Here is a 42,968-nt window from a genome sequence, read left to right as displayed (position 1 = left end):
GCCTCAAGGAGTCCTTGAGGCCGCGACTTTTCAAGAGTTGCCACCGGGGGCCGGGAGGGCGTCCGGGTGGGTCAGAAGGGGGCCTGGTCTTCGCCGAGCAGGGCGAGGATGGTGTTCTTGGAGCCGCCCTTGAGGCTCTGGACGACCACCTTGCCGCAACGGCCGTCCGGCATCTCCAGGGTCAAGGTCAAGCCGACCGGGTTCTTGATGGCCGCGGAGTCGGCCGCGGGCCGGAAATCGCCCGCCCAGGGCCGGACGCCGCCGTTACGGCCGGGTTCGGTGAACAGAGCGGCGGAGCCGGACGTTCGCGTGCCGTCCGCGGAGATCAGCACTGCAGCACTTCGATAAGTAGCCATATGCGCCCCACCCTATAGGACGCCGGACCTGATCCGGGTGACACGGAACACCCTGTGACCCGTGCGGTGGCTTCTCACCAGGACGTGGGCAGGGGCATGCCCTCGGTGTAGCCCGCCGTCGACTGGACACCGATGAGGGCTCGGGCGTGGAACTCCTCCAGGTTGGTGGCGCCCGCGTAGGTGCAGGCGCTGCGGACCCCGGCGACGATCTCGTCGATGACGTCCTCCACGCCGGGACGGGCCGGGTCCAGGTACATCTTGGCGGTGGAGATGCCCTCCTCGAAGACGGCCTTGCGGGCCCGGTCGAACGCCGAGTCCTCGGCGGTGCGCGCGCTGACCGCCCGCGCCGACGCCATGCCGAAGTTCTCTTTGTAGCGCCGCCCGTCCGGGTCGGTGTAGAGGTCGCCGGGCGATTCGTAGGTGCCCGCCAGCCACGACCCGATCATCACGTTCGCCGCGCCCGCGGCCAGGGCCAGGGCCACATCCCGAGGATGGCGTACGCCGCCGTCGGCCCACACGTGCCGGCCCAGCTCACGGGCCGCCGCCGCGCACTCCAGCACCGCCGAGAACTGGGGCCGGCCCACCCCGGTCATCATGCGCGTGGTGCACATCGCGCCGGGGCCCACGCCGACCTTGATGATGTCGGCTCCCGCCTCGACGAGGTCGCGTACCCCCTCGGCGGTCACCACGTTGCCCGCCACGACCGGCACCTGCGGATCGACCGAGCGCACCGCCCGCAGCGCGTTGATCATGCGGGATTGGTGGCCGTGCGCGGTGTCCACGACCAGCACGTCCACGCCGCCCTCCAGCAGCTCGGCGGCCTTGCCGGCCACGTCGCCGTTGATGCCGATCGCCGCCGCGACCCGCAGCCGCCCCTTCTCGTCCAGCGCCGGGGTGTACAGCGTCGCCCGCAGCGCCCCCTGTCGGGTCGTGATCCCCGCCAGCCGCCCCTCGTGGTCGACCACCGGTGCGACCTTGCGCCGGCCCTGGTTGAGGATGTCGAACGCCTCGCGCGGGCTGGCCGTGGCGGGCACCGTCAGCAGCTCCGTCGACATCACGTCGCGTACCTGGGAGAACCGGTCCACGCCCATCGTGTCGGACTCGGTGACCAGCCCCAGTGGGCGGCCCTGCTCGTCGACGACCACCACGGCCCCGTGCGCCCGCTTGGGCAGCAGGTGGATGGCGTCGCCGACGGTCTCGTGCGGGCGCAGCGTGATGGCCGTGTCGTGCACCAGGTGCCGCTGCTTCACCCAGCCGACCACCTCGGTCACCACGGCGCTCGGGATGTCCTGCGGGATCACCGCGAGGCCGCCGCGCCGCGACACCGTCTCGGCCATGCGCCGCCCGGCGATCGCGGTCATGTTCGCCACCACGATCGGGATGGTGCACCCGGTGCCGTCGGCGGTGGACAGATCCACCTCCATGCGCGAGCCGACCTCGGAACGGCTCGGCGCCATGAAGACATCGCTGTAGGTCAGATCGTGCGCGGGCTGCGCACCGGACAGGAACCGCATGAGGCCATCTTCACCCATGGAACAGACCTGCCCCGTCCCGACCGGCATATCCGCCGGCCCGGGCCGCGGGCCACCAGCGGCGCGTCGCGTCGGACCCCGACCCGGTCGCCGCACGCACCATGATCGTCGGACTTGCCTAGCACCTGTGCCAATGACGCTTCAAGATTCGCACAGGTGCCGGGCAAGTCGAGCGATCTTGGACGGGCGTTCAGCGCACCCGGGTGAGGGTGACTTCCACGGACTGGCCGGTGTTGGAGGGGCCCGCGTAGACGCCCTTGAGCGGGGGCACGTCGCCGTAGTCGCGGCCGCGGCCGACCACCACGTGGCGTTCGCCGACCGATACGCCGTTCGTCGGGTCGTACGCGTGCCACTGCCCCGACCACCACTCCACCCACGCGTGGCTCTGCCCGGTCACCGGCTTGCCCAGCGGCGCGTTAGGGGTCGGGTGCAGGTAGCCGGAGACGTACCGGGCGGGCAGGCCCATGGCCCGCAGCAGCGCCACGGACAGGTGCGAGATGTCCTGGCAGACGCCCTGCTTCTGCCGCCACACGTGCACCGCGTCGGTCATCACCCCGGTCGCCCCCGGCGTGTACTCCACCTCCCGCCGCACCAGGTCGAACACGGCCAGCGCGGCCTCGTCCGGCCCGTGCGCGGCGCGCAGCTGCGCGGCGAGCGCGCCCAGTTCCTCGTCGAGCGCGGTGCGCGGGGTCGGCAGCAGCAGCTCCTGCCAGCGGTCGACATCGTTCGGGTCGGTCAGCTCCGCCCAGGACGGGCCGTCGGCACGCAGCGCGGCCGGGCCGGACGTCTCCACGGTCGCGTCGGCGATCACCTCCAGCACCTCATGCGGCACCTGGACGTCGAACGAGGTCACCGTGGTGCCCCAGTAGTCCTGGTAGCGGTAGGTGCGGGCGGTGGGCCACACGCTGACCCGGGCGTCGAGCACCGTCTGCCGCGCCTCCGAGCTCGGCGACATCCGCGCCTCGTTGTACGACGACGCCACCGGCCCCCCGTACTGAAACCCCGTCCTGTGCCGAACATGCAACCGCCACCCCGGCCCCGAGACCGTCATGCGCGCCGCCCTTCTACGGAGTACAGGTTCATGCGACCGCTCCGGCCTGCCAGTGGACGGCGGCGGTCTGGCGGAAGTAGCGGGCCGAGACCGCGTCGTTGACCTGGGAGCAGGTGCGTTCCAGGCCGGACAGGACCGGGCCGAGGTCGGCGAGCAGCTCGTCGGGCGAGCGGTACGCCAGGTCGGTGCGGGCGCGGCCGAGGATGCGCTGCGCGTCGGTGCCCATGCCGACCCGGCCGGTGCGCGTGGTGCCCGCGACGGGTTCCAGTTCGGCCAGGCAGGACTCGGCGGTGACCAGCGCGGCCAGGATCGACCGCGGGAACAGCCGGTCGAGCAGCAGGAACTCGGCCGCGTGCCGGTCGCTCAGCGAGCCGCGGTAGGTGCGTAGGTAGGTCTCCCACGCCCCGCACGAGCGCAGCAGGGTCAGCCAGTTCGGGATGCTGCCGCCCGCGCGGGTGTGCGTGGACAGCAGCCGGGCGGTCATGTCGACCCGCTCCACGCTGCGGCCCAGCACCAGGAACAGCCAGCCCTCGTCACGGCTCATGGTGGCGTCGGCGAGCCCGGCCAGCACCGAGCAGCGTTCGCGTACCCAGGTGAAGAACTGGTGCACGCCGCCCTCCTCGATGCGGCGGCGCGACCCGGCCAGGCCGAGCCAGGTGGTGTTGAGGCACTCCCACATCTCGGCGCTGACCGTCTCGCGCGCGCCGCGGGCGTTCTCCCGGGCGGCGGCCAGCGCCCCGAGCACCGAGCTGGTGCTGGTCAGGTCGAGGCCGAGGCGCTCGACGACGCCGGGCAGGCTGGCGCTCTCGTCGGGGCCGATCGGCAGCCCCATGACCGACAGCAGCGACCGGCAGGCCTGCTCCTCGTCGGTCCACGGGTCCTGCAGCATGCGGTGCAGGTGCACGTCGAGGATGCGGGCGGTGTCCTCGGCCCGCTCGACGTAGCGGCCGATCCAGTACAGCGATTCGGCGATCCGGCTCAGCATTGAACCCTCCCGTCGGCGCGTGCCTGCTGTTGCTGCTGCTGTTGCTGGTTGTTGCCGGACTGGCCGGGCCCCGGGTCGGGGCGGCGTGGCGACGGGATGACCGCGATCTCCCCGGGGAACGGGTCCTGCCAGTCCTCGGCCGGGGAGCCGGGCTCGGGCAGCACCCAGGTGTCCTTGGAGCCGCCGCCCTGACTGGAGTTGACGACCAGCGCGCCCTCGGGCAGCGCCACCCGGGTCAGCCCGCCGGGCAGCACTCGGACCTGGTTGCCGTCGTTGACCGCGAACGGCCGCAGGTCCACGTGCCGGGGCCGGAGCCGGTCCTCGATCAGCGTCGGCACCATGGACAGCTTCACCTCACGCTGGGCGATCCAGCCGCGCGGGTCGAGCCGGATGCGCTGGCGTACGTGCTCCAGCTGCTCCTCGGTGGCCTGCGAGCCGATCACGATGCCCGCGCCGCCGGAGCCGTCGACCGGCTTGAGCACCAGCTCGTCCAGCCGGCTCAGCACGTGGGTGCGCACGTCCGGGTCGTCCAGCCGGTACGTCTCCACGTTGGCCAGCAGCGGTTCCTCGCCCAGGTAGTAGCGGATCAGGTCGGGCACGTACGTGTAGAGCAGCTTGTCGTCGGCGACGCCGTTGCCGACCGCGTTGGCGATGGTGACGTTGCCCGCGCGCGCGGCGTTGAGCAGGCCCGCGCAGCCGAGCATCGAGTCGGCCCGGAAGTGCACCGGGTCGAGGAACTCGTCGTCGATGCGCCGGTAGATCACGTCGACGCGCTGCTCGCCCGCGGTGGTGCGCATGGCGACCTCGTGGCCTGCGCAGACCAGGTCGCGTCCCTCGACCAGCTCCACGCCCATCTCCCGGGCCAGCAGCGCGTGCTCGAAGTACGCCGAGTTGTGCACGCCCGGGGTGAGCACCACCACGGTCGGATCGTCCACTCCGGCCGGTGCCGAGGCGCGCAGGGCCTGCAGGAGCATGCCGGGGTACGACTCGACGGGCCGCACCCGGGTCTGCGCGAACACCTCGGGCAGCACGTGCGCCATGGCGCGCCGGTTCTCCATCACGTAGCTCACCCCGGACGGGGTGCGCACGTTGTCCTCCAGGACCCGGAACTCACCGGCCTCGTCGCGGATCAGGTCGACCCCGGCGACGTGCACGCGCACCCCGTTCGGCGGCACGATGCCGGCCGCCTCGCGGTGGAAGTGGGCGCTGGTCACGATGAGCCGCCGGGGCACGATGCCGTCCCTGAGGACGTTGCCCTCGCCGTACACGTCGGCCAGGAACGCCTCCAGGGTGCGCACCCGCTGGGCGACGCCGGCCTCGACGTGCCGCCACTGCTCGGCGGCGATGATGCGGGGCACGATGTCCAGCGGGAACGGCCGCTCGACGCCCTTGAGGGCGAACGTGATGCCCTGGTCGAGGAAGGCTCTGGCCAGCACCTCGGCCCGGATCCGCAGCTCGCCGCCGGCCAGCGGGCGCAGGGTCGCGTGCAGCGCCTCGTAGGTGGGCCGGGGCTCGCCAGGAACCCCGAACATCTCGTCCCAGCCGGGTCCGAGCGGGTAATCCTCGAAAAGGTCCGCCATGTCCCGACGCTACGCGGCAAGCGTTGCGATTGCGTAAACGATGTGAGATCTGGGACGCCGGAACAAAACGGTCAGCGCAATGTCTGATTTAGACCGAATCACCTTCATCGCAACTCCAGTTATGGTAACTGGAGTTGCGATGAAGTGGCGGCCTACTCGACGTCGTGCTGCATCAGCTGGCGGGCCGCCTCGGCGAGGCTGCCGCTCAGCGACGGGTAGATGGTGATGGTGTGGGCCAGCTGGTCAACCGTCATGTGGTTCTCGACGGCCATGGTCAGCGGCATGATCAGCTCGCTGGCGCGCGGGGCGACGACGACGCCGCCGACCACGATGCCGCTGGCCGGGCGGCAGAACAGCTTGATGAAGCCGTCGTCGAGGCCCGCCATCTTGGCGCGGGCGTTGCCGGCCAGCGGCAGCATGACCTGCCGGGCCGGGACCTTGCCGCTGTCCACGTCGGCCTGCGAGACGCCGACCGTGGCCAGCTCCGGGTCGGTGAAGACGTTCGCGGCGACGGTGCGCAGCCGCAGCGGGGCCACCGCCTCGCCCAGCGCGTGCCACATCGCGATCCGGCCCTGCATGGCCGCGACGCTGGCCAGCGGGAGCACGCCGGTGCAGTCGCCGGCGGCGTACACCCCGGGAACGTTGGTGCGCGACACCCGGTCGACCGTGACGTAACCGCCGGGGCCCACGTTGACGCCGTATTCGGTCAGGCCCAGGTCGGTGGTGTTCGGGATGGAGCCGACCGCCATCAGCGCGTGCGAGCCGGTGACCACCCGGCCGTCGGACAGGGTGACCTCGACGCCGTCGCCGACCCGCTTGACCGCGTCGGCCCGCGAATTGTTCAGGATCGTCATGCCGCGGGCCCGGAACACCCGCTCGATCGCCATCGCCGCGTCGGCGTCCTCGTGCGGCATGACCCGGTCGCGGGACGACACCAGGGTCACCGGCACGCCCATGGCCAGGTACGACGAGGCGAACTCGGCACCGGTGACGCCCGAGCCGATGACGATCAGGTGCTCGGGCAGCGCGGGCAGGTCATACACCTGGCGCCAGGTCAGGATGCGCTCACCGTCGGGCAGCGCGCTCGCCAGCCGCCGCGGCGTCGCGCCGGTCGCGATCAGCACGGTGCTCGCGTCGATGGCGTACTCGGCGTCGCCGTCGGCCGGGCGCACCCGCACCCGGTGGGTGTGGCCGAGGGTGTCGTCGCCCATCTTCGCGGTGCCCTTGACCAGGGTGACCCCGGCCTTGATCAGCTTTGCGTGGATGTCGCCGGACTGCGCCAGGGCCAGCCGCTTCACCCGGCCGTGGACCGCGGCGGCGTCGACGGTGACGGTGCCCGCGCCCTCGTAGTGGACGCCGAACTCCTCGGTGTCCCGGTAGCTCGTCACGACCTCGGAGCTGGCGATGAAGGTCTTGGACGGGACGCAGTCGTGCAGCACGCAGGCGCCGCCGGCGCCGTCCGCCTCCACGACCGTGACGTCCGCGTCGAGCTGCGCGGCGACGAGCGCCGCCTCGTATCCGGCGGGGCCGCCACCGATGATCACAATCCGACTCACGGTGTCATTCTTCCCTACCGGGCAAGTCGGCCAGGCGCGGATGCGACCGGGCTCACGCTCACCCAGCGTGCCGGAAAAGACACCGAGTGGTCCGACACGCACGGGCGTATTCTCAGCAAGGCGTCCGGGCGGCTATCGTCATCGCCGTGCGTCATTACGCAGCGTACGGCTCGAACCTGGACCCAGCCCGCATGCGGGCCTACTGTCCGCACTCGCCTATGGTCGGGACCGGCTGGCTCGAAGATTGGCGGCTGACCTTCGCAGGCGAGGACGAGGTCGGCTGGGAAGGCGCGGTCACCACGATCGTGGAGTCGCCCGGAGACCGGATCTTCGTGGCGCTGTACGACGTGCACCCGTGGGACGAGGCGGCGCTCGACGAGGTCGAGGGCGCCAACGCGGGCACCTACACCAAGCTGCAACTACGGGTCGCGACCCTGGACGGCAGCGCGCTGGCCTACGTCTACGTCTTCAACGGGTACGAGGGCGGCCTGCCGACCGCCTGGTACCTGTCCGAGATCGCGAACGCGGCGGAGAAGGCGGGCGCGCCCGACGACTACGTCGCCGCCCTGCGCGCCCGGCCCACTCGCACCGTCCGGCCCTAGCTCGGCAGGGCCGGCCGCTCGTAGATGTTGGCCTGGTATGCCGCCCGCATGCCGACGCCGGTGTAGAGCCGGATGGCCTCGGTCGGGTTCGCCAGGTCCACGCCCAGGCCCGCGGAGACCCGGCCGTTGTCCAGGTAGCGGGCGAACGCGGCGGCCAGCAGCGCCCGACCGACGCCGCGCTTGCGGAACTCGGCGCGCACCGCGAGGTGCTTCACCCAGCCCTCGTTGACGGCTTCGCTCTGCTCCGACGACTGCAGGATGCCGGCCATCACGCCGTCCACCTCGGCGACGAACCACTCGTCCAGGCGTACCCGATGGCCGTCGAGGAAGCGCTCGCGCCACCGGTCGTAGCCGGTCGGCTGGTAGTCGGGGGTGTCCCGGAACGCCGCGTCGAGCACGTCGAAGAACTCCTGCATGTCCGCCTCGGTCACCGGGCGCACGGTCACGCCGGGCACCGGGTCCAGCGCCGAGGCGGGCAGGTCGAGCTGCATGCGGGCGTACTGCTTGACGAAGTCGAAGCCCGCCGCGGTCAGCGACTCGATCCAGTAGGTCTCGACCGGGATGGCTCCGGCTCGCACCGTGCCCTCGCCGCCGCGCTCGCGCGCCCGGCGCTCCGTCTCGGCCAGCATCCGGGCCAGCAGCGGGCGCATCGCGGGGCGGCCGCCCTCGGGGTGGACGTACACCTCAAGGAAGTCGCGCGGGGCCTCGCCCGGGTTCTCCAGGTAGCCCCAGCCCGCGATCGCACCGGCGGCGGTCACCGCGACCGTGCTGTACGGCCCCGCCAGCGCCTCGGCGACGTCCTCCGGGGCGAAGTCGGCGAAGCCCACCGCGGTCATGTCACTGGCGTGCACGAGCGCCAGCAGGTCAGCGGCGTCCTCGTCACGCGTCGGCCGGAATGACCAGCCCTCGGGAAGTTCGTTCGTCACGCCGCCATCCTGGCAACCCACCCCGAAAGGTCACCACCGGTTTAGCGCCGCCCCCCGCGGCCGGTAAAGATCGGTCGACCTGCCAGGCAGGTGGGCGAATGCGGGCTCAAGATACGCACAGGTGCCAGGCAAGTCGGATGATCAAGGGGCGGGGTCAGCGGCGGCGGGAGAAGACGGTGCGGGTGGTGTCCTTGAGAATCGTGATCCATTCGCCGCGTTCGGCGGGGGTGAAGTTCTGGACGGCCTGGCCGCTGATGCGGTCGGCCACCGCGTCGGCCCAGGCCCGGCGGCGCAGCAGCGGCGCCACCGGCGGATACGGCGGCTGCCAGCCGAACGCGACCGCGGCCGCCTCGCCCTCGGGGCCCGCGATCAGCGCCTGGACCGGGCTCAGGCCGCTGGACCGCACCCCGAGCAGCAGCGCCCCGGCCCGGTGCTCGCGCAGCAGGTGCAGCGCGACGGCGGCGCGGGCGCCCGGCCCGTCGTCGGGCACCGGCATCGCCCGCCACGCGGCGAACAGCGGCAGGCCCGAGCCGTCGGCGGCCAGCACCGCCTTCTCGGTGAGCTCGACCAGCCGGTCCACCTTGGCCGCGTCGTCGAGGTGCTCGCTGCCCCAGCGGCAGCACTCGGCGAGCAGGTGGGCGGCGACCTCGCGGGGCGACAGCGCGCGGCGGGCCGCGTCCCAGCCGTCGCGCACCGCCTCCGGCGTGATCAGGCCCAGCGCCGCGGCGACGGTGTCGGGGCGCACGTCCCCCAGCGCCCCGCCGCGCCCGGCGACATAGCAGGCCCAGCCGGTGAGGCCGAGTTCGCGGGCACGGCGCAGGGTGCGGGGGCATTCCAGGAACGCGCCGCCGAGCCGGTTCACCGCATCGGCCGCCATCGCCGCGGTCTGCATGGGCGTGGCCGTCAAGGGGGGTGTCACATGTGGATTGTGCCGCGCCGGACGCGCCAGGTCAGCCCCCGGAAAGCGGGTGCGACGTGGACCGGGCCGCCCTAGGCTGGCTCGCGTTGCATACACCCTCGTCGAAAGCGTGGTGCGCGGTGCGCGCGGACATGTACTTCTCGGTCGATGTCGAGGCCGACGGCCCGATCCCGGGGCCGTACTCGATGCTGAGCTTCGGCGCGGCGGTGGCCGGGACCAGGGGTGAGGCCTTCGCGCGGGCCGAGCCGACCGCGGCGACGTTCTACCGCGAGCTGAAGCCGATCAGCGACGAGTTCGTGCCGGCCGCGTTGGAGGTGTCCGGGCTGGACCGGGCCGCGCTGCGGCGCGAGGGCACGGAACCGGTGGTGGCGATGCGGGAGTTCAGCAAGTGGGTCACCGCCACGGCCGGTGAGTTCCGGCCGGTGTTCGTCGCGTACCCGGCCAGTTTCGACTGGATGTTCGTGTACTGGTACCTGATCCGGTTCACCGGGGCGAGCGTGTTCGGGCACTCCGGCTGCCTGGACGTGAAGACGGCGTACGCGATCCGGGCGGACGTGCCGCTCGGCCGGGCGACCAAGCGCGCCATGCCGCGGCGCCTGATGTCCACCCGGCGGCACACGCACCACGCCCTCGACGACGCGGTCGAGCAGGCCGACCTGTTCGCGAACCTGATGACCTGGGACGGCTCCGCCTAGACCTCCACCGTGGACCCGGCGGCCAGCCGCGCGTACTCGGCTCCGGAGCGCGCCGTCATGTGCGCGTCGGTCAGCGCCAGCCCCTGCTCGTTGAACAGGCAGTCGTGCATCGCGTACGCCCGCCGCGGCTTGACGGCCCGCACGAAGTCGATCGACTCGGCCAGTTTCAGCCAGGGCCCGGAGATCGGCACGAACAGGGTCTCCACGTTCGCGCCCTCGGGCACGTCGAACGAGTCCCCGGGGTGGTAGAGCGACTCGTTGACCAGGAAGCCCAGGTTCGCCACCTGCGGGATCTCCGGGTGGATCACGGCGTGCAACCCGCCGTACGCGCGTACCAGCAGGTTGGCCGCGGTGAACGCGTGCCCGGAGGTGACCGGCACGGCCGCACCCTCCCACTGCGCGGCGAACTTGTCCACCACGTCCGGGTGCGCGTGGATCGTGATCGAGGGCCGCTTGGCCAGCGCGTCGGCCAGCCGGTCGGCGTCCACATGGTCGGCGTGCTCATGGGTGAGCAGCACCGCGTCGGCCCCGTCGAGGGCGCGTTCCGACTCGCTCCACACCCCGGGATCGATCACCACGACCGCGTCGTCGTGCTCGATACGCAGGCAGGAGTGCGAGAACTTCGTCACCCGCATCGGTGGCCGCCTTTCCGTGTCTCGTGAATTCGTGGCCCGAATGTCGTCCTTCCGTGACCAGTCTGCCGGAACCTGAGGGGTCATGAGTGACGTCCGCAAAGGCATGAAGAAGACGTTAGTGACAGGGGCACTGAGCGTTCTGCTGTTGCTCGCGGGTTGTTCGGCGGCTGACAGCACGTCGACCGACTCGGGCATGCCGGGCGGCGCCGCGCCCGAGGCGCCCGCGAACGGCGGCGCCGACCTGGGATACCAGCAGAACGGCAAGACCGGGGAGGGTGCGGCGGTCGTTCCCGATGGCGTCACCGCCACCGGCGGGCCGGTCGTCGGCCGGTCCCTGATCTACCGCGGTGACATCTCCGTGCGCGTCGACGACGTCGCCGCGTCCGCCGACCGGCTGACCTCGCTGGTCACCACGGCGGGCGGGCACATCGGGGCGGAGAAGCGCGTCAACGACGGCACCGAGTCCCAGGCCTCGATCACGGTCCGGGTGCCCGCGAAGCAGTTCCACGGCGTGGTGGAGCAGATCGCGAAGCTGGGCACCGAGCTCAGCCGGAGTTCGAACACCGAGGACGTCACCGAGGCGGTCGTCGACCTGGACACCCGCATCGCCGCCCAGAAGGCCAGCGTCGAGTCGGTGCGCCGGATGTTCGCGCAGGCCAAGCAGCTCAGCGAGGTGGTGATGCTGGAGCGCGAGCTGAACCAGCGCCAGGCCGAGCTGGCCTCCCTGGAGCGTAAGAAGGCGGGCCTGGACGACCTGGTCTCGCTGTCCACGATCACCGTGACGCTGGTCGGCCCGCACACCCCGCTGCCCGAGCCCGAGGAGGAGCCCCTGCCGGGCTTCCTGGGCGGGCTTGCGGCGGGCTGGGACGCCTTCGTCGCCTCGGTGCAGGTGGCGCTGGCGATCCTGGGCTTCCTGCTGCCGTTCCTGATCGCCCTGGCGATTCCGGTCGGCCTGGTGATCGCCCTGCGTCGCCGCCGCCGTGCGGTGCCGCCGCCGGCCCCTGCCGCAGTGGCCCCGGCTCCCCCCGCGGGTTCCGACGAGAGCTGATCCCGCCTCACGAACCGGACCGCGTGAACGAGGAAGCTCCCGGAGTCGCGACTCCGGGAGCTTCCTCGTCGATCAGGCCGCGTTTCGCCGCCGCACGCCCATGATCGCCGGACTTGCCTGGCAGGTGGGCGAATGAGCGGTCAAGATACGCACAGGTGCCAGGCAAGTCGAACGATCATGGTGAGGATCGCGCCCCGCCGCAGTCGGGCGGGATCAGAAGGAGGGGGAGGCCAGCGCCGCCAGGGCGGTGTGGACCATGGTGCGCACGCCGTAGCCGATGGCGCGCTCGTCGACGTCGAAGGCGGACTGGTGGATGTCCATCGGGGCGGAGCCGGGGATGCCGGTGCCCAGCCGGATCATCGCGCCGGGCACGTGCTCCAGGTAGAAAGCGAAGTCCTCGCCCCCCATGCTGATCTCGGCCTCGACGACCCGCTCCGCGCCCAGCGCCGCGCCGGCCGCGCCCGCGATCACCGCGGAGGCCATCCGGTCATTGATCACCGGGGGCACGCCGCGGGTGTAGCGCACGTCGGCCTTCGCGCCCGTGCCGGCGACCACGTCCTTGATGAGCTGGGTGACCAGGTCGGGGGCCTCCCGCCAGGCGTCGCGGTTGAGCACCCGGATGGTGCCCTTGGCGCTGCCCTCGTTCGGGATGGCGTTGGAGGCCTCACCGGCGTGGATCGAGCCGAAGACCATGGACAGCCCGGCCCGCGGGTCGACCCGGCGGCCCAGCAACGCGGGCACCTCCGTCACCACCCGTCCCAGCGCGTACACCAGGTCGGCGGTCAGGTGGGGGCGGGCGGTGTGGCCGCCCTTGCCGCTCAGCCGCACCTCGACCGCGTCGCAGGCGGCGGTGATCGCACCGGAGCGCACGCCCACGATGCCCACGGGCAGCTGCGGCGCGCAGTGCAGCGCGTAGATCGCCGCGACGTCCTTCAGCGCGCCTGCGGAGATCATCTCGGGCGCTCCCGAGTTGATCGACTCCTCGGCGGGCTGGAAGATCAGCCGCACCCGGCCGCCGATGCCGCCCTGCTGCTCCAGCTGGGCCAGCGCCAGGCCGACCCCGAGCAGCACCGTGGTGTGCACGTCGTGGCCGCAGGCGTGGGCCGCGTTGGCGACCGTCGAGCGGTACGGCACGTCCTTGGTGTCCGGCAGCGGCAGCGCGTCGAGGTCGGCGCGCAGCGCGATGACCCGGTCGCCCTCGCCGATGTCGCACATCACGCCGTTGCCGCGCGGCAGGAACTTCGGCTGCAGACCGGCGGCCGCGAGCTCGCGGGCGACCAGTGCGGCGGTCTCGAACTCCTGGTGCGAGAGTTCCGGGTGCGCGTGAAGGTGACGTCGTACCGCTACCAGGTTCGCGCCGTGCGCGGCGAGCCAGCGGTCGAGCCGGCCAGGTAGCGGATCGGTGTCCGACATGATCTCGGACACCATGGACGACGTCAGCAAGCTGCTCTTGGGCAGCGCCAGCGCACTCGTCACGGCAGATTCTCGATCTCGGTCGATGGGATAAACAGCGTCCAGCCTAGCCCTGCACCGGTGACTCTGCGCAACTACATCTTTGTAGTAGTTGGGTTGCTCAGAGTCACATTCGAGCAGGTCGGAGCCTTAGCAAGCGTGCAGGACCCTCGATGGCAAGTGTCCTCACCTCCTACAACGGGTGACGACGTGCCGGGTCACGCAACACGCGAGACTGACATCACCACCGATATTTCCGTCGCACATTCGGTGCGCGCCGATTCCGTTGTCCCACAAGGAGGACCGCACGGCCGATTCGATCAGGAACCTGTGGACAGGAAACACCGCCGAACCGTGCCATAAGTTCATGATCAACCCGGAAAGAAACCACCCCGGCGGGGGTCGTCCGCCGGGGTGGGTGAGTGGGGTGGGTCAGAAGGTTTCGCGGGGGGCGTGGGTGCCCCAGACGGCACGGAGGGCGTGGCAGACCTCGCCGACGGTGGCCTTGAGGCGCAGGGCCTCGCGCATGGGGTAGAGCACGTTCTCGGTGCCGTGGGCGGCGGCGCGGAGTTTGTCCAGGGCTGCGCCGACGGCGTCGTTGTCGCGTTCGGCGCGCAGTCTGGCCAGGCGGGCCGCCTGGTCGGCCTCGATCGCCGGGTCGACGCGCAGCGGCTCGTACGGCTCCTCGACGTCGATGGTGAACCGGTTCAGGCCCACCACCACCCGCTCGCGGGAGTCGATCTCCAGGGCGGTGCGGTACGCCGAGGACTCGATCTCGCGCTTCTGGAAGCCCGCCTCGATGGCGTCGACGGCCGAGCCGTACTCGAACACCCGGTCGATCAGCGTCCGCGCCTCGGCCTCGATCTCGTCCGTCATCGCCTCGACCACGTACGAGCCCGCGAACGGGTCCACGGTGGCGGTCAGGTCGGTCTCGTACGCCAGCACCTGCTGGGTGCGCAGGGCCAGCCGGGCGGCCTTCTCCGTGGGCAGCGCGATGGCCTCGTCGTAGGAGTTGGTGTGCAGCGACTGGGTGCCGCCCATGATCGCGCCGAGCGCCTGGGCGGTGACCCGGACCAGGTTGACCTCGGGCTGCTGGGCGGTGAGCTGCACGCCCGCGGTCTGGGTGTGGAAGCGCAGCATCCACGACTTGGGGTCCTTCGCGCCGAACTCCTCGCGCATCACCTTGGCCCAGATGCGGCGGGCGGCGCGGAACTTCGCCACCTCCTCCAGCAGCGTGGTGCGGGCGACGAAGAAGAACGACAGGCGCGGGGCGAACGCGTCCACGTCCAGGCCGGCGGCGACCGCGGCGCGCACGTACTCGATGCCGTCGGCCAGCGTGAACGCGATCTCCTGCACGGGCGTCGCGCCCGCCTCCGCCATGTGGTAGCCGGAGATCGAGATGGTGTTCCACTTGGGGATCTCGGCCCGGCAGTAGGCGAACGTGTCGGCGACCAGGCGCAGCGACGGCTTGGGCGGGAAGATGTACGTCCCGCGGGCGATGTACTCCTTGAGGATGTCGTTCTGGATGGTGCCGTTGAGCTTGTCGCCCGGCACCCCCTGCTCCTCGGCGACCAACTGGTAGAGCAGCAGCAGCACGCTGCCCGGCGCGTTGATCGTCATCGAGGTGGACACCTTGTCCAGCGGGATGTCCTTGAACAGCAGCCGCATGTCCTCGATCGAGTCGATCGCGACGCCCACCTTGCCGACCTCGCCGTGCGCGATCGGCTCGTCGGAGTCGTAGCCCATCTGCGTGGGCAGGTCGAACGCCACGGACAGGCCCATGGTGCCCGCGTTGAGCAGCTGGTGGTAGCGAGCGTTGGACTCCACCGCCGTGCCGAACCCGGCGTACTGGCGCATGGTCCACGGGCGCGAGGTGTACATGGTCGGGTACACACCCCGGGTGAAGGGGTACTGACCGGGCTTCTCGCCGTCGGCCGGGCCGTAGACGGGCTCGATCGGGAAGCCGGACTCGCTACGCCTCGGTGAACGCTCGTTCATACCGGGGATGTTAGGCGTCCCGGACGGGTCCCGGGGTGAGGGATAACGCACATCACGTACACCGAGGGTGATGGCAAGGGGACGGAACCGTGAAATTCGGTCTCAGAACCCGCCCACGGCTTTCCCTGCGGCGGCCCGTCGTACAGGATAGGGGTGAGCGACCCATTCCCCTTTGCCATCGTCCCCTCTCCTTTGGCGGCTTAAGCAGTGACCACCCATGCATCCACCTGGAGCGGCAATCCCTCTTCAGGCCGCGCGGCTCCGGGCACCGTCATCGGCGGACGCTATTCACTCCGCACCGCGATCGGGCACGGCGGCATGGGCACCGTGTGGCGTGCCGCCGACACCGTGCTGCGCCGCGAGGTCGCCGTCAAGGAGGTCGTGCTGCCGCCGGGCCTCGCCGCCAGCGACGCCGCCTCGATGTACGAGCGCACCCTGCGCGAGGCCCGCGCCGCGGCCAGCCTGTCGCACCCGAGCGTGGTCCAGGTCTTCGACGTGGTCACCGAGGGCGGCCGGCCCTGGATCGTGATGGAGCTGCTCGACGCCCGCGGCCTGGCCGACATGGTGATCGAGGACGGCCCGCTGGCCCCGCGCGCGGTCGCGAAGATCGGCATCGCGCTGCTCGGCGCGCTGGAGGTGGCGCACGCCGCGGGCGTGCTGCACCGCGACGTCAAGCCCGCCAACGTCCTGATCACCAAGGACGGCCGCTGCGTGCTCACCGACTTCGGCGTGGCCAAGCTGCCGACCGACGTGCAGCTGACCACCCCGGGCATGGTGCTGGGCTCGCCCCATTTCATCTCCCCCGAGCGCGCGCTGGGCCACCGCTTCGGCCCGCCCAGCGACCTGTTCTCGCTCGGCGTGACCATGTACACCGCCGTCGAGGGCCGCCCGCCGTTCGACAAGGGCGACCCGCTGGCGACCATGCACGCCGTGGTCGAGGAGGAGCCCGTCCCGCCGCAGCGCTGCGGTCCCCTGCGCGAGGTGCTCTACGGCCTCATGGAGAAGGACCCGGACCGGCGTTGGGACGTGACCACCGCCCGCGCCACGCTGCGGGAGCTGCTGGCCGGCCCGCTGGCCCAGAACGCCGTGCCGCAGCACGTCACCGACCCGTGGGCGGTCGTCGCGCCGCAGCCCGCCACCACCGCGTGGGTCACCCCGGCGCAGCCCGAGCGCCCCGCCAAGGAGATCGGCGGCCGGGCGCTGCTGCACACCGGCGAGATGCCGGCCTCCCGGGCGGGTGGCCGCACCCGGGCGAGCGCTGCCGACCCGCTGGACATGCCGACCGGGGCGCACCCCGCGCCGACCGGCGCCCTGCAGACTCTCCCGCCGAAGGCCGCCAAGGCCGGCCCGTCCGCGCTCGACGGCGTGGTCGGCCAGGTCAAGGCCCTGCCGAAGAAACTGCGCCTGGCCGTCGGCGCGGGACTCGTGGGCGTGCTCGTGGTCACCGGCGTGGCCTGGGCCGTGATGGGCGGCGGCGACGAGACCCCGCAGGGCGCGGCCGTCGGCGCCTCGCCGAGCGCCCCCGCGGCCTCGTCCGCCTCCGCGCAGGTGCCCGAGGGCATGCAGCGGGTGACTTTCAAGAACGTCACGGTGCTGGTCCCCAAGGGCTGGACCCCGGCCAAGTCGGGCAGCTACATCGACTACCGCGACCCGACCGACAAGGAACGCTGGCTGCGCATCAACGTCTACAAGTCGGGCGGCAACCCGACCCGGGAGCTGGAAGGCGCGGAGAAGAACTTCAAGAAGGAAGACCGCTGCCAGAAGGACACCTACCAGCGGATCGAGCTCAGCGACCAGAAGCTCGGCACGCTGGAGACCGCCGCGCAGCTGGAATACCAGTGCACCCCGCCCAACAAGAACCCGCGGCACGCGATCTGGCGGATCGGCGTCGAGGGCGGCACGGCGTTCCACATCTACCTGTCGACCTGGGAGGATTCGTTCGCCCAGGACAAGGCGTTCTTCGACCAGGCGATCGACTCGTTCACGATCACAACCTGAGAGGTTCGCCGAGCAGCCGACCGGTCTGCGTGTTATGAAACACCGATGAGCGAGCGAAGCGAGCGACACAGCCAGGTGACGAGACATGCCGGAAGCACGCGAAGCGGGGTTCCGGCATGACCGACGAACTTGCCGATCGCGTACGCCACTGGATCGCTCAGGATCCCGACCCCGACTCCCGTCAGGAGCTCCAGCGGCTGCTGGACGCACTGCCGGGCACGGAGGCGGAGCTCGCCGACCGGTTCAGCGGGCCGCTCACGTTCGGCACGGCCGGCCTGCGCGGGCCGCTGCGGGCGGGGCCGAACGGCATGAACCTGGCCGTCGTCCGCCAGGCCGCCGCCGGGCTGGTCAACTGGCTCACCAAGCACGAGCCGGGCGGCCTGGTGGTGATCGGCTACGACGCGCGCCGCGGCTCGCACGAGTTCGCGCTGGAGACCGCCCGGGTCGCGACCGGCTCCGGCATGCGCGCCGCGCTCCTGCCGCGCCCGCTGCCCACGCCGGTGCTCGCGTACGCGGTGCGCGCCATGGACGCGGTCGCGGGCGTCATGGTCACCGCCTCGCACAACCCGCCCCAGGACAACGGCTACAAGGTCTACCTGGGTGAGCACCTGGGCGGCCCGCTCGGTGCGGGAGCGCAGATCGTGCCCCCGGCCGACCAGGAGATCGAGGCGGAGATCCGCGCGGTCAAACTGCTGTCCGAGGTGCCGCTCGGCCACCCGGGCACGGTGCTCGGGGACGACATCGTGGACTCGTACCTCACCGCGGCGGCCGCGGTGGTGCAGGACGACCAGCCCAAGGACCTGGCGGTGGCGTACACGCCGCTGCACGGCGTCGGCGGCAAGGTGCTCGGCGACGCGTTCCTGCGCGCCGGGTTCGCGCTGCCCGCGACCGTTCCCGCGCAGGCCGAACCGGACGGCGCGTTCCCCACGGTGGCGTTCCCGAACCCGGAGGAGCCGGGCGCGATGGACCTGGTCCTCGCGCTGGCGGCCGAGCGCCGCGCGGACATCGTCATCGCCAACGACCCCGACGCCGACCGCTGCGCCGTCGCGGTGCCGGTCGGCAACGGCAACGGCTGGCGCATGCTGCGCGGCGACGAGGTGGGGGTGCTGCTCGCCGACCACCTGATGCGGCTGGGCCGCACCGGCACGTACGCCACCACGATCGTCTCGTCGTCGATGCTGCGGGCCATGGCCGCCAAGCGCGGCGTCGGGTACGCCGAGACGCTCACCGGGTTCAAGTGGCTCGCCCGCGCCGCGCCCGACCTCGCCTACGGATACGAGGAGGCGCTGGGCATCTGCGTGGCCCCGTGGATAGCCCGCGACAAGGACGGCATCACCGCGGCGCTGCTCGTCGCCGAGCTGGCCGCCGGTCTGAAGGCGGAGCTGCGCACCCTCACCGACCGGCTGGACGAGCTGGCCGCCGAGTTCGGCCTGTACGTCACCGACCAGCTCTCGGTGCGGGTCGACGACCTGGCCGAGATCGGCACGATGATGGCGCACCTGCGCGCCAAGCTGCCCGCCTCGCTGCTCGACGAGCCGGTCACCTCCACCGAGGACCTGCTCGACCGACCCGCCGAGTCGGCCGCCGACGTGGTCATCCTGCGCACCGAGACCGCACGGGTGGTGGTCCGCCCGTCCGGCACCGAGCCCAAACTCAAGGCGTACCTGGAGGTGGTCGAGCCGGTCACCGACGGCGACGTCGCCTCGTCGCGCGAACGCGCCTCCGCCACCATCCGCGCCCTGCGCACCGAGGTCGCCGCCGCCCTCGGCATCTGGTCCGTCAGCCCGTAAGGACAAAGGCAAGGAAGGGCACCTTCTTATCGCTCCGCGATGTAGAAGGTGCCCTTCCTGACATCTCAGGTCGTTGACCTGGGCTTTTGGATGAGATCAGCGCGGGCCGGTGGCAGCGCCGCGCTGATGCGCCCTAAGAGGAGGGTGCGACCAGCGGGCCGACGTCCCAGACGGTGACTCCGCCGGTGCGTACGCCGTCGGTGTCCATCAGGTCGTCGACCAGCTTGCGCAGCACGTCGGCGCGGGGCTCGCGATCGGACAGCACCAGTGCTCCGGCCCGCCAGAACCGCAGGTCGGCGATCAGCCCGTCGCGCATCCGCGCGGTGACACGGGGCGCTTTCGCGCCCTCGGCGACCGCGGCCAGCAGCAGGTCCGTGGGGCGCGGCGGCGGCCCGAACACGGCGGTCCCCGGCTCCCGGCCCGGCCCGATGAAGTAGCCGCCCGGGAATGCGTAGTCCGCTCCGGCCTGCGCCCACCAGTGCATGCCGTCGCTGTGCTTGTTGCTGGTCACGGGCACGGTGACCAGGGTGCGGCCGGCTGGGACGTAGGCCCGCCAGGTGCCCTCGGTGATGAAGCGCGGCACCGGCATCCCGCGGTGCGTCAGCAGCGGCAGCGGCAGCAGCGGCACCAGCGCGAGCACGACCAGGGCGTACGCCAGCCGCCGCACCGGCAGTTCCCCCGCCGATCGGCGCGGCAGCCGCCCCACGGCCTCGATCGCCAGCGCGAGCAGCGCCCCGGCCACCGGCAGCAGCACCAGCCCGAACCGGACCGGCACCACCGACTCCAGCAGCGGCAGCTGCCCCAGCGGCCGCCACAGGCCGGGCAGGGCGGTGCGCTCGCCGCCCGCGAACACCTGCTTGCCCATGGCGAAGAGCGCGAACACCGCTCCGGTCGCCAGCAGCGCCCGGACCAGCGCACGCTGCCACAGCCAGCCCGCCACCGCCAGCGCCAGCACCGCCAGCAGCGGCCAGCCGAGGAACGTGTTCTCCTCGGCGGCGTTCGGCGCGAGCAGCCGGACCGCGTCGACGTTACCGCCCAGCGACAGCCGCGGGAAGGCGGCGAAACTCGCCAGGTCGGCGCCGTAGGCCGAGGCGCCGGGCGGCAGGCCGCGGAAGCTCTGCGGGCCGAAGAACTGCGACCACAGGGGGTACGCCAGCAGCGCGCCCCCGACCAGCGCGGTGACCCCTGCCGTGGCCAGCACGGGACGGATCGACGCCCGCTGCGCGGGCCAGGTCACCACGGCGTACGCGGCGAGGAAGACCGCGCAGGCCAGCGCCGTGTAGAGCAACACTTCCTCGTTGACGAAGGCCTGGGCGACGACGAGCAGCCCGAGCACCACGCCGTTGCGCAGCCAGCGGCCGGGCTCTCCCATACGCAGCGCCTGGTGCACCAGGAACGGCACCAGGAACTGGGCGGTCCAGTTCGGATGCGCGTTCGCCTGGCTGATCATGCCGGGGCCGAAGCCGCACAGCGCCGCCCCCGCCGCGGCGGCCGCCGCCGAGGTGGTGACGTGTCGGCGCAGGAACCAGTACCAGGCGGCGGCGGTGCCGGCCAGGCCCAGCACCAGCAGCACCGCGAAGCTGATCTGCGGGCCCCAGATCGCGGTGACCGGTGCGAGCGGGATGCCCAGGCCGAGGACCACCGTGTTCGCCATCAGGTTGACCCCGTGCGGGGCGTTCATCTGCATGGTGAAGAACGGCACGGCGTCGCCGGTCAGCACGTCGAGGCCGTGGCGCAGCACGAACTGGAAGAAGACCTGGTCGGCGATGTTCTCCGAGACCAGCGCGCGCGACCCGTCCTTCCACAGTCCGGACGTCACGTACATCGCCGCGAGCAGGAACCCGACCCCCGCCGCGAGGTTCACGTTGACGCGTTTTGGCTGTTCAGCGCGGTTCTTCGCACGGTGAGGGCGGTCGGCGGGGGTGGGTCGTGCCCGGTGCCACTCCTGAATTTCGGTCTTCACGAGCGTCGAATCTACGGCATTTAGGTAATCTGTCCGGATTAGCCCTGAATGACAGGGACAAACAGGAATTCATTTCTCGTTGCGGCTATCGGACGGAAACAATCGATGACGACGTACGCCACGGAGCCGAGCCTGCTTACCGGGGACCAGAAGATCCAGGCCGCGGTGCTGGAGAGCCTCGCCGAGGCAGCGAACCACCGCATCTGGTTCGCGGGCATGGCCACCCCGTATCTCGGCGCGCACCCCATCGAGATCGGCAGCGGGCTCGGGGACTACCTGCTGGAGTGGCTGCCGTACGTGGACCGCTTCACCGCCACCGAGGCCGACCCGGAGCGGCTGGTCGACCTCAAGCAGCGCTTCGCCGACGACCCCCGGGTGGAGGCGCGCGAGCTGCTGCTGCCCACCGATCAGTCCGGCGACCACACGGCCCTGGTCAGCTACAACGTCCTGGAGCACATCGAGGACGACGTCGCGGCACTGCGCAGCATGGCCCGGCTGATCCAGCCCGGCGCCCCGATGGTGCTGGTGGTGCCCGCGTTCCCGATCGCGATGAGCAAGGTCGACGTGGCCACCGGCCACTGGCGGCGCTACACCCGCCGCACCCTCACCGACGTCGCGGTCGCCGCCGGCCTGACCGTCGAACGCATGGAGTACGTCAACTCGCTCGGCTTCATCTGCTACTTCATCACCGCGCGGCTGCTCGGCATGTCCCCCAAGGGCGGCCTCATGATGCGCGTGTACGACTCCCTGGTCACCCCCGTGACCCGCCGGCTGGAGTCCCGCCTCCGCCCCCCGTTCGGCCAATCCGTCCTGGCCGTCCTCCGCCGCCCCTGACCCCGCGCCCCCACCCGGGTTGATCATGAACCTATGGCACGGCTCGACGGCGCGTCATGGACACAACCTCATGATCAACTGAACACGGCAGGCGGCAGGCGGCAGGCGGCAGGCGGCAGGCGGAGTGATCATGAACCTATGGCGATGACACGCCGCCGAACCGTGCCATAAGTTCATGATCAACACGAGCGGGGTGGGTCAGAAGCGGGGCATGCCGCCGAATTGGCGGTCGCCGGCGTCGCCGAGGCCGGGGACGATGAACATGTTGTCGTTCAGGTGGTCGTCGATGGAGGCGGTGACGAGGCGGAGGGGGAGGCCGGAGTTCCGGAGGCGGTCGATGCCGGCGGGAGCGGCCAGGACGCAGAGCACCACGATGTCGGTGCAGCCGCGGTCGGCGAGCAGGCGGCAGCAGTGTTCGAGGGAGCCGCCGGTGGCCAGCATCGGGTCGAGCACCAGGACCGGCTTGCCGGTGAGGTCGCCGGGCAGGGACTCCATGTAGGCCCGGGGCTCGAAGGTGTGCTCGTCGCGGGCCAGGCCCACGAAACCCATCGAGGACTCGGGCAGCAGGCTCAGCGCGGCGTCGGCCATGCCGAGACCGGCGCGCAGCACCGGCACCAGCAGGGGCGGGTTCGCCAGGCGGGTGCCCACGGCGGTCGCGACCGGGGTCTCGACCGGGAACGTGTCGGCCTTGAAGGTACGGGTGGCCTCGTACGCCAGCATGGTGGTGAGCTCGTGCAACGCGGCCCGGAAGCTGGCCGAGTCGGTGCGGGAGTCGCGCATGGCGGTGAGGCGGGCCTGGGCCAACGGGTGATCAACGACGAGTACGTCCACGACGTGAAACTACCCGGCCGTAGCCGCCCGCGTCGTGCCAACCGGTGTCGCGGGCTCCGCCCCGGTGGTGTAAGTCCCGCTCACCCCGCCCGGTGAGCCGCCAGTCGGGTCCGGTCGTCCACCGCCTGCGCCGCGGCGACCAGCGCGTCCACCATGTGCGTGGCACGACCAGGCGCGTCGGGCACCAGGTCGGCGGGAACGAGCGGGCCCATCTCCGGACCGAGGCGGACGAGCGGGGCGGGCGGCGGTCCGGCGGGGACCACCGGGGCCGGTGCGGGGGCGGCGGGGGCCACCGGGTCGGGTGTGGCGACGGCTGACCGGGCCGCCGTGTAGATCTCGTGCATGGCTTCGGCGTACCGCTGGGGGGTGTGGCCGGCGGCGCAGGCTCGCGCGGCGGCGCCCAGGCGACGGGCGGCGCGGCGGTCGGTGAGCAGCTTCAGCACCGCGTCGCCGAACGAGACCGGGTCGGGTTCGGCCAGCACCGCGTTGCCGTCGAGGGTGCCGTAGCGGTGCAGGGACGCGTCGGCCAGCACCGCGGGCAGCCCGGCCAGGGCCGCCTCCTGAAGCACCAGGGCCTGCGTGTCGGTACGCGACGGGAAGGCGAACACGTCCGCCGCCGCGTACGCCGCGGCCACCACGTGCGGGGGCTGCTGCCCGGTCAGCACCACCCGGTCGGCGACCCCGGGTCCGGCCGCGCGCAGCAGCCGGGCCAGCCAGCGCCGCTCGTAGACCGCGCCGACCAGCACGAGCCGGGCTCTCGGCGACGACGCGAGCACCCGGGCGAACGCCGGGACCAGCAGGTCGACGCCCTTCTCCCGGTTGACCCGGCCGACGAACAGCACCACGGGGTCCTTCGGGCCGATGCCGTGCCCGGCCCGGAACGCCCCGGCCTCGGCGCGCGACGCCGGGCGCTCGGCCACCCCGGTGGGGACCAGTGCCATCCGCGCCGGGGGCACCGGCAACGCGACCCGGTCGAGCACGGCCCGGGTCGGCACGACGATCGCGCGGGCTTCGCCGAGCAGCAGCCGGTTGCCCTCGCTGAGCACCGCGGCGCGGTCGCCCCGCAGGGCCGCGGGCACCCCGAGCCGCCCCGCGTACAGGCGCAGCAGCAGCCGCAGCGCCCACCCCGGCACCCGGTACGCCTCGGCGTACGCGTGCAGGTCGGTGTGGTACGTCTGCACCAGCGGCACGCCGAGCCGGGCGGCCAGCAGCACGCCGAGCAGCCCGGCCGGGCCGGGGGTGTGCACGTGGACCACGTCGGGCCGGTATTCGCCCAGGTCGGCGACGAGCTGCTCGCGCGTCCCCCGGGCGCACAGCGCCCAGCGTGCCAGCCGCAGGTCGGCGACCCCGCAGGCGAGCGCGGGCACCCGGAGCAGGCCGGGTTCGTCCTGCTGGTCTCCATGGGCCGGGACGACGCAGTGCACGTCGTGTCCGGCGGCGGCCTGGGCCGCGCGCAGCGTCCGCAGCGACGTGACGACTCCGTCGCGGCGTGGCAGGTACGTGTCGGTGAAGTGCATGATGCGCACACCAAGACGGTCGGTGACCTGCGTGGATGCGGCGTGAACGCGGCATGTCGGGAGGATGTGGTGACGGCGGCCACCCTTCTGCCGAATCCCACGACATGGACAAGATCGATAAACGTGAGGCCGCGTAGACTCGCCGTATGACGGCCACCATCTCACCGTTGTCCGAGGTCACGCGCTCTGACGCGGCGCTGCGGACGTTCCTGCACGGCCTGCCCGGCGTCGACCGGGTCGGCGCGGACGCGCGCGCCGCGGGGCTGGGCACCCGCTCGATCAAGACGACCGCCAAGGCCTGGGCGATCGACCTCGCCATTCGGATGGTGGACCTGACCACGCTGGAGGGCGCGGACACCCCGGGCAAGGTCCGGGCGCTGTGCGCGAAGGCCCGGCAGCCCGACCCGGGCGACCCGACGTGCCCGCCGGTGGCCGCGATCTGCGTGTACCCGTCGATGGTGCCGACCGCCGCCGAGGCGCTGCGCGGCTCCGGCATCCACCTCGCCAGCGTCGCGACCGCCTTCCCGTCGGGGCAGGCCCCGCTGAAGGTGAAGCTGGACGACACCCGGGCCGCCGTCGCCGCCGGCGCCGACGAGATCGACATGGTGATCAGCCGGGGCGCGTTCCTGGCCGGGCGCTACCTGGAGGTCTTCGAGGAGATCGTGGCGATCAAGGAGGCCTGCGGCAAGGCCCACCTGAAGGTCATCCTGGAGACCGGCGAGCTGGTCACGTACGACAACGTGCGGCGCGCGTCCTGGCTGGCCATGCTGGCGGGCGGCGACTTCATCAAGACCTCCACCGGCAAGGTCGCCCCGGCGGCCACCCTGCCCGTCACGCTGATCATGCTGGAGGCGGTGCGCGACTTCCTCGACACCACCGGCCGCCAGGTCGGCGTGAAGCCCGCGGGTGGCATCCGCACCACCAAGGACGCCATCAAGTACCTGGTCATGGTCAACGAGATCGCGGGCGAGCGCTGGCTCGACCCGGACTGGTTCCGGTTCGGCGCGTCCACGCTGCTCAACGACCTGCTGATGCAGCGCACCAAGCTCGCCACCGGCCACTACAGCGGCCCCGACTACTTCACTCTGGACTAAAACATGAGCGCTTTTGAGTACGCGCCGGCGCCGGAGTCGCGCTCGATCGTGAAGTTGCAGCCCTCGTACGGGCTGTTCATCAACGGCGAGTTCGTCGACGGCGCGGGCAGTTTCAAGACCATCTCCCCCGCCTCCGAGGAGGTGCTGGCCGAGGTCGCCGAGGCCTCCACCGCCGACGTCGACCGGGCCGTCAAGGCCGCGCGGCGCGCGTACGAGGACGTGTGGGGCTCGATGCCGGGGCGGGAGCGGGCCAAGTACCTGTTCCGGATCGCGCGCATCATCGCCGAGCGCAGCCGCGAGCTGGCCGTGCTGGAGTCGCTGAACAACGGCAAGCCGATCAAGGAGTCCCGCGACGTGGACGTGCCGCTGGCCGCGGCGCACTTCTTCTACTACGCGGGCTGGGCCGACAAGCTGCCGTACGCGGTGCCCGGCTGGAAGCCGGCCGATGGGCACAGTGGCGCGGACCCGCGCCCGCTGGGTGTGGCCGGGCAGGTCATCCCGTGGAACTTCCCGCTGCTCATGCTGGCCTGGAAGATCGCCCCGGCGCTGGCCGCGGGCAACACGGTGGTGCTCAAGCCCGCCGAGACGACGCCGCTGACCGCGCTGCTGTTCGCGGAGATCTGCCAGCAGGCCGAGCTGCCGCCGGGCGTGGTCAACATCGTCACCGGCGCGGGCGAGACCGGCGCGGCCGTGGTCAACCACCCCGACGTGGACAAGGTCGCCTTCACCGGCTCGACCGAGGTCGGCCGGATCATCGCCAAGGCCGTCGCGGGCACGAACAAGAAGGTCACCCTGGAGCTGGGCGGCAAGGCGGCGAACATCGTGTTCGACGACGCCGCGATCGACCAGGCCGTCGAGGGCATCGTCAACGGCATCTTCTTCAACCAGGGCCACGTCTGCTGCGCGGGCTCCCGGCTGCTGGTCCAGGAGTCCGTCGCGGACCAGCTGCTGGAGTCGCTCAAGCGGCGCATGGCCACCCTGCGCGTCGGCGACCCGCTGGACAAGAACACCGACGTCGGCGCGATCAACTCCGCCGAGCAGCTGTCCCGGATCAAGGCGCTGGCCGAGATCGGCTCCGCCGAGGGCGCGGAGCGCTGGTCGCCCGCGTGCGAGCTGCCCGAGCGCGGCTTCTGGTTCGCGCCGACCATCTTCACCGGCGTGTCCCAGGCGCACCGCATCGCCCGCGAGGAGATCTTCGGGCCGGTGCTGTCGGTGCTGACCTTCCGCACCCCGGGCGAGGCGGTCGAGAAGGCCAACAACACGCCGTACGGGCTGTCGGCCGGGATCTGGAGCGAGAAGGGCTCCCGCATCCTCGCCATCGCCGACCAGCTCCGGGCCGGTGTGGTCTGGGCGAACACGTTCAACAAGTTCGACCCGACCTCGCCGTTCGGCGGTTACAAGGAATCGGGTTACGGCCGCGAGGGCGGCCGCCACGGGCTGGAGGCCTACCTTGCCGGCTAAGAAGAAGGAGTCCGCGGACTCCGTCGCCTCCGCCACCCGGGTCACCGCGGGCGCCACCGCCACCGCGCCGCGGCTGGCCGTACGCAAGACGTACAAGCTCTTCATCGGTGGTGCGTTCCCGCGCAGCGAGTCGGGCCGCACCTACGTCGTCGCCGACAGCAAGGGGCAGTTCGTGGCCAACGCCGCCCAGGCCTCCCGCAAGGACGCCCGCGACGCCGTGCTCGCCGCGCGGGCCGCGTTCGGCAAGTGGTCCGGCGCGACGGCGTACAACAAGGGCCAGGTCGTCTACCGGATCGCCGAGATGCTGGAGGGCCGCCGCGACGAGTTCATCGCGCTGGAGGTGCCCGCGGCCGAGGTGGACGAGGCGATCGACCGGCTCGTCTGGTACGCCGGCTGGACCGACAAGCTGGCGCAGGTCGTCGGCGGGGCCAACCCGGTCGCCGGACCGTACTTCAACCTCTCCTCGCCCGAGCCCAGCGGCGTCGTCGCGGTCGTCGCCCCGTCCGCGCCGACGCTGCTCGGCCTGGTCAGCGTCATCGCCCCGGCGATCGCCGCCGGCAACACGGTCATCGTGATCACCGACGCCCCGCGTGTCGCGATCACCCTGGCCGAGGTCCTGGCCACCTCCGACGTGCCCGGCGGGGTGGTCAACATCCTCACCGGCTCGGCCGCCGAGGTCGCCCCCTGGCTGGCCTCGCACAGCGACGTCAACGGCCTCGACCTGACCGGCCTGGCCGACGCCAAGCTGGCCCTGGAACTGGAGCAGGCCGCCGCCGAGACCCTCAAGCGGGTACGCCGTCCGGCCGCCGCCCCGGACTGGTCGGCCGACCCCGGCCTCGCCCCCATGACCGCCTACCTCGAAACCAAGACGGTCTGGCACCCCAAGGGCCTCTGATGAAAGGAAGGGCACCTTCCACAACGCATGCGTTGTGGAAGGTGCCCTTCCTTTCATTTCGGCACGCTGAGCTGGGCGTTCGCGGGCTCGACGCCGCTGCGGGCGAGCGGTCGGCCACTCGGCCGTCGCGGCGGGCGTGCGGGGGTTCGTTAGGGTGGCCGACCATGAGCGGCCCACATCCCGAATCCAGTCCCGTCGAGCACGTCGGGCGCAAGGCCCGCCGTCGAGCCGCCGCCATCGAGGCCGTGCGGTCGAGCGGCAACGGCTCCGGTTCGCGCTTCGGCTGGTTGTGGAGCCTGCTCGCCGTCCTCGGCATCGCCGCCGCGTTCGTCACCTACCTCGCCCTCGGCGGGTACGTCCGCTCTACCGTGCTCGGCTTCGCCTGCTACCTGTCGGGCTGCTCGGCCGCCGGCATGACCACGGCAGGCTGGCTGATCGTCGCCGCCCCGGCCGCGGTGATGCTCGTGACGGCACTGTTCTGGCGCGGGCTCGGCAGGGCCGGCCGGATCGGCCTCGGCAGCACCGCGGCCGTGGTCTACCTGGTCGTCATCACCTTCATCCCGGGCCGCCGGCGCGACCTGTCCGACCTGATCAAGGGACCGGGCAGCGACGCCGTCGCCGACGGCCTGCTGTGGACGCTGGGCGGGGTCGGGGCGGCGCTGCTGTTCATGCTGGTCCTGGTGTTCGTCGCGAAGGCCGTCCCCGCCGTCGAGCGCCGGTACAACACCGTCGCGCTGGCCGGTGCGGTGGTGCTGGTGGTCGCCGCGCTGCCGGTCGCGATCGCCAAGAGCGACCCGACGTGGGTACGCGCCGGCGACGTGTTCCCCGCCGAGCTGGCCATGAACGGCGACCGGCTCGTGCGCGCCTCCGTCGGCGAGACGTCCGGCTGCGACGGGGTGCTGCCCGACGACGCGCTCCTCAACGAGCGCCTGTGCTACCTGACCGTGCACGCCTCGTACACCACCGACGACAGCGACGCGATCGCCACGCTCCGAGCGGTGCTGTACGCCGACGACGAGGCCGCCGACGAGGTGCGCGCCGGCCTGCCTCGCGGGATGACCCCGGCAGGCGTCACCGGCGAAGTCCGCACCGTGCTGTCCACCACGTACTCCTGGGTGCTGGTCGGCACGGCCGGGCACGCCGACGGCCGGCCGATCGCCGTGGACGAACGTCCCTGGGTGCTTTGGCCGCTGCGGCAGGTCAGCTACCACTTCATCGGCGTACAGGGCGGCCTGTTCATCGACCCCGACCCGGACGACGAGATCCGTCCCCGGACGCCCTGACCCTGCGATCCTGGGTCGGTGGAGGAGGTGCCGCATGGGTGAGGCGAGCAGGCTGCGGGCGCGGGCCGCGGAGATCGCCGACGAGGTGCTGTTCCCGGCTGCCCTCGCGGTGGACGCCGCCGACCGCATCCCCGCGTCCCAACTGGACCTGCTGGCCGCCGAGGGCTTCTACGGCGTCGCCGCGCCGGCCGACGGGTCCGGCATGGACTTCCCGCTGGCGGCAGCGCTGGTGGAGACCTTCGCGAGTGGCTGCCTGACCACCGCGTTCGTCTGGCTGCAGCACCACGGCCCGGTGCTGGCCGCGGCGCACAGCGACCGGCCCGGCATCCGCGAGACCTGGCTGGAACCCCTGACCAAGGGGGTACGCCGAGCCGGCATCGCGCTGGCCGGGCTGCGCAGCCGCACCGCGCCGATGCGGGTGCGCGCCGTCGACGGCGGTTACCTGCTCGACGGGGCGGTGCCGTGGGTCACCGGCTGGAACATGATCGACACCCTGTACACCGCCGCCCGCGACGAGCACGACGACGTGCACTTCCTGTTCGTCGACGCGGCCGACGCGCCGACCCTGGCCACCACGGCGCTGGAGCTGGTCGCGGTGCAGGCGAGCCGGACCGTGGACGTGCGCTTCGACGGCCATTTCGTGTCCGCGGACCGGCTCGCCGACGTGCGGGCGTACGAGAAATGGTCGTCATCGGACGCGAGCGGCTCGGCGCTGAACGGCTTCCTCGCGCTCGGCGTGGTGAACCGGTGCTGCCGCCTGCTCGGCCCGACCCCGCTCGACGCCGAACTGGCCGCGGCCCGCGCGGCATTGCTGGCAGCGGATGCGGCCGCGGTCCCGGCCGCCCGTGCGGCCGCCTCTGACCTGGCCCTGCGGGCGACGGCGCAACTGGCCGTGCACACCGGCGCACGCGCCGTGCTGCGCACCGACCACGCCCAACGGCTGCTGCGTGAGGCAGCGTTCCTGCTGGTATTCGGCAGCCGACCGGCAATCCGCGACGCTCTGCTGTCCCGCCTCGCCTGAACCCGAAATTTCCCCGGTTTCGCTGCAACCCGCCGGTCACGGCGGCGTGTGGTTGGTGACGGAGCAGATCAGATCACCGGCTCCGTCGGAGACCGCACCAGCAGTCCTGTCTGGTGCCGACCCCACGAGGGAGACCATGAACCTCCGCCATACCGTCCGCCGGGTGCTGCCCTGGGTTACGTCCGCCGCGCTCGTCGCCGCGATCGCCGTCTCACCCACCGGTGCACAGGCCGCGACGGTCGTCGCGGTGCCGACCGTGACCCGCAGCTTCTACGGCGACTACCCGGTGGGACGCCTGGTGAGCTTCACCTTCCAGCGCGGTGCCGACGGCGAGGCGCCCGTACGGTTCAGTTACGACCTCAACGGCCAGGTCCGCACTGTGAAGGCGACCGGCGGCAAGGCCACGATCACCCTGGCGTTCACCGGACGCCGGGTCAACGTGCTGCGGGTATCGGCGATCGCCGCCGACGGCACGCAGAGCGGGGCCACGTACGACATCATGGCCGCGGTGACCCGCACCCCCGCACAGGACAAGGACGTCAACGGGGACATGCTGCCCGACCTGTTGCTGGCCGGCGGCAACGGCCGGCCCACCGGCATCTGGCAGGCTACGCTGCGCAATCCGGCGGCCTTCCCCGGGCAGCTCAAGACGCCGGCCACCAATGTCGGCGCGTACGGCCTCGGCTACGGCGGCCCGGAGACCTCCGACGGCGCGACACTCGTCACCGGCAGCTTCCTGCACACCGGGTTCTCCGACGTGCTCGGCTACCACACCGGCGGCTTCAACGCCGGAGGCGGCGCACTGATCGGTGGCAGTGGCGACGGCTCGGTGCTCGACACTCGGATCGGGCAGCGCAACCTCTACAGCGGCTACCTCTCGGACCTCAATGGCGACAACCCGCTCCAGCTCGCCAACGCGTACAACGCCGCCGGCGCCGACGTCGACGGCTACAACACCGACGATCTGATCGCCACGGTCGGCAGCCCGGCGAACGGATACCACCTGCACTACTACGTCGGCAGTTACGCCGTCGCCGTGGGACCGCAGCTCGCGCTCACCACGAAGACGCCGGCCGACGACATGGCCTGGCAGGACTGGACCATCGCCACCGCGCAGCAGCCGACCGCCGACGGCAGCCTCGGCACGGCGATGTACCTGTGGCACCGCGCCAGCGGCCGGCTGGTGCTGTGGAAGGACATCCGCGTCACCGACCACCAGGACGGCACCGGCTCGATCACCCACACCGCTTACGAGGTCGCCGTCTCCTGGAACACCGGCGTCGACCTGGCCGCGCTGGTGGCGGCCGACTTCACCGGTGATGGTTCGCCCGACCTCTGGGCGGTGCGGCAGGACGGCAAGGTGACCGCCTACGGGATCACCGGCCTCACCGCAGCCGGCCCGGCGACGGTGACCCCCGGACCTCTGCAAAGCCTCTTCTAGACCATCACGTACGGGGGGCGGGGGGCCGCCGAACTGCGGTCCCCCGCATACATGATCTACTCTCGCGACCGTTGTCGCCGACCGGAGCCAGCCTGTGCCGCCATCAGATGACTTTGCGGAGTTCTACGCCGCGACGTTCCGTCCGCTGACCGCACAGCTGCATGCGTACACCGGGGATCACGCCGAAGCCCAGGACATGGTGCAGGAGGCGTTCTGCCGCGCCTACAGCCACTGGGGGAAGATCTCGGGCTACGACGACCCGGCCGCCTGGGTGCGCCGGGTCGCGTGGAACATGGCGATCAGCCGTTGGCGGCGCACTCGGCGCTTCCTCAACTTCCACCGGGACCTGGCGGCCGAACCGCTGGCCGGACCGAACGGCAACCGGATCGACCTCGCCCACGCGCTCGCACAACTGCCGCCCCAGCAGCGGCAGGCGGTCGTGTTGCACTACCTCGCCGACCTGCCGGTCCGGGACGTGGCGGAGTTCATGGGCGCGGCCGAGGGCACCGTCAAATCCTGGCTCCACCGCGCCCGCACCACGCTCGGCGTCCAGTTGGGGCTCGACGAGCAGGAGGTGAACCATGCCTGACACCGACTCCTTGGGCGAGGCGTTCACCGGCTTCCGCAGCGCTTCGTACGACCGGACCGTGCCGCCTGGCGTCGATCAGGTGCAGCGGACGGTGACCGGCCGCCGTCGCCGACGTGCCGTGGCCACCACGTTGACCGCAGCCGTCTGCGCGGCTCTGGCGCTGTGGCTGCCCGGCTGGCGTGCCACACCGCCGCCGCCCGCGAACCCCTCGCCGAGCGCCTCACCGAGCCTCGAGTCCGCGCCGAGCATGTCCGCCCCGCCGACCGCGAGCCCGTCCACGAGCACGAGCCCGAGCCCGCAGGCCGCCGGTTCCGGGCCCGGCGGCACCGCGACGGGCTGCAAGAACTCGCTGTTCTTCTGGAGCACCGACAACGACCGGTGGGAGATCGAGCCTGACGTCCTGCGCAACTGCCCCGGGGTCAAAGTCAGCATGGTCATGGTCACCTACCACTGGAGCGCCGCGGCGCAGAAGCTGGTGCGTTACCGCGCGACCACCTACACGATGACCGCGGCGAAGCCCTCGTTGCGACTGCCCTCGCCGGCGCTGCCGCCCGATCGCGAGACATGCGGCTGGCTCGCCTTCATGCTGAGCGGCACCGCCACGACGTCGACCATTCCCAACGCGTGGGTCGGCGAGGGCATCGACGGCGTCATCTGGCAGGAGTACTGGGAACGGCGTGGCAGCCGGGCCCTGTGGATGGACTGGCATGGCATCCTGTCCGACGCGTCGATGCGCAGCGGACCCTGCGGAACGCCGGCCTCTGCCACTCCGGCCGCCGCTCCCGCCACGTGAACCCGTCTTTCCGGCCGCACCGGTAAACACCGCCGCCGGGCCGGGACGTCTTAGCCGTGAGACCACCGCTCACCGGCTGAGGAGACCCCCGTGCACCCGGAGTTCGAGGATTATGTCCGCGCCCGTTCCGGGCCGCTGGTCGGCTTCGCCTACCTGCTCTGCCGCGACCGGCACCTCGCCGAGGACCTGGTGCAGGAGGTGCTGGCCAAGGCGTACCACCGCTGGGACCGCATCGAGGCGGACAACCCGGACGCCTACCTGCGCAAGGCAGTGGTGTGGGCGCACTCCTCCTGGTGGCGACGGCTGTCGCACCGGGAGCGTCCGCTGGAGACGCCCCCCGACGCCGCGGGCGACGACGACTTCGTGCAGCGGCACGCGGTGCGCGACGAGCTGTGGGCGCTGCTGGGCACACTGCCCCGCCGCCAGCGCACGGTGCTGGTGCTGCGCTTCTTCGAGGACCTCGACGACGTGCGCATCGCCGAGCTGATGGACTGCTCGCCCGCCACCGTGCGGGTGCACGCGCACCGCGGGCTGGCCGCGCTGCGGACCCGGCTGGCCAATCCGGCACCCGTGCCGGCGGGCGAGCGGGCCTTCCCCGCGGTGCCGGTCGAGTCGGTGCGGCGGCGGGCGGTCGGCGGGCAGCGGCGGCGGCAGGCCGGGCTGGCGGCGGCGGCCGCCGTGATCGTCGCGCTGATCATGCTGGTGCCCGGCTGGCGGGGCACGGAACCGCCGCCGGTGACCACACCCACCCCGACGCCGTCGGCGAGCCCGTCGCCGTCGGCCGCCGCCCCGTCGGTGCTGGTGCCGGTGGGGTCGGGTGGCGAGCTGCCGTCGTTCCCGTACGAACCGGGCTGGATGCCGGCCAAAGTCGGTCCGTTGGAGGTGACCATCGCGCTGGACATGACCGGCCTGAAGAGCCTCGGCCGCCCGGGATACGTGATCCTCTACGCCGGGACGACGCCGTATGACTGGGACTGGGAGGCCGCGCAGACGCGCACCGTCCAGGTGAACGGGGTCAACGCGACCCTGCGCACCGGAACGCTGGAGGACGCGCCGGCGGTCGGCCTGACCTGGCGGCGGGACGGCCGCTGGGTGACCGTGCAGAGCTTCGGCGGGCTGCTGACCGTGGCGGAGGTGGAGCGGGTAGCCCGCGAACTGCGGCTCGGCAAGGTCACCGCCACGCCGCGGATCACCTACTCGCTGGCGCCCCCCGGGTTCGAGGTGAACAGCCTGGGCGCGCAGCACCTGTGCCTGAGCCGGGAGCCCCGGCTGCGCCCGGATGATCCGGTGGGTATCTGCGTGCACGTCGGCACCGACACGAGCATGGTCGGCCCGGAGAGCTCCCTGCTGGTCGGCGGGCGTCCGGCCCGGGTGCAGCGGGACGACCCGGCCCGGCCGCCGACGGCCCTGTGGATCCGGCTGGACGAGCAACGGGTGCTGTGGGTGGAGCCGAACGAAGCCGGTCTCAGCGAGGCGGACCTGATCCGGTTCGCCGAGAGCGTCACGGTGGCCGGGCCTGCGGGGCAGTGACCCACGCCATCGGGCACGATGGACAGCGTGGCGCGCCCGTTCGATCCCCGTCTGCTCCGGCAGGTCCCGTCCACCCGGCGTGACGTGGTCCTGCTGGCGGTGCTCGGGGCGGCCGTCGCCGTCGCCGTCGTGACCGCGGCCGTCGCGCTCGCCCGAGCGCTGGCCGCCGCGGTGGACCTGCGCCTCGATCCCGGCGCGATCACCGTCTTCCTGCTGGCGCTGACCGCCCGGGCCGCGCTCACCAGCGGCCTGGGCGTGGTCGCCGCGCGTATGGCGGCCACGAGCAAGGCACACCTGCGCGCCGACCTGCTCGCCGCGGTCGGCCGGCGCGGGCCGGGCTGGCTGGCCGGGCAGCGGGCGGGCGAGCTGGCCACGCTCACCGGCCGGGGGCTGGACGCGCTGGACGGCTACTTCACCGGATACCTGCCGCAGCTCGTGCTGGGGGTGACCGTGCCGATCGGGGTGCTGGCCACCCTCGCCTTCACCGACCTCGCCTCGGCGGTGATCGTGCTGGTCACCCTGCCGCTCATCCCGATCTTCGGCATCCTGGTCGGCTGGCAGACCCGCAACGCCACCGAACGGCAGTGGCGGCGGCTGCGGATGCTCGGCGGGCACTTCCTGGACATGCTGTCCGGGCTGCCCACGCTGAAGGCGTTCGGCCGGGCCCGCGCGCAGGTCGGCGCGGTGCGGGAGATGGCCGACCGGCACCGCACGGCGACCATGCGCACGCTGCGCATCGCCTTCCTGTCCGCGCTGGTGCTGGAGCTGGTCGGCACGATCTCGGTAGCGCTGGTGGCGGTGCCGGTCGGCCTGCGGCTGCTGGGCGGCGGGATGACGCTGGCCGCCGCGTTCACCGTGCTGCTGCTGACCCCGGAGGCGTACGCCCCGCTGCGCGCCGCGGGCACCAAGTTCCACGCGAGCATGGAGGGCCTGACCGCGCTGGACCAGGCGTTCACCCTGCTCGCCGCCGCCGACGGCGACACCGCGGGGGGCACGCGCACCGCGCCGCGCCCCGGCGTGATCGAGCTGCGGGGGGTGACCGTCGCGTACGAGCGCACCATCGCGCTGCGCGACGTCGACCTCACCATCCGCCCCGGCGAGCGCATCGCCCTGGTCGGCCCGAGCGGCGGCGGCAAGAGCACCCTGCTCAACCTGCTGCTCGGCTTCACCGTGCCGACCTCGGGCCGGGTCCTGGTGGACGGCGCGGACCTCGCCGAACTCGACCTCGACGGCTGGCGGCGGCAGCTCGGCTGGGTGCCGCAGCGGGCCCACCTGTTCGCCGACTCGCTCGCCGCGAACATCGCCCTCGGCGCGCCCGACGCCCCCCGGGAGCGCATCGCGCGGGCCGCCCGCGCCGCGGCGCTCGGCCCGGTGGTCGACGCCCTGCCGCAGGGCCTGGACACGGTGCTCGGCGAGCGCGGCCACGGCCTGTCCAGCGGCGAACGCCAGCGGCTCGCGCTCGCCCGTGCCTTCCTGCGCGACGCGCCCCTACTGCTGCTCGACGAGCCGACCGCCCGGCTCGACGCCGCCAGCGAGCAGGCGGTCGTCGAATCCACCCTGTCCCTGGTCGAGGGCCGCACCGCCCTGCTGGTCGCGCACCGCCCCGCACTGCTCGCCGCCGCGACCCGCGTGGTCCGGATCGACCAGGGCACCCTCCACGAACTGGTGACCGCATGACCGCCGTGCTGAACGCGAACGTGCCGGCCGCCGTGTCGACGCCGGCTGGGCGGAGCGCCTCCGCGATGCGGCGGGTGCTCGCGTTCGCGTACCCGCTGCGGTGGCGGTTCGTCGGTGCCGGGTTGCTGGCGGCCGGGACCGAGGCGGCCGGCCTGGGGTTGATGGCCGCGGCGACGTGGCTGCTGGCGACGGCCGCCGGGCAGCCCCCGCTGATCACGCTGTCGATCGCGATCGTGCTGGTCCGGGCGCTGGCCATCGGCCGCGGCGTGCTGCGGTACGTGGAGCGCCTGGCGAGCCACGACGCCGTGCTGCGCATGGTCACCGAGGTGCGCGCCCGCATCTTCGCTGCCCTCGTCGACCGGCCCCCGGCCCGCCGTGCCGACGCGCTCAGCCGGATGGTCTCCGACGTCGACGCGGTGCAGGATCTGGTGATCCGGGTGCTGCTGCCGATGGCGGCCGCGGGCCTGGTCGCCGTCGCCGCGGTCGGCACGGCCCTGCTCGCCGATCCCGCCGTCGCCCTGGTGCTGCTGGCCGGCCTGCTGGTCACCGGCGGGGCGCTGCCGCTGCTGGCCGCCCGGCTGGCCCGGCACGGGGCGGCCCGGCTCGCCCCGCTGCGCGCCGCGTACGCGGTGGACACCGTGGACCTGGTGCACGGCGCGGCCGACCTCGCCGCCTTCGGCGCCCGCCCCGGGTACGAGGCCCGCGGCGCGGCGCACGCCGGGGAGCTGGCCCGGGTGGAGCGCGCCCTGGCCCGGCGCTCGTTCGCGGTGGACGCCGCGGCGACCGCGCTCGGCGGGGTGACCGCGATGGCGGTGATGGCCACCGGGCTGTCCCGCGGCCTGCCGGGAGTGTGGCTCGCGGTGCTCGCCGTGGCCACCCTGGCCGCCGGGGAATTGGCGCTGTCGCTGCTGGCTGCCGCCCGCAAGGGTGCCGAGATCCAGGGCAGCCTGCACCGGGTCGCCGAACTGCTGGGCGAGCCCGTGGGGGGCGCGTCCGGCGGGCTGCCGGTTCCGGACGGATCCGTACACCTGCGGCTGCGCGGCGCGGGCGTGCGCTACCGGCCCGACGCCGCACCGGCGCTGCACGACATCGACCTCGACCTGCCGCCCGGCCGCCGGGTCGCCGTCGTCGGCCCGTCCGGTGCGGGCAAGAGCACCCTGCTCGCCCTGCTCACCGGTGCGATCTCGCCGGACACCGGCAGCGCGACGGCCGAACCGGGCGCCGCCCGAACCGCCGCGGGCCTGCCGGGCACCGGCGGGGCGGCGGACAGCGGCACGCCCATCGCGTCGTTCGACCGGGAACGCTGGCCTGCAGCAGTGACCGGGCTGCTGGCCGACGCGCACCTGTTCCACGCCTCGGTCCGCGACAACCTGCTGCTGGCCCGCCCGGACGCGACCGACGGGGACCTGCTCGCCGCCTGCCGGACCGCCGGGCTGGGCGACTGGGTGGCCGAGCACGGGCTGGACGTGCGGGTCGGCGAGGACGGCGCGGAGCTGTCCGGCGGCCAGCGGCAGCGGCTCGCGCTGGCCCGCGCGGTGCTGGCCGATCCGCAGGTGCTGCTGCTCGACGAGCCGACCGAGGGCCTCGACCCGGCGCAGGCCGACGCGGTGCTCGCGGCCGTGCTGGCGCACCGCGGGGACCGCTCGGTGGTGCTGGTGACCCACCGGCTGACCGGTCTGGACGCGTTCGACGAGGTCGTGGTGCTGGACGGCGGGCGCGTGAAGGAGCGCGGAACGCAGGGTTGGGTGCGGGCGCACGGGGGCTGACCCGAACCACTAGGGTGTGCGGAGAGTCACCGACCCGGCAGAGGTCGGCAGCTGAACGGCGGAGGTCAGCAGTGGCAAGCACGCTCTGGGACGAGTACCAGGTCTCGCCGGTCGAGGTGGCCCTGCCAGGCGGCAAGGTCGGACTGACGCTGCGGGCGTACCGGCCCGCGAGCGAGCTGACCCCGACCGACATCGCCGACCGCGAGGACGACGACGCGATCTTCTCCGGCCGCACCGGCCGCCCCCTCGGCGTCGCTGACGACGAGGAGCTGCCGGAGTTCGAGTGGACCAAGGAGGCCCTCGACGAGGTCGCCGCCGGTCCCGCCGAGGACGAGGTCGCCGAGCGCGTCGTCGAGGCCGAGGAGGCCGCCGACGAGGAAGCGGACGAGGACGAGGACGAGGAGGCCGTCTCCGACGAGGAGGTGCCCATGTTCCTCTCGCACAAGGGCCGCCTGCTGCTGTTCCTGTCGGCCAAGGGCCTGGCCGACTTCGTCCGCTCCAGTGCCCCGCACGACCTCAAGCAGCTCGAAGGCTGGTCGAAGCTGGCCAAGTCGGTCAAGGCCACCGACGTGGTCGCGGGCGAGGACGACGCGTACGAACTGGACCTGGTCGTGGAGAACCTGCGCGGCGGCCCGGACGCCTGGGATGCCGAGCTGGTCCTGCGCGCTGGGGAGTTCGCCAGGGACGTGAGCTACGCTCTTCGCCTCAAGCCCGTCATGGTGGCGCTCTCCCCCGGCTCCCCGCTCGACGACCTCGACGAGGCGCTGCGCGCCTCGGAAGAGGGCGGACTCGGTGCTTTCTTCGCGAAGCGCAAGCTGAAGAAAATCGGGGCAGAGCAGGCATCCATCGGCTGGCGCTCGATTATTGGCAAGATCTCTGGCGCTGTGGACTGGCGCGACTGACCCCTAACCAGGGAACATCAGTCTTTGGCACACGAGGGGTCCGGGAGGAGGACGAGTCCGTGGCGCTCGTGCGGGTGTACTGCGGTATCGCGTCGACAGCTCCGGAGGTCGACGCGGGGGACAACCTTGCGGCGGCCCTGAACCGGCTGACCGTCGCCGTTGTCGACGACTCCGGCAGGCTGCTGGAGTTCTGCGTCATCAACGACGATCCGACCGGCTACGCGCTGGTGACGTCGCTGCTGGCGGAGAGGTTCGGCGGCTCGGCGATGGTCATGGTGGCCGCGGACAGCGACGACCAGCAGGTCATCTCGCTGCTCGCCGCGTCCGGCCGGGCGATCGCTTACACCGACGATGAGTCCGCCGACGACTTCGCCGACCGGTTCGCCGACGACGAGTCCCTCGACGAGGTCAACTCCTCCCCTGACGAGCGCCGTGCCGTCGGGCTCGCCCGCGCCCTGCAGGCCGGTGTGCTGTCCGCAGTGGTCGGTCCCGCCCCCCGCGAGTTCGTCGCCTTCAAGCCGGTGCTCGCCGGGCACGCGGCGCTGGCCGTCGGCCGGCACGCCGCCGCGGTGGCCCTGCGTGAGGTGCTGCGCGAGCTGTACCCGGCCGCCCTGCGCGCGTACCCCGATCCCGCCGCTCCGGTCGCCCTGGCCGTGCTGGAGGCGCTGCCCGAGCCGGGCATGCTGGTCGGCCAGTCGGGCTCCCGCAACCGTGACAACGGCTCGACCGCCGAGACCGTCGCCGCCCGGCTCGTCGCCGACGGCGTCTGCGACAGCGGGACCGCGCTGGAGGCGGTCACCGCGCTGCGCGTCGCCATCGCCGAGACCCGCCGCAGCGGCGTCGGCAAGCAGCTGACCGCCGCCGTGGCCGAGTCGGTGCGGCACAGCGTGGCCGCCGTGCGCTCGTTCGACGCCGCCGGCCTGGCCCTCATCGACACCCTCGCCGACCGGATGGCCCCGCTGCCGGCCGCCGCGGCCGCCCAGCCCGCCGTCCGGCGGACCGGGGTCGCGGTCACCTCCGCGCCGCCCGCGATGGCCGCCGCCACCGGGGCCCGCCGCCGCGTGCAGCCGACCGCCGTCACCGCCCCGCCGGCGCAGCCGCGCCCCGTGCAGGCGCCGCCGACCGCGCCCGAGCCGGTGTCAGCCACCCCGCTGGCCCCGCCGCCCGTGGAGCGACCCGCGTGGGCGCCCTCCATGCCGCCCGTGCCGCCCGGTTTCGAGCCGACCCCGATCACGGGTACCCCTATCGTCGCCACGCCCGCTGCGGCGCGCCAGGAGGCCCCTGTCGCACCCACCCGGCAGGCGCCCACCCCGATCCCGTCGCGCCAGACGCCGATCCCGGCTCAGCGCACCTCGCGAGCGCCGGCCGACGCGAACAAGCCGTTCGTGCCGACCCTGACCAACGCCGCCATCAGCAGCGAGCGCGCCGCGCGCGGGTTCAACCAGGCCCCGTCGGCCGACCTGCCCGACGAGACGCTGGAGCAGGGGCACCTGGGCTACCAGCAGCACGCCGCCGACCTGCCCGACAGTGCGCCGCGCGGCTACCAGCAGCACGCCGAGCCGCCGAACGAGGCTCCCCGGGGATACCAGCAGCACGCCGAAACCCCGAACGACGCGCCGCGGGGCTACCAGCAGCCCGCTGACCTGCCGAACGAGCGGGCCCCCCGGGGCGGCTACCAGCCGCCCGCCGAGCCGGTCAACGACCGCGCCCCGCGCGGTGGTTACCAGCCGCCGTCCCGCGACGACGACCGCGCCCCGCGCGGCTACCAGCCGTCGGCCGCCGAGCGGCTCGCCAACGAGCTGGCCGAGCGGGCCCGCAGCGGTTTCCAGCAGGACAACCCGCGCGACACCGGGGAGCGGCCGCGCTACAACGGGCCGTCGGCGACCGACGTGCCGAGCGACATCACCCGGATGCCGGCCGACCCGCTGGGCATGCCGCCGCAGCCGCCTGCGGCCCCGGCCGGTTCGCGCGCCAACTGGCCGCTGAACCCCGAGCCGGAGGAGCCCGCACGGCCCGCCGACGGGCGGATCACGCCGCCGTGGCTCGACGACGACCTGGTGCTGCCCGAGTCCCCGGCGCTGCGCGTGGTGGACGAGCCCGCCCGGCGCAACGGCCGCGGCGGTCGCGACGAGCCCCCGCTGCGCCTGGTCGACGACAGCGCGCTGACCGGGGCACGCCCCAAGCCGCGCCGCACCGAGCGGGCCTCCAGCCCGGCCGCCGGCGAGGACGACGACCTGCTGATCTTCGCGTCGGTCTCCTCGGCCTGGTTCAGCGGACCGAGCAGCGACACCGAGACCACCTGGAACTCGACGATGGACAGCGGCTGGCGCGCCGCCGAGCAGGCCGCGCGGCCGCAGGTCGGCGTCGACACCACGGCTGGTCTGCCGCGCCGTGTCCCGCAGGCCAACCTGGTGCCCGGTTCCACGCCGGAGCGCGAGGAGCGCCCGCTGCGCATAGTGCGCGACGCCGCCGGCATCGCCGCGCACACCAGCAACTACTTCCGTGGCTGGCGGCGCGGCAACCAGGAACTCGGGGGCGGCCCCGGCCAGGGCGGCTTCGCCGTCGGCGGCCGTCCGGGCCGCGAGTCGGCCAACGGCTGGGACTTCACCCGCGAGCAGGACTCCCGCGACGACCGCGACGACTACAACTACCGCGCGGCCAACTACCGCTGATCCGGTAGCCCGGCGAAGATCGCCCTTTCGGGGCAGGATCTGCGGTCCGACCGCGGGTTCCGACCGGAAACGGCGATCTTCGCCGTATACGGCGATCTTCGCCGTATACGGCGACGGTTCGGGCCGCGACGGTCACGCAGCGTCATGGTGTGTTTCTGGCCATAGCCGCTGAGCTTGACCTTCGCGCCGACGGGCCAGCACGATACGTGTGCGGCAGTGGCTCACGCCACTGTCCACGCACCCCTGCACCACGGAAAGGCACGTCATGAACAGCGCCACAGGTGGACTGACCCGACGCAGCGCCCTCACCGGCGGACTCGGACTGGCCGCCGGAGCGCTGCTGGCCGCCTGCTCCGAGCCCGACGCGACCGCGGCCGGCGCCACCGGGGAACTCGTGCTCGGCGTCAACCTGGAACTCACCGGCACCGGGTCGACCTTCGGCAAGCTGCAGGAGCAGGCCCTGAAGGTCGGCGCTGACGAGATCAACTCGGTCGGCATCCCGTACGGCGAGGGCCGCCTCTACATCCGGCTGGTCGTCAAGGACAACGGCGGCACCGCGGCGACCGCGATGCAGCACGCCAAGGACCTCATCGAGCAGGACCGGGTCAGCGCGATCATCGGCGGCGCGACCGTCGAGACGGCCCGCGCGATCATCTCGGTGGCCGAGCCGGGCAAGGTGCCGTTCCTCTGCCTCAACAGCGGCGACGACATGACGGTGCCGCTGCCCAACCGCAAGTTCGTCTACCAGCTCGGCCCGAACGCCTCGGACGTCGCCGCCGTCATGGGCCGCGAGATCCGCAAGCTCGGCCTGGAGAAGGTCGCCGTGCTGGCGACCACGGACGGGCACGGCGACGCCGGTGTGCGCGCGCTCCCCCGGGCCATGCTCGCCAGCGGGCACGAGATCGTCGACACGGTCCGCCTGCCCCGGTCCGGCCGGGCCTACGGCAGCGCCGCCGCACGGATCGCCGACGCGGACGCCGAAGCTGTCATCGTCTGGGCGCAGGCTCCGGTGAGCGCCGCCGCGGTCGCCGCGCTGCGCTCCGCCGGCTACACCGGCAAGGTGTTCCTCGACGCCGGCGCGGGCGCGGACGAGACCCTCAACGGCCCCAACAGGCGCGCGATGGAGGGTGCCTACGTCGTGCACCCCGCCGTGCTCGCCGGGGCCCCCACGGTGGCCACCACGCCCTCCGGACGGGCCCAGCGCACGTTCATCTACCGCTACATCCAGCAGTACGGCTCGTTCACCGGATTCGCCCCGTACGGCGCGGACGCGCTGACGCTGATGGCCACCGCCGCGCGGCGTGCCGTCAGCACCGACCCGCAGCGCCTGCGCGGCCGCCTCGAAGGCGGCCCGATCGAGGGCGTCAGCGGCGCCTACGCCTTCCAGCCCATCTCCCACGGCGGCCTCGAAGCCGACGCCCTGGCCCCCTTCATCGTCCGCCAAAACGCCTGGGTCCGCCTCAGCTGACGCCTCGCGCCCCTTCCTTCTGGACCAACTCTTAAAGGGTCCCGATCACGTCCTTGATGTGCACGAAGCCCAGCACCCGCCGGGTGCCGCGGGCCACCACCGGGAACC

General features: G+C 72.6%; 34 protein-coding genes. 20 read left to right on the top strand and 14 right to left on the bottom strand.

Annotated elements, in window-relative coordinates; all coding sequences use genetic code 11:
* Positions 1-71: 71 nt before the first annotated feature.
* The 6 genes from AB0B35_RS39690 to AB0B35_RS39665 all read right to left on the bottom strand — a co-directional run bounded on the left by AB0B35_RS39690 (position 72) and on the right by AB0B35_RS39665 (position 7,060).
* Complete coding sequence (locus tag AB0B35_RS39690; RefSeq protein ID WP_361056351.1) at positions 72-332, bottom strand: hypothetical protein; 261 nt, start codon at positions 330-332, stop codon at positions 72-74.
* Between the two features lie 98 nt (positions 333-430).
* Complete coding sequence (locus AB0B35_RS39685) at positions 431-1,870, bottom strand: GuaB1 family IMP dehydrogenase-related protein (RefSeq protein ID WP_360538426.1); 1,440 nt, start codon at positions 1,868-1,870, stop codon at positions 431-433.
* A 208-nt stretch (positions 1,871-2,078) separates the two neighbouring features.
* A complete protein-coding gene (locus tag AB0B35_RS39680; RefSeq protein WP_361056348.1) occupies positions 2,079-2,939 on the bottom strand; it encodes a transglutaminase family protein in 861 nt (286 codons plus the stop codon).
* Between the two features lie 28 nt (positions 2,940-2,967).
* The gene (locus tag AB0B35_RS39675; RefSeq protein WP_360538430.1) at positions 2,968-3,924 is read right to left on the bottom strand and encodes an alpha-E domain-containing protein; all 957 of its coding nucleotides are present in this window, start codon (positions 3,922-3,924) and stop codon (positions 2,968-2,970) included.
* Positions 3,918-5,504 carry a circularly permuted type 2 ATP-grasp protein gene (locus tag AB0B35_RS39670; RefSeq protein ID WP_361056345.1) on the bottom strand — a complete coding sequence of 529 codons (1,587 nt, stop codon included), beginning with the start codon at positions 5,502-5,504 and terminating at the stop codon, positions 3,918-3,920. Before AB0B35_RS39670 ends, AB0B35_RS39675 begins: the two co-directional genes overlap by 7 nt.
* A gap of 152 nt (positions 5,505-5,656) precedes the next feature.
* Entirely contained in the window at positions 5,657-7,060 is a 1,404-nt protein-coding gene (locus tag AB0B35_RS39665) for an NAD(P)H-quinone dehydrogenase (protein WP_361056342.1), read from the bottom strand.
* Positions 7,061-7,206: 146 nt separating this feature from the next.
* On the opposite strand from AB0B35_RS39665, the gene AB0B35_RS39660 reads away from it, so the two are divergent.
* Entirely contained in the window at positions 7,207-7,662 is a 456-nt protein-coding gene (locus AB0B35_RS39660) for a gamma-glutamylcyclotransferase family protein (protein WP_203693259.1), read from the top strand.
* On the opposite strand, the gene AB0B35_RS39655 is transcribed toward AB0B35_RS39660, so the two are convergent.
* On the bottom strand, positions 7,659-8,588 hold the full coding sequence (locus AB0B35_RS39655) for a GNAT family N-acetyltransferase (RefSeq protein WP_361056339.1): 930 nt from the start codon (positions 8,586-8,588) through the stop codon (positions 7,659-7,661). The genes AB0B35_RS39660 and AB0B35_RS39655 overlap by 4 nt on opposite strands.
* 154 nt (positions 8,589-8,742) lie before the next feature.
* Entirely contained in the window at positions 8,743-9,480 is a 738-nt protein-coding gene (locus AB0B35_RS39650; RefSeq protein ID WP_361056360.1) for a hypothetical protein, read from the bottom strand.
* Between the two features lie 146 nt (positions 9,481-9,626).
* Between AB0B35_RS39650 and AB0B35_RS39645 the strand changes: the two genes are divergently transcribed.
* Positions 9,627-10,202 carry an exonuclease domain-containing protein gene (locus AB0B35_RS39645; RefSeq protein WP_361056336.1) on the top strand — a complete coding sequence of 192 codons (576 nt, stop codon included), beginning with the start codon at positions 9,627-9,629 and terminating at the stop codon, positions 10,200-10,202.
* On the opposite strand, the gene AB0B35_RS39640 is transcribed toward AB0B35_RS39645, so the two are convergent.
* Positions 10,199-10,837, bottom strand: a complete 639-nt coding sequence (locus AB0B35_RS39640) for an MBL fold metallo-hydrolase (RefSeq protein ID WP_361056333.1) — start codon at positions 10,835-10,837, stop codon at positions 10,199-10,201. The two genes, AB0B35_RS39645 and AB0B35_RS39640, sit on opposite strands and share 4 nt — an antisense overlap.
* A 118-nt stretch (positions 10,838-10,955) precedes the next feature.
* Between AB0B35_RS39640 and AB0B35_RS39635 the strand changes: the two genes are divergently transcribed.
* Positions 10,956-11,885, top strand: a complete 930-nt coding sequence (locus tag AB0B35_RS39635; protein ID WP_361056330.1) for a DUF4349 domain-containing protein — start codon at positions 10,956-10,958, stop codon at positions 11,883-11,885.
* A 213-nt stretch (positions 11,886-12,098) separates the two neighbouring features.
* On the opposite strand, the gene AB0B35_RS39630 is transcribed toward AB0B35_RS39635, so the two are convergent.
* Positions 12,099-13,361: an amidohydrolase gene (locus AB0B35_RS39630; protein ID WP_360538444.1), complete on the bottom strand. Its 1,263-nt coding sequence runs from the start codon at positions 13,359-13,361 to the stop codon at positions 12,099-12,101.
* A 408-nt stretch (positions 13,362-13,769) separates the two neighbouring features.
* A complete protein-coding gene (locus AB0B35_RS39625; RefSeq protein WP_361056327.1) occupies positions 13,770-15,335 on the bottom strand; it encodes a methylmalonyl-CoA mutase family protein in 1,566 nt (521 codons plus the stop codon).
* A 207-nt stretch (positions 15,336-15,542) separates the two neighbouring features.
* Between AB0B35_RS39625 and AB0B35_RS39620 the strand changes: the two genes are divergently transcribed.
* Entirely contained in the window at positions 15,543-17,333 is a 1,791-nt protein-coding gene (locus AB0B35_RS39620) for a serine/threonine-protein kinase (protein WP_361056323.1), read from the top strand.
* Positions 17,334-17,449: 116 nt separating this feature from the next.
* Positions 17,450-19,123: a phospho-sugar mutase gene (locus tag AB0B35_RS39615; protein ID WP_361056320.1), complete on the top strand. Its 1,674-nt coding sequence runs from the start codon at positions 17,450-17,452 to the stop codon at positions 19,121-19,123.
* 133 nt (positions 19,124-19,256) lie between these two features.
* Here AB0B35_RS39615 and AB0B35_RS39610 read toward each other — a convergent pair whose 3' ends face one another.
* Positions 19,257-20,987 carry a hypothetical protein gene (locus AB0B35_RS39610; protein WP_361056317.1) on the bottom strand — a complete coding sequence of 577 codons (1,731 nt, stop codon included), beginning with the start codon at positions 20,985-20,987 and terminating at the stop codon, positions 19,257-19,259.
* A 204-nt stretch (positions 20,988-21,191) separates the two neighbouring features.
* Between AB0B35_RS39610 and AB0B35_RS39605 the strand changes: the two genes are divergently transcribed.
* Positions 21,192-21,920, top strand: a complete 729-nt coding sequence (locus AB0B35_RS39605) for a class I SAM-dependent methyltransferase (protein WP_361056314.1) — start codon at positions 21,192-21,194, stop codon at positions 21,918-21,920.
* A 198-nt stretch (positions 21,921-22,118) separates the two neighbouring features.
* Here AB0B35_RS39605 and upp read toward each other — a convergent pair whose 3' ends face one another.
* Both upp and AB0B35_RS39595 read right to left on the bottom strand, forming a co-directional pair.
* Positions 22,119-22,751, bottom strand: a complete 633-nt coding sequence (upp, locus tag AB0B35_RS39600) for a uracil phosphoribosyltransferase (protein WP_203693269.1) — start codon at positions 22,749-22,751, stop codon at positions 22,119-22,121.
* 80 nt (positions 22,752-22,831) lie between these two features.
* A complete protein-coding gene (locus AB0B35_RS39595; RefSeq protein WP_361056357.1) occupies positions 22,832-24,268 on the bottom strand; it encodes a glycosyltransferase in 1,437 nt (478 codons plus the stop codon).
* 146 nt (positions 24,269-24,414) lie between these two features.
* On the opposite strand from AB0B35_RS39595, the gene deoC reads away from it, so the two are divergent.
* The 14 genes from deoC (at position 24,415) to AB0B35_RS39525 (ending at position 42,860) form a co-directional block, all read left to right on the top strand.
* Entirely contained in the window at positions 24,415-25,362 is a 948-nt protein-coding gene (gene deoC / locus AB0B35_RS39590; protein ID WP_361056310.1) for a deoxyribose-phosphate aldolase, read from the top strand.
* Positions 25,363-25,365: 3 nt separating this feature from the next.
* A complete protein-coding gene (locus tag AB0B35_RS39585) occupies positions 25,366-26,823 on the top strand; it encodes an aldehyde dehydrogenase family protein (RefSeq protein WP_361056307.1) in 1,458 nt (485 codons plus the stop codon).
* A gap of 73 nt (positions 26,824-26,896) precedes the next feature.
* Entirely contained in the window at positions 26,897-27,718 is an 822-nt protein-coding gene (locus AB0B35_RS39580) for an aldehyde dehydrogenase family protein (protein WP_361056354.1), read from the top strand.
* Positions 27,719-27,882: 164 nt separating this feature from the next.
* The gene (locus tag AB0B35_RS39575) at positions 27,883-29,001 is read left to right on the top strand and encodes a hypothetical protein (protein WP_361056304.1); all 1,119 of its coding nucleotides are present in this window, start codon (positions 27,883-27,885) and stop codon (positions 28,999-29,001) included.
* A gap of 34 nt (positions 29,002-29,035) precedes the next feature.
* Positions 29,036-30,022, top strand: a complete 987-nt coding sequence (locus AB0B35_RS39570) for an acyl-CoA dehydrogenase family protein (RefSeq protein WP_361056301.1) — start codon at positions 29,036-29,038, stop codon at positions 30,020-30,022.
* A 136-nt stretch (positions 30,023-30,158) separates the two neighbouring features.
* Positions 30,159-31,463 (top strand): hypothetical protein, encoded by a 1,305-nt coding sequence (locus tag AB0B35_RS39565; RefSeq protein WP_361056298.1) that lies wholly within the window; start codon positions 30,159-30,161, stop codon positions 31,461-31,463.
* A gap of 94 nt (positions 31,464-31,557) precedes the next feature.
* Positions 31,558-32,052: a SigE family RNA polymerase sigma factor gene (locus AB0B35_RS39560; protein ID WP_361056295.1), complete on the top strand. Its 495-nt coding sequence runs from the start codon at positions 31,558-31,560 to the stop codon at positions 32,050-32,052.
* Positions 32,045-32,845, top strand: coding sequence for a hypothetical protein (locus tag AB0B35_RS39555; protein ID WP_361056292.1), 801 nt, complete (start codon positions 32,045-32,047; stop codon positions 32,843-32,845). Before AB0B35_RS39560 ends, AB0B35_RS39555 begins: the two co-directional genes overlap by 8 nt.
* Before the next feature lie 90 nt (positions 32,846-32,935).
* Complete coding sequence (locus tag AB0B35_RS39550; protein WP_361056289.1) at positions 32,936-34,375, top strand: SigE family RNA polymerase sigma factor; 1,440 nt, start codon at positions 32,936-32,938, stop codon at positions 34,373-34,375.
* A gap of 18 nt (positions 34,376-34,393) precedes the next feature.
* The gene (gene cydD, locus AB0B35_RS39545) at positions 34,394-36,052 is read left to right on the top strand and encodes a thiol reductant ABC exporter subunit CydD (protein WP_361056286.1); all 1,659 of its coding nucleotides are present in this window, start codon (positions 34,394-34,396) and stop codon (positions 36,050-36,052) included.
* Positions 36,049-37,818, top strand: a complete 1,770-nt coding sequence (gene cydC, locus AB0B35_RS39540; RefSeq protein WP_361056283.1) for a thiol reductant ABC exporter subunit CydC — start codon at positions 36,049-36,051, stop codon at positions 37,816-37,818. Before cydD ends, cydC begins: the two co-directional genes overlap by 4 nt.
* Positions 37,819-37,889: 71 nt before the next feature.
* A complete protein-coding gene (locus AB0B35_RS39535; RefSeq protein ID WP_361056280.1) occupies positions 37,890-38,720 on the top strand; it encodes a DNA primase in 831 nt (276 codons plus the stop codon).
* Positions 38,721-38,779: 59 nt separating this feature from the next.
* Positions 38,780-41,392: a transposase gene (locus tag AB0B35_RS39530; RefSeq protein WP_361056278.1), complete on the top strand. Its 2,613-nt coding sequence runs from the start codon at positions 38,780-38,782 to the stop codon at positions 41,390-41,392.
* A gap of 265 nt (positions 41,393-41,657) precedes the next feature.
* Positions 41,658-42,860, top strand: a complete 1,203-nt coding sequence (locus tag AB0B35_RS39525) for an ABC transporter substrate-binding protein (protein WP_361056275.1) — start codon at positions 41,658-41,660, stop codon at positions 42,858-42,860.
* The last annotated feature ends 108 nt before the right edge of the window (positions 42,861-42,968 follow it).

The organism is Catellatospora sp. NPDC049133 (assembly GCF_040648455.1).
Classification (GTDB): Bacteria; Actinomycetota; Actinomycetes; order Mycobacteriales; family Micromonosporaceae; genus Catellatospora; species Catellatospora aurea.
This window is presented reverse-complemented; position numbering and strand designations above follow the sequence as displayed.

Coding starts and splice junctions, on each gene's coding strand:
- AB0B35_RS39685 (WP_360538426.1), bottom strand. CDS start 1,870: ATGCGGTTCCTGTCCGGTGCGCAGCCCGCGCACGATCTGACCTACAGC.
- AB0B35_RS39680 (WP_361056348.1), bottom strand. CDS start 2,939: ATGACGGTCTCGGGGCCGGGGTGGCGGTTGCATGTTCGGCACAGGACG.
- AB0B35_RS39675 (WP_360538430.1), bottom strand. CDS start 3,924: ATGCTGAGCCGGATCGCCGAATCGCTGTACTGGATCGGCCGCTACGTC.
- AB0B35_RS39670 (WP_361056345.1), bottom strand. CDS start 5,504: ATGGCGGACCTTTTCGAGGATTACCCGCTCGGACCCGGCTGGGACGAG.
- AB0B35_RS39650 (WP_361056360.1), bottom strand. CDS start 9,480: ATGCAGACCGCGGCGATGGCGGCCGATGCGGTGAACCGGCTCGGCGGC.
- AB0B35_RS39640 (WP_361056333.1), bottom strand. CDS start 10,837: ATGCGGGTGACGAAGTTCTCGCACTCCTGCCTGCGTATCGAGCACGAC.
- AB0B35_RS39625 (WP_361056327.1), bottom strand. CDS start 15,335: ATGAACGAGCGTTCACCGAGGCGTAGCGAGTCCGGCTTCCCGATCGAG.
- AB0B35_RS39615 (WP_361056320.1), top strand. CDS start 17,450: ATGACCGACGAACTTGCCGATCGCGTACGCCACTGGATCGCTCAGGAT.
- AB0B35_RS39605 (WP_361056314.1), top strand. CDS start 21,192: ATGACGACGTACGCCACGGAGCCGAGCCTGCTTACCGGGGACCAGAAG.
- AB0B35_RS39595 (WP_361056357.1), bottom strand. CDS start 24,268: ATGCACTTCACCGACACGTACCTGCCACGCCGCGACGGAGTCGTCACG.
- deoC (WP_361056310.1), top strand. CDS start 24,415: ATGACGGCCACCATCTCACCGTTGTCCGAGGTCACGCGCTCTGACGCG.
- AB0B35_RS39585 (WP_361056307.1), top strand. CDS start 25,366: ATGAGCGCTTTTGAGTACGCGCCGGCGCCGGAGTCGCGCTCGATCGTG.
- AB0B35_RS39575 (WP_361056304.1), top strand. CDS start 27,883: ATGAGCGGCCCACATCCCGAATCCAGTCCCGTCGAGCACGTCGGGCGC.
- AB0B35_RS39570 (WP_361056301.1), top strand. CDS start 29,036: ATGGGTGAGGCGAGCAGGCTGCGGGCGCGGGCCGCGGAGATCGCCGAC.
- AB0B35_RS39565 (WP_361056298.1), top strand. CDS start 30,159: ATGAACCTCCGCCATACCGTCCGCCGGGTGCTGCCCTGGGTTACGTCC.
- AB0B35_RS39555 (WP_361056292.1), top strand. CDS start 32,045: ATGCCTGACACCGACTCCTTGGGCGAGGCGTTCACCGGCTTCCGCAGC.
- cydD (WP_361056286.1), top strand. CDS start 34,394: ATGGACAGCGTGGCGCGCCCGTTCGATCCCCGTCTGCTCCGGCAGGTC.
- cydC (WP_361056283.1), top strand. CDS start 36,049: ATGACCGCCGTGCTGAACGCGAACGTGCCGGCCGCCGTGTCGACGCCG.
- AB0B35_RS39525 (WP_361056275.1), top strand. CDS start 41,658: ATGAACAGCGCCACAGGTGGACTGACCCGACGCAGCGCCCTCACCGGC.